Annotated in this window: 37 protein-coding genes; 12 read left to right on the top strand and 25 right to left on the bottom strand. The window is 70.2% G+C overall.

What is annotated here, in order from left to right; all coding sequences use genetic code 11:
* Positions 1 to 470 (top strand): class I SAM-dependent methyltransferase (locus ABT130_RS31715; protein WP_350961577.1); only part of this gene is annotated, 470 nt, incomplete at its 5' end.
* A 104-nt stretch (positions 471 to 574) separates the two neighbouring features.
* Here the strand turns inward: ABT130_RS31715 and ABT130_RS31710 are convergent.
* The 3 genes from ABT130_RS31710 to ABT130_RS31700 all read right to left on the bottom strand — a co-directional run bounded on the left by ABT130_RS31710 (position 575) and on the right by ABT130_RS31700 (position 4,426).
* The gene (locus ABT130_RS31710) at positions 575 to 2,605 is read right to left on the bottom strand and encodes a hypothetical protein (RefSeq protein WP_350961574.1); all 2,031 of its coding nucleotides are present in this window, start codon (positions 2,603 to 2,605) and stop codon (positions 575 to 577) included.
* Positions 2,606 to 2,849: 244 nt separating this feature from the next.
* On the bottom strand, positions 2,850 to 3,158 hold the full coding sequence (locus ABT130_RS31705) for a hypothetical protein (RefSeq protein ID WP_350961571.1): 309 nt from the start codon (positions 3,156 to 3,158) through the stop codon (positions 2,850 to 2,852).
* 251 nt (positions 3,159 to 3,409) lie between these two features.
* Positions 3,410 to 4,426 (bottom strand): hypothetical protein, encoded by a 1,017-nt coding sequence (locus ABT130_RS31700; RefSeq protein ID WP_350961569.1) that lies wholly within the window; start codon positions 4,424 to 4,426, stop codon positions 3,410 to 3,412.
* 552 nt (positions 4,427 to 4,978) lie between these two features.
* Here ABT130_RS31700 and ABT130_RS31695 point away from each other — a divergent pair.
* From ABT130_RS31695 to ABT130_RS31680, 4 genes are read left to right on the top strand one after another with little or no spacing between them, the layout of a single operon-like run.
* Complete coding sequence (locus ABT130_RS31695; RefSeq protein ID WP_350912341.1) at positions 4,979 to 5,512, top strand: hypothetical protein; 534 nt, start codon at positions 4,979 to 4,981, stop codon at positions 5,510 to 5,512.
* Positions 5,513 to 5,552: 40 nt separating this feature from the next.
* Positions 5,553 to 6,569 carry a hypothetical protein gene (locus ABT130_RS31690; protein ID WP_350961566.1) on the top strand — a complete coding sequence of 339 codons (1,017 nt, stop codon included), beginning with the start codon at positions 5,553 to 5,555 and terminating at the stop codon, positions 6,567 to 6,569.
* Between the two features lie 22 nt (positions 6,570 to 6,591).
* Positions 6,592 to 7,926, top strand: coding sequence for a Dyp-type peroxidase (locus ABT130_RS31685; RefSeq protein ID WP_350961564.1), 1,335 nt, complete (start codon positions 6,592 to 6,594; stop codon positions 7,924 to 7,926).
* Between the two features lie 54 nt (positions 7,927 to 7,980).
* Positions 7,981 to 8,850, top strand: a complete 870-nt coding sequence (locus ABT130_RS31680; protein ID WP_350961561.1) for a bile acid:sodium symporter — start codon at positions 7,981 to 7,983, stop codon at positions 8,848 to 8,850.
* Between the two features lie 193 nt (positions 8,851 to 9,043).
* Here the strand turns inward: ABT130_RS31680 and ABT130_RS31675 are convergent, their stop codons facing one another.
* The 4 genes from ABT130_RS31675 to ABT130_RS31660 form a co-directional block, all read right to left on the bottom strand.
* Positions 9,044 to 9,463, bottom strand: a complete 420-nt coding sequence (locus ABT130_RS31675; RefSeq protein WP_350961559.1) for a PPOX class F420-dependent oxidoreductase — start codon at positions 9,461 to 9,463, stop codon at positions 9,044 to 9,046.
* Positions 9,464 to 9,811: 348 nt separating this feature from the next.
* The gene (locus tag ABT130_RS31670; RefSeq protein ID WP_350961556.1) at positions 9,812 to 10,504 is read right to left on the bottom strand and encodes a formylglycine-generating enzyme family protein; all 693 of its coding nucleotides are present in this window, start codon (positions 10,502 to 10,504) and stop codon (positions 9,812 to 9,814) included.
* Positions 10,505 to 10,630: 126 nt separating this feature from the next.
* A complete protein-coding gene (locus ABT130_RS31665; protein ID WP_350961553.1) occupies positions 10,631 to 11,347 on the bottom strand; it encodes an NIPSNAP family protein in 717 nt (238 codons plus the stop codon).
* Between the two features lie 65 nt (positions 11,348 to 11,412).
* On the bottom strand, positions 11,413 to 11,835 hold the full coding sequence (locus tag ABT130_RS31660; RefSeq protein ID WP_350912355.1) for an Rrf2 family transcriptional regulator: 423 nt from the start codon (positions 11,833 to 11,835) through the stop codon (positions 11,413 to 11,415).
* A gap of 220 nt (positions 11,836 to 12,055) precedes the next feature.
* Here ABT130_RS31660 and ABT130_RS31655 point away from each other — a divergent pair, with 220 nt between their 5' ends.
* The gene (locus tag ABT130_RS31655; protein ID WP_350912357.1) at positions 12,056 to 12,931 is read left to right on the top strand and encodes an alpha/beta fold hydrolase; all 876 of its coding nucleotides are present in this window, start codon (positions 12,056 to 12,058) and stop codon (positions 12,929 to 12,931) included.
* A 115-nt stretch (positions 12,932 to 13,046) separates the two neighbouring features.
* On the opposite strand, the gene ABT130_RS31650 is transcribed toward ABT130_RS31655, so the two are convergent.
* From ABT130_RS31650 to ABT130_RS31640, 3 genes are all read right to left on the bottom strand, one after another.
* Positions 13,047 to 13,451 (bottom strand): VOC family protein, encoded by a 405-nt coding sequence (locus tag ABT130_RS31650; protein ID WP_350961551.1) that lies wholly within the window; start codon positions 13,449 to 13,451, stop codon positions 13,047 to 13,049.
* A gap of 209 nt (positions 13,452 to 13,660) precedes the next feature.
* The gene (locus tag ABT130_RS31645; protein WP_350961548.1) at positions 13,661 to 14,806 is read right to left on the bottom strand and encodes a damage-control phosphatase ARMT1 family protein; all 1,146 of its coding nucleotides are present in this window, start codon (positions 14,804 to 14,806) and stop codon (positions 13,661 to 13,663) included.
* A gap of 285 nt (positions 14,807 to 15,091) precedes the next feature.
* Positions 15,092 to 15,835, bottom strand: a complete 744-nt coding sequence (locus tag ABT130_RS31640; protein ID WP_350961546.1) for an MBL fold metallo-hydrolase — start codon at positions 15,833 to 15,835, stop codon at positions 15,092 to 15,094.
* 225 nt (positions 15,836 to 16,060) lie between these two features.
* On the opposite strand from ABT130_RS31640, the gene ABT130_RS31635 reads away from it, so the two are divergent.
* Together ABT130_RS31635 and ABT130_RS31630 are read left to right on the top strand one after the other, a co-directional pair.
* Positions 16,061 to 16,453 carry a hypothetical protein gene (locus ABT130_RS31635; RefSeq protein WP_350961543.1) on the top strand — a complete coding sequence of 131 codons (393 nt, stop codon included), beginning with the start codon at positions 16,061 to 16,063 and terminating at the stop codon, positions 16,451 to 16,453.
* A gap of 3 nt (positions 16,454 to 16,456) precedes the next feature.
* Positions 16,457 to 18,874, top strand: coding sequence for a DUF4132 domain-containing protein (locus ABT130_RS31630; RefSeq protein ID WP_350961541.1), 2,418 nt, complete (start codon positions 16,457 to 16,459; stop codon positions 18,872 to 18,874).
* A gap of 81 nt (positions 18,875 to 18,955) precedes the next feature.
* Here ABT130_RS31630 and ABT130_RS31625 read toward each other — a convergent pair whose 3' ends face one another.
* From ABT130_RS31625 to ABT130_RS31605, 5 genes are read right to left on the bottom strand one after another with little or no spacing between them, the layout of a single operon-like run.
* A complete protein-coding gene (locus tag ABT130_RS31625; protein ID WP_350912369.1) occupies positions 18,956 to 21,835 on the bottom strand; it encodes an NHLP bacteriocin export ABC transporter permease/ATPase subunit in 2,880 nt (959 codons plus the stop codon).
* Positions 21,832 to 24,075 carry an NHLP family bacteriocin export ABC transporter peptidase/permease/ATPase subunit gene (locus tag ABT130_RS31620; RefSeq protein WP_350961538.1) on the bottom strand — a complete coding sequence of 748 codons (2,244 nt, stop codon included), beginning with the start codon at positions 24,073 to 24,075 and terminating at the stop codon, positions 21,832 to 21,834. Before ABT130_RS31620 ends, ABT130_RS31625 begins: the two co-directional genes overlap by 4 nt.
* Positions 24,076 to 24,090: 15 nt before the next feature.
* Positions 24,091 to 24,903, bottom strand: a complete 813-nt coding sequence (locus ABT130_RS31615) for a biotin/lipoyl-containing protein (RefSeq protein ID WP_350912373.1) — start codon at positions 24,901 to 24,903, stop codon at positions 24,091 to 24,093.
* Positions 24,904 to 24,909: 6 nt separating this feature from the next.
* Entirely contained in the window at positions 24,910 to 26,271 is a 1,362-nt protein-coding gene (locus tag ABT130_RS31610; protein ID WP_350961536.1) for a SagB family peptide dehydrogenase, read from the bottom strand.
* Positions 26,272 to 26,286: 15 nt separating this feature from the next.
* Positions 26,287 to 28,536, bottom strand: a complete 2,250-nt coding sequence (locus tag ABT130_RS31605) for a TOMM precursor leader peptide-binding protein (RefSeq protein ID WP_350961533.1) — start codon at positions 28,534 to 28,536, stop codon at positions 26,287 to 26,289.
* A 252-nt stretch (positions 28,537 to 28,788) separates the two neighbouring features.
* Between ABT130_RS31605 and ABT130_RS31600 the strand changes: the two genes are divergently transcribed.
* Positions 28,789 to 31,227 (top strand): ATP-binding protein, encoded by a 2,439-nt coding sequence (locus tag ABT130_RS31600; RefSeq protein ID WP_350961530.1) that lies wholly within the window; start codon positions 28,789 to 28,791, stop codon positions 31,225 to 31,227.
* Positions 31,228 to 31,249: 22 nt separating this feature from the next.
* Here ABT130_RS31600 and ABT130_RS31595 read toward each other — a convergent pair whose 3' ends face one another.
* The 10 genes from ABT130_RS31595 to ABT130_RS31550 all read right to left on the bottom strand — a co-directional run bounded on the left by ABT130_RS31595 (position 31,250) and on the right by ABT130_RS31550 (position 40,677).
* Positions 31,250 to 32,650, bottom strand: a complete 1,401-nt coding sequence (locus ABT130_RS31595) for an NAD(P)/FAD-dependent oxidoreductase (protein WP_350961529.1) — start codon at positions 32,648 to 32,650, stop codon at positions 31,250 to 31,252.
* A gap of 91 nt (positions 32,651 to 32,741) precedes the next feature.
* On the bottom strand, positions 32,742 to 33,431 hold the full coding sequence (locus tag ABT130_RS31590) for a VOC family protein (protein ID WP_350961526.1): 690 nt from the start codon (positions 33,429 to 33,431) through the stop codon (positions 32,742 to 32,744).
* On the bottom strand, positions 33,365 to 34,213 hold the full coding sequence (locus ABT130_RS31585; RefSeq protein WP_350912385.1) for a hypothetical protein: 849 nt from the start codon (positions 34,211 to 34,213) through the stop codon (positions 33,365 to 33,367). The genes ABT130_RS31590 and ABT130_RS31585 overlap by 67 nt, the downstream gene beginning before the upstream one ends.
* A 75-nt stretch (positions 34,214 to 34,288) precedes the next feature.
* Entirely contained in the window at positions 34,289 to 35,083 is a 795-nt protein-coding gene (locus tag ABT130_RS31580) for an alpha/beta fold hydrolase (protein ID WP_350961523.1), read from the bottom strand.
* A complete protein-coding gene (locus ABT130_RS31575) occupies positions 35,080 to 35,985 on the bottom strand; it encodes a Rieske 2Fe-2S domain-containing protein (protein ID WP_350961521.1) in 906 nt (301 codons plus the stop codon). The genes ABT130_RS31580 and ABT130_RS31575 overlap by 4 nt, the downstream gene beginning before the upstream one ends.
* Positions 35,985 to 37,187 carry a flavin monoamine oxidase family protein gene (locus tag ABT130_RS31570; RefSeq protein ID WP_350961518.1) on the bottom strand — a complete coding sequence of 401 codons (1,203 nt, stop codon included), beginning with the start codon at positions 37,185 to 37,187 and terminating at the stop codon, positions 35,985 to 35,987. Before ABT130_RS31570 ends, ABT130_RS31575 begins: the two co-directional genes overlap by 1 nt.
* Positions 37,177 to 38,367, bottom strand: a complete 1,191-nt coding sequence (locus ABT130_RS31565) for a cytochrome P450 (RefSeq protein WP_350961516.1) — start codon at positions 38,365 to 38,367, stop codon at positions 37,177 to 37,179. The genes ABT130_RS31570 and ABT130_RS31565 overlap by 11 nt, the downstream gene beginning before the upstream one ends.
* 31 nt (positions 38,368 to 38,398) lie before the next feature.
* Positions 38,399 to 39,250, bottom strand: a complete 852-nt coding sequence (locus ABT130_RS31560; protein WP_350961514.1) for an ABC transporter permease — start codon at positions 39,248 to 39,250, stop codon at positions 38,399 to 38,401.
* On the bottom strand, positions 39,247 to 40,200 hold the full coding sequence (locus tag ABT130_RS31555; protein WP_350912395.1) for an ABC transporter ATP-binding protein: 954 nt from the start codon (positions 40,198 to 40,200) through the stop codon (positions 39,247 to 39,249). Before ABT130_RS31555 ends, ABT130_RS31560 begins: the two co-directional genes overlap by 4 nt.
* 90 nt (positions 40,201 to 40,290) lie before the next feature.
* A complete protein-coding gene (locus ABT130_RS31550; protein ID WP_350912396.1) occupies positions 40,291 to 40,677 on the bottom strand; it encodes a hypothetical protein in 387 nt (128 codons plus the stop codon).
* Between the two features lie 250 nt (positions 40,678 to 40,927).
* On the opposite strand from ABT130_RS31550, the gene ABT130_RS31545 reads away from it, so the two are divergent.
* From ABT130_RS31545 to ABT130_RS31535, 3 genes are read left to right on the top strand one after another with little or no spacing between them, the layout of a single operon-like run.
* The gene (locus ABT130_RS31545; RefSeq protein ID WP_350961513.1) at positions 40,928 to 42,244 is read left to right on the top strand and encodes a cytochrome P450; all 1,317 of its coding nucleotides are present in this window, start codon (positions 40,928 to 40,930) and stop codon (positions 42,242 to 42,244) included.
* Positions 42,241 to 43,323, top strand: coding sequence for a class I SAM-dependent methyltransferase (locus ABT130_RS31540; protein ID WP_350961511.1), 1,083 nt, complete (start codon positions 42,241 to 42,243; stop codon positions 43,321 to 43,323). The genes ABT130_RS31545 and ABT130_RS31540 overlap by 4 nt, the downstream gene beginning before the upstream one ends.
* Positions 43,320 to 43,505, top strand: a complete 186-nt coding sequence (locus tag ABT130_RS31535) for a hypothetical protein (RefSeq protein ID WP_030913265.1) — start codon at positions 43,320 to 43,322, stop codon at positions 43,503 to 43,505. The genes ABT130_RS31540 and ABT130_RS31535 overlap by 4 nt, the downstream gene beginning before the upstream one ends.
* Positions 43,506 to 43,622 lie beyond the last annotated feature (117 nt).

Below are 43,622 nucleotides of genomic sequence, written 5' to 3'. Positions count from 1 at the left end.
CACTCTCAACACAACACTCTTTCCCACCACGACGCTCTCCCGTTCTGGTGGTGTGGAGCGCCGCCAGGCTCGCGGGGGCCCGGCGCCGGGCCGAGACTCTCGGCCGGGCGGCCGACCTGCGGCAGGGCGACGCGCGCGCACTGACCTTTCCCGACGAGCGCTTCGACACGGTCGTCTGCACGTTCTCACTCTGCGGCATCTCCGACGAGCGGGCGGCGCTGGAGGAGATGGCCCGGGTGCTCAAACCGGGCGGCCTGCTGCTCCTGGCCGACCACGTGGCCTCGTCGTCCTGGCCGTTGCGAATGGGGCAGCGGCTGGTCGACCTCTTCAGCGTGCCGGCGGCCGGCGAGCACTACTGCCGCCGGCCCCTGATCGGGGTGCGCGAGATGGGATTCGCGGTGGAGCGGCACGAGCGTTTCAAACTCGGCACCATCGAGCGGTTCGCGGCCAGGAAACCGGCCGCCGGGTAACGGCCCCCCGCCCGGATGCGGCGGCAGACCGGGCTCAGCCCGCTGGCCTACCGGCGGCGGTTCGGGTCGGACGCCGAGCCGGCCCCGGCGGGCTGAGCTCCCGGTCAGTTGGTACGGGTGTTGGGGAGGTGCTCGCCCAGGTAGCCGATCCAGATCCTGCCGGTGGTGCCGGCGGAGTCGTCGTGGAAGTACATCCGAGGGGCCGGGTACCCGACGGACCGGAGCTTGATGTGCGATTCCATCAGGACCTGCCCGCTCGGATGCACCTCGGGCGGGACGGCGAACCTGCGGGGGGCGCTGAACTTGGCACGGGTGACCACGCTCTTCGACTCGCGCATGGAGAGCATCCCGGTGGGGATGGTGCGGCGGCCGGGAGAGTCACCGGCGCACCAGTCGTAGAAGCCGCCCGCGAACCTCCCGCCGGACCGCGCCCCCGCGAAGTCGTCCAGGGCGCGCAGCGCGTCCCATGCCTTCGCCGCCCAGGTACGGCACTGGATGTGATGCTCCAGGTCCAGCCGGGCGGCGGCGCCGTCGGTGTCGCCGACACCGATGTGATGCAGGCTCTCGCGGGCCTTGGCCAGAACCTCGACCAGGCCGCCGGGTTCGAACACCGGATCGCCCTCGGTCACCCCGTACACCGGCTGGCCCGCCTCGGCGAGCCTGCGCTCCAGCCAGCGGACCCGCTCGGCGAGCTTCCTGGCGCTCGTGACGGCCTCGGCGTACTCCTCGTTGAGCAGCCGGTGCTCGTCACGGAGGTTCTTCTCCGTCTCGGTGGCAGGCCCGTCGCCGCGCCGTTCCGCGACGATGTCACGCAGGCCGGAAAGGTGCGCGCCGAGCACGCGGATCTCGCGGAGCACCTGGCCGGAGTCGCCCGCGATCTGCGACGAGGTGGCGAGTCCCAGCGCCGTCTCCAACTCCCCGCGCAGTTCCTTGACCACCAGGTCCGCGACACTCTGGGCGACCTCCGCCGCGGCGGAGACCGGCCCGGTTTCCACGGTCCCCCCGGCCGCCTTCGTGGCCTCCGCGGTGGTTTCCGCGGTGACCTCGACGGTGGCCTCCGCGGGGGTGACGGTTTCGGCCTTCGGGACGGTAGGACGCCTGGTCATGGCCATCATCCGCCGCCGCATCTCCTCACGGGCGAAATCGACCTTCGAGGGCCGGGGTGCGGCGGCGTCGGCGATCTCGCCCAGTTCGGCCCGTCCGGCGAGTACGCGGTGGACGACATCGAGCGTGCGCCGCACGTCGTCGGGGACCTTGCGATGTGCGGTCTCACCGATCGCCCCGTCGACGATCCGGTCGAGGGCGGCGGCGCCCCGGCCGCGGATCGCGGCGTCGCCCATGGGCGGGTGCCGGCGGGGATAGTGCTCCCCGGCGGGATCGAAGGGGGCGAAGTAGGTGCGGATCGCCCCGCCGAACACGCCCAGCTCCGGGCCCATCGCCTCGTTGAACCGGTCCTGGGCGCGCAGGTCGGCCAGCCGTACGACCAGGCCCGCGCCGGCGACGCCGTCGGCCAGATGATCGGCGCGCTCCCGCGCCATCTCGGGGTCGCGAGGGTCTGCGGAGACGACCAGTATCGGTACCCGGCGTCGGGGCTCGGTCATCACGGAGACGAACCGCTGCACGTCGTCCTCGGTGAGGAGCACCGCGGCGCCCTCCACCTGGACGGCGCCGTCACTGATTCGCGCGGTGTTCAGGTACGCGGGGAGGAAACCCGGCGCCTTCACCATCGCCGGTTCCGGTTGCTGTTCGGCTCCCTGTTTCCCGCGCTGCTTCGCGCTCCGTCTCCCGGTCCGGTCCGGTTCCCGCCTCGCGGCCGGGTCAGGTCCCCCGTGCTGCTCCACGGTGACGACCACCCATCCGGTCATGTTCGGCGTCGATTCGGTGTAGGTCACCCGGGTCCGCAGGCGCCCCTGCCCGTACGGCTCGTCCAGCGTGTAACGGCCGCAGTCGCCGCGCCGCTCCATCACCAGCCGGGCCCCGCCGGCCTCGGCCTCGTCCTTCACCACCGCGGCGCTCGGCGGCGGGAACCCCTTCCGTACGACCCAGTCGGAGAAGCTGCGGCGCAGCCGGATCGAGATCGGAGGGGTGGGGTCGCGCAGCACCGCCTGATATAACCGCGTCACATTCGACGTCATGATCACGACACCTTCATCAACATCGGGGAGTACGGCTCGCGTCCGGTGAATGGACGTCGGGCGTGTACGAGGTTGGATGTCAGCGAGGCCCGAAGGTTCCCGCAGGTGCGCATAGTGCGGCATGAACGCTTATTTGGGAGGGGGTTCCGCAATATCGGTGGTTAATAGGGCGGTATCGGGTGCTTTAGGGGCGTTGTGGCAGACCTCGATCGTGAGGCGATGCGAGCAGCAGGGGAGCCGTCGCTCACCCCCGCCTGAGGGTCCACTGCCGGCCGTCCAGGGCGCGGTCCAGGCAGTTCGCCGTCGTCGTGTGCGTGATGACGAAGCTGTCGCGCTCGGCGCTGCGGGGCACCTTCCACCTGGTGTCACACGCGCCGATCAGCGCTTTGGAGTTGAAGCCGCCCTCACCGCGCAGGCAGTGTCCTTTGGCGTTGACGATCTCGTAGATGCCCGGTTCCACTGGGCCGGCCGGGGATGCCAGGGCATCAGGAGCGGGCAGGGCGGCAGGAACGGCTGTGGCCAAGATGGCGGCGCAGGCGAGGCGGGCGCGCATGGCTGATCCCGCCTCCGGCGGCAACAGTGAGTCATCAATGCTTACACACTGTGTGTGCAGGCGGGGGGAGCCGAAGCCTGGCCGAAAATCGTGTCCCCCTCCCCGAGCGGCAGTGTCTTCGCGGCTCAGGAAAGGCTTCTCTGATAGATGAAACACCTTTTTGTGATGTCTAGTGATTTGTGTCCTCGCTTCCTGATTGCTTCGTCCGGATCTGTCCGGAAAGGAGCGTTCGACGCGCGAGCATGGGGGAGTTACTCATCGACTGGCTGTCGGAGGGGTGGGGAGGGGATGGGTTCCTGCAGGGTTCCCGCCGAAGGCTTCAGCGTCGACGGATTGGATTTGGGGTGGAAGGTGATGGGCACGCTGGTGTGCACGACTGCGTTCCCAGTGATCGTCTGGCCGTCACGCTGTTTCCAGATCTCGAAGTGATAAAACCCTTCGGGGACATCGACCCATTTGTGGTGCTGCCAGGAGTTGCAGGTGAACTGCGCGACGGTGCCGATCGGCCGCAGGGCCATCCAGTACGTGGTGACCCCTGACGGGCAGGTGAGGTTCGACCAGACCTCGATGTCGCCACTGACGGTCTGGGTCCAGTCCCCCGAGAAGATGCGCATAGTCATGCTCTCGATGTTCATCGGGAAACCGCGTCCGGAAGCTATCGGCGCCGGGCTGGCCGCCGGAGACGAGGTGGGAATGACCGGGGAGGAATCGAGCTTCGCGCGGGTCGGCAGGGCTTTTTCCGTCACCCAGACCCCGGCGATCACTACTGCGGCCAGCACGGTGATCCTCGCCACGGCGTGCACCGACTTCTTCCGCCTGGACGGCGCCGCTGCCATGGTGGCCCGAGCCAGCGCCGACCAGCGGTCCACCCAGGGGGCAGGGTCGGCCCCGCACGCCGAGGTGTAGGCCCTGACGAACTCCAGCGACGGCAACGGCCCGGTTGGAACGAGGCGCCGCGCCAGGAAGCTGGAATGACGCCCCATATGTGCGCCGACCTCTTTGAATGAGGAGTTTCCCCGCAGCCGGCGCAGGTCCTCAATGAATCTTCTCGCCTCCGGAATCGCCGGCGCCTCAGGGTTTACTACCACCCCTTTTTTCCGTTGTGTGGCGACCTGATCAAATGTGAGGGCGGCTGCGAGCAACGCGACCACCAGGCCGGCCGAACTGGATATCTGGTCCGCGGCCTCCAGGCCGACGTGCACATAGATGGTGATCGCTACGGAGGTCACACCCGCTACTGCCGCCCAAATGGCAAAACGCGCGTTCATGGCGATATTATGGATCACTCACAGAAGAAAATTAACCTGTTGGCGGACAGGGCCTGGCCGTTCCCTGCCACGGGTCCGGTCGGATCCGGCATCGGGGCCTCCGGACCGCGGCGAGGTCGAAGGTGGCGGCGAGTGTGACCGGAAAATAGGGTGCGTGCCGATTTGATCACCCGTAATGTCATGAACGCACCTCCCGGTGCGCAGGTGACGGTTACTTCCACTTTTACTGATCTTTAATTTGTGGCGTCGAACTCCTGTTGTGATGGCCAGGCCGGTCTCCAGGTCCAAGGGATCTCCCCTCCTGGCCGCCTGACGCAGCCCTGACTGGAAGCTCTCGGCGAGCCCTTGGTTTTGAAGGTCGAGGATTTCTCGGCGATGCCGACCGGCCGGCGCACGGTGTGCGAGACGACGCGGCGACAGTCGCGAGAGCGCAAAAGACGATCACCCCAAATGCGGTCGAATGCAGTGGTGTCCAATGTGGTTACATGACCGTATTTATACCTCTTTGTCGTAGTGTGGGGATTTCTCGCGCCGAACGACGGAGGAACCGGCATGGAAATCAAGCCGCAGGCGGTTGTCATCCCCAAGGAAACCGACCATCTCGAGCAGGGAAAATACGGCCCTGTATTTCCGAGGACCCCGGCGTGCTACGGGTTCACCATCATCGCGAAGGTAAAGCCAGGCCGCGCCGAGGCGATACGCAACTACGGTTACACGCTGGCCAAGGCGCTGGAAGGCGACTCGAACCTCCTCGCGCCGCTCAAGCTGCACTATCTGCGCTGGGTGCTCTTCGACGACGACACGCGTTTCATGTACCAGGGCATATTCGACACCGACTTCGACAAATACACCGAAGACGCCATCATGCTGTTCAGCAGGGCGGGAGTGAGCACGGCCTTCGAGAATCTCGAGGGTTTTCCCGAAGACTGGAGAACCAACCCGGAGGCGTTCATCAGGTTCGTGCGCGAGCACCACTGCCCCAGCTTCATCGAGTACGGGGAATATCCGTACGTCACCGCCGACGAGATCAAAAAGGCTCTGCGAATCAAGGGCGCCCTTTCGGAGATGCTCGACCAGCTGCAGTGATATCGGGCCCCCGCATGTCCCGCTGTAGATCGGAGATGAAATGAACGAATTCAGGACCGCGCGCACCTACAACCAGAACCACGTGCCGCGCGAATACACTCCGGGCCGGCGACGGGTGAGCATCTACGTCGCATGGAGCTATCCAGCCGAGGCCGGCAGGAACCCGGCCGAGCTCGACAACCGGTTCTCCACGATGACCGAGGTCCGGCGCGTGGCCTGGCCCGCCTACGAGGAACCGAAGTGGTCCGACCCGATGCGGTTCCAGCAGGGCATCGCGGGGACGCTGGAGCTGTTCTTCTGGGCCTGGGTGCCGTTCCAGCAGTTCGTCGAGGAGACCACCGGGCACCCCGTGCCGGTCTATCAGCGCGTCGACCAAGCCGGTTTCCAGACTCCGCTCGACGACCGGGTGCTGGCCGACACCGACACCCTGTTCGTGTTCGGGCTGGATCACATGATCACCGGGCAGGACGCCGCGCCCGAGGAGATCGAGGCACTGCGCGAGTTCCTCAGCCGGGAGGGAACCTGCCTGGTCCTGGGGCCGCATCACGACGTCGGCGCCTCGGAGGACCTGGCCGTGCGCGACGTCGAGTACCACCACCACGGCGACCCGCTTGTCCCCCGCCAGCAGCGGTTCGGCAGGTACACCCGATCCTTGATGGAAGGGCTCGAAGTGCCCGTCGAGAACCGCTACGGGCTGCGCCCCGCGGTGCGGGAACCAGGCAAGATCGCCCCGCTGTCCATCACCGGGGATCTGGACACCAAGGGGTGGCTGGACGGGGTGACCACCTTCAACTTCCACATGCACCTGCCGCACTACGCCGTGACGACCGACGACCCGGACGTCATCCATGTGCTGGGCAGGCAACCGGTCGACAGGTCCAGGCCGCACCCGTTCACGGAGGCCGGAAACACCGAGTTCAACATGTTCCTATGGATGCCCCCGCGCGGTGAGCGGGCCGGCGACATTCTCCTGGCGGACTCCACGATCTTCAGCTCGTTGTTCGGCGGCGACGAGAGCCTGCGCAATTTCTGGAGAAACCTCGTCTCGCTCAAGTAGTCCCACGGAAAAGGAGGTATTCGTGACCGGGCAAACGCACGTCACGCTCGAACTCGACGACATCCAGCGCGGGGTTCTCAGCCCTCGCCCGACCCCGTACGCCGCGACGTACATCCTGTTCCGGATCGACGACCGCGCGCACGGGCGGGAGCTGATGCGGCGCGTGAGCGCGGTGGTGACCTCGGCCGCCGACTCGATGAGTCCCCTGGGCGAGGCCTGGGTGAGCGTCGCGGTCACCTATCACGGCCTCAAGGCCCTGGGAGTGCCGCGGGAGTCGTTGGAGACGTTCCCCTGGGAGTTCCGGCAGGGGATGGTCGCACGGGCGAAGGTGCTGGGCGACACCGGAGAGAGCGCCCCCGAGAACTGGGAAGCACCGCTGGGCACGTCCGAGGTCCACGTGGTGCTCACCGCGCTCGCGCCTGACAGCGCGCGACTGGAGGCGGCCATCGACCGCGCCCGGCCGGCGTATCGCGGCCTTCCCGGCGTGGCCGCGATCTGGCGGCAGGACTGCTACGCGCTGCCCGGCGAGACCGAGCCCTTCGGCTACCGCGACGGCATCAGCCATCCGGCTGTCGAGGGCAGCGGCATCGCCGGGTCGAACAAGCTGGAGGCGCCGCTCAAGGCCGGCGAGTTCGTGCTCGGCTACCGCGACGAGATGGGCGGCGTCCAGGCCCTGGGGCCCGAGGTGCTGGGCCGTAACGGCACCTTCGTGGCCTTCCGCAAGCTCCACCAGCGCGTCGCCGTGTTCCGGCGGTACCTGAGGGACAACTCGAGCGGTCCCGAGGACGAGGAACTGCTGGCGGCGAAGATCATGGGACGCTGGCGCAGTGGCGCGCCGCTGGCGCTCAGCCCGCAGCACGACGACCCCGACCTCGGCGCCGACCGAGGCCGCAACAACAGCTTCATCTACGAGCAGGACGATCCGGTGGGGTTCACGACTCCCTGCGGCAGCCACATCCGCCGGGCCAATCCCCGCGACGCCGCGGTGGCGGGAGCGCCGAGGCTGCACCGGATGATCAGACGCGGCACCGCGTACGGTCCGCTGCTACCCGACGGGGTCCTGGAAGACGACGGAGCCGACCGCGGACTGATGTTCACGTTCGTCGGAGCGCACCTCGGGCGGCAGTTCGAGTTCGTCCAGTCGCAATGGATGAACGACGGCGTCTTCTTCGGCGCGGGCGACGCGAGAGATCCCATAGTCGGATCCAACGACGGCCTGGGTGACTTCACGATCCCCCGGCGGCCGGTCCGGCGGCGCCTGCCGTCGCTGCCGCAGTTCGTCGTCGTACGTGGCGGCGAGTACTGCTTCATGCCTGGACTGCGCGCCCTGCGCTGGCTCGGCGATCTCGAAGGCTGAGGTACGGCGACGGGTTCCGCCCGGGGACGGTCGCTATCGGGGCGGGAGGGGCGCATGGAAACGCTGCATCTGGTGACCAACGCGGTCACCGTGATCTTCATCGCGACCACCATGTTCGCGGCCGGTCTCGGAGCCACACTGCCCGCGTTGCGCGCCATCCTGGCCGATCTCCCGCTGCTCCTGCTGGCGCTGTCGGCCAACCTGGTGGTCATCCCGCTGCTGGGCTGGGGGGTCGCCGCGCTGTTCGGCCTGTCCACGGCGCCTTTCATAGCGTTGGTGCTCGTCGCGTCCTCGCCGGGCGGGCCGCTTGGGGCGAAGCTGGGCATGGTGCAGAACGGAGACGTGGTCGCGGGCGCGGCGATGCAGGTGCTGCTCGCCACGGCGGGCAGCATCACCTTCGGCCCGACGGCCAACGCCATCCTCACCGCGGCCGAGGTCGGCGGGGGAGTCTCCCTCGATGTCGCCGCGCTGGTGCGGACCGTGGCCGTCCTGCAGCTTGTGCCGTTCGCCGTTGGACTCGTTCTGCGCCGCTACGCACCGCCCACGGCGCTATCGTGGCATCCCGTCGCCGTCAAGGTGTCGAACGTGACGTTCATGATCGTGCTGGCGGGCATGCTTCTGGGCAGCTGGCATGACGTCGTCGCGCTGCTCGGCTCACGCGCGCTGCTCGCGGGGTTCGTCCTGTCCGTCGCCGCGTTCACCGCCGGCACATTGCTGGCCACGGGATCGCCGGTGCGCCGCACCACCATGGGGGGCGTCGCGGCGGTGCGCAACGCGGGGCCCGCGCTGGCCGCCGTCGGCATCGCCTTCGGCAACCAGCAGGCAGTCCTGGGAGCGCTTGCCGCGGTGCTGCTCAGCGGCCTGGTTGCGGCCGTACCGATCGCCGCGCTGCTCAGCCGCGGGCGCGGCGGCAGCACCACCTGAAATGCGCGGTCCCGCCGCATCATGTCGCTAACGGTTTCTGATGGGGCGGTCGCGGGTTCGAATCCCGTCACCGGCGCGAGCCGGTGTAGCTCAACCGAGAGGCCGGGACCACCGAGGTGAATCGGGTGCCCGGCCTTCGCGTTGTCATCTCAGATCGTTGCCGACTCTCAGCCGTTCGATGGCCGGGTGGACGTCAGCCGGGCTGATCGCTGTCCTTGTGCTTGCCCCAGCCGTGCCAGCGGTCGATCTCGATCCAGGCGCTGACCCGGCCGCGGTCCCGCTGCGGGTACTTCTTCCCGAGGTACTGCTGGGCCAGCCGGTCGATGTCGGTCAGATCCTTGTCGGCGTGTATGTCGGCGACGTGCCCGATGATGCTGACATGTGTGTACCAGTTGCCCTCGTCGAGCACGGTGAGGCTGACCCGGGGGTCGTCGCGTAGGTGGTTCAGCCGCTTGCGGCCCTCGTCCATGTTGACCAGGATCCGGCCGTTGTCCCAGAGATACCAGGTGGCGGTGGACACCGGCCGGCCGTCGGACTGGAGCGTGGTGATGACGGCCGGATTCGGCCTCTTCAGCATGGCGACTGCTTCCTCGGGAAGCGGCGGGTTCGACATGATCTCTCCTCTTCGCGCCGGCGTCTCACGTTCCGGACGGTGACGGTTACCCGACCTTCCGTACGCGGTCCGTTCCGTGCTGGGACGCCGAGGGAACGCCTGTCGAGGCCGGAATCCCCGGCCCCGGACAACCGGCCGCAGGAGTGAGAGTGCCCATCTCAGGTCGAGCCGCAAACCCCCGACCTTGGGACTTTTCCCAGATCAAGGCCGGTGTGGGGCTCATCAAGGGCAAGACCTGCCCGTTGTGACTCCGCTGCCCCCAAGGAGAGCGACTTCTCATCAAGCCGCTGCGGCGTCACGAACGGCAGGCCTTGTCCTCAGGATATGGACGGCGAGCGGGGCGCCCACTCACCGCGATCGGGCGAGCCGGAACCCCAGGTCGTCGATGCGGAAGGTCGGGTGACTCTTGCGGCGGCACGACGCCCGGCATCCTCGGGGGTGGTCGTACACCCCGCCGCCCCGGAACACCCGGTACGGACCGTAGACCTCGGGATCGTAGACATCCCAGCACCACTCCCACACATTACCGATCATGTCGTGCAGGCCCCACGCGTTCGGCGCCCTGGTCGCGACGTCGTGCACCTCGCCGCCGGAGTTCCCGCGGTGCCAGGCGATCTCGTCCAGCTCCCCGTAGCGCACGCCGGAGGTCCCGGCCCGGCACGCGTACTCCCACTCCGCCTCGGACGGGAGGCGGTAGCCGTCGGCCTCCCGGTCGTGGACCACGTCCTGGCCGTCGGGGTCGTCGCCCATCGCGTAGCAGGGTTCGAGCCCCGTCGCCCGCGAGAGCAGGTTGCAGAACCGGACGGCGTCCAGCCAGGAGACCTCGGTCACCGGCGTCCGCGGCCCCGCCGGGCTCGCGGGCGCCTCGCCTCGAACGGCGCGGTACAGCTCGCGGGTCACCGGATACGGCGCCAGGCAGAAGGCCCCGACCTCGACCTTCCAGATCGCCTTCGTGCCCTCGTCCCGCAGGAAGATGCTCCCGGCGGGAATCTCGACCATGTGCTCGGCGATCGCCTGGCGCGGCGTCGACTCGGGGCTCATCGCAGGTCCCGTTCCACTCGATCGGTCCGGGTGGACGACATGCGGACACACCCGTTCGCGAACGCTACCAGGCGCCCCACGTCACACGCGTGTCCTGCTTGAGCCTGACCCGGGGGCAACCGCGTCTCAGCGCAGCAGTGATCGTGCCGTGGGCGCCAGCCGGAGCCGCTGGGGAGTGCCGGTGAGCGTTTCCGACAGTTCCGGGAGCACCCGATCACGCCAGGTGCGCGAGCGGGCCAGCCGGTCCTGGTGATCGGCGAGATCGTCAGGACCGGTGAACCGGGAGAACCACACGAAGACGTTCTCCCCGGTGCGGACCGGCAGGGTGGGGAAGGTGTTCTCGGCGTACTCGGTTCGCAGGCAGGCCAGCGGCCGTGCTCCGGCCTCGGCCAGCACCGGTCGTACGGAGCGGTCGAAGAAGCCCGCGAAGGCGTCGTCGAACGGCCGGTCGCGGTGGTAGATCGTCGCGGTGACGATCGACGGCGGCGCGGCGTCGCCGACCGGAGGCCGCGCCGATGCCGGAAAGTCCTCTCTCGCACGCAACAGCAGCACGTCATCGGAGTCGATCATCGTCGCGTTGGCCCGATCCCGGTTCGCCTTCCAGACCGGACCGCCATAGAAGGAGCGCAGTGCCTCGGCCCGGTGCTCCATGTCGGGGAATCCGCGCAGCCAGACGAACCGGTTCGGAGCGTCGAGGTCGCGGAACTGGCCGATGACGGTCATCCCCGCCGCCTCCTGGGACTCGATGAACTCCCTCTCGAAGAGGTCGATCAGCACATCACGTCCCCCCTCGTGCAGTGTGTACTGCCTGAGCTCGACGATCGGGCATCGGCTGTCCTTCACCGGCGAAGATCCTTCCGTGTTGCTGGAACAAACATTGTTGCTACTGAAGGCGCGCGTCATCGCGCCTACAGGCAGCCCCGCAGCACATCGGCGATCGAGGTGCGACCGAGTTCGCGGCGCAGGCTCTGGTCGGCCTGCTCGTAGACCACGCCCAGCACGGGCCGGATGCCCCTGCCGATCGGGCACTCCAGGTTGGGTTCGGTGTGGTGCATGGCGAAGAGCGGTTCTCGCTCCACGGCGTCGTACACCTGGAGCAGGGTGATGTCCTCGGGTGCGCGGGCCATGCTCCAGCCGGCCCCGGCCCCGTGACGGACCTCCACCAGGCCCGCCCGGCGCAGATCGCCGAGGCTGCGCCGGATGATCACCGCATTGGTGTTGACGCTGGCGGCGACCTGCTCCGAGGTCAGCCACTCCTGCCCGCGCCGCTGGGCGAGCGCGATCCAGGTCAGAGCGTGTACGGCGATCGTCAGCCGGCTGTTCGCAGCCATCGTCCTCCTTGTCTGTAACAATGTATGTTACATCAAGCGGCCGACACCGAACCGATGCCGGGCGAAGGAGCCAGGCGCGGGCAGGCCACTTCTTCCTTTGGCGGTGTCGGCAACCGCGTTCGCGGGGTTCGGGAGGGGTTTACGGTCCGAAGCCGGCGCGGCCCCGCCGGGGACGAAAATCCGGTGCGGATATGGGCTGCCTGCGGCAAATATGGGGCCTATGAGTGTGCGTATCGACGATCCTGTCCGGCTCGGTGAGAGCCGGCTCCCCGATGGGCGGCTGCTCGGCTGGGCCGAGTGGGGCGCACCGGACGGCATTCCGGTGCTGCTCTGTCCCGGGGCGGCCACGAGCCGGTGGCTCGGTTTCGGCACGGATGCCGTCGATGAACTCGGAGTACGTCTTGTCTCCGTGGACCGTCCGGGACTCGGCGCCTCGACACCCGCGCCCGGCCGGACGTTCGCCGACTTCGCCGAGGATGTCCGCCATCTCGCCGGGCTGCGCGGGCTGGGATCCCCGGCGGTGGTCGGCAGCTCGCAGGGTGCGCCGTTCGCGCTCGCGTGCGCTGTCGAGGGGATCGCCGCGACGCTGGCCATCGTGTCCGGCGCGGACGAGATCGCCGCGCCGGAGTTCACCGAGGCGCTGCCCGCGGAGCTGCGCGGGCTCGTCGACAGGGCCGTGCACGATCCGGATGGGGCGGAGAAGTTCTTCGCCGGCTTCGGCGCGGGCGCGATGTGGGACATGGTCATGGCCGGGAGCCCGGCCTCCGACCTGGCGGTATATCGGGATCCCGGCTTCGGGGCCGGTTACCGCCGGGCGCTGGACGAGGGGTTCGCCCAGGGGGCGGCCGGTTATGCCCGTGACACTGTACTGGCCATGGGGAGATGGCCGTTCGACCTTGGGAGGATCACCGTTCCGGTCGACGTCTGGTACGGCGAGCAGGACACCGGCCACTCTCCGGACAGGGGAGCGACACTCGCCGCCCGAATCCCCGGCGCCGTACGGCATCTGGTGCCGGAAATCGGCGGTGCGGTGCTCTGGACCCACGCCGAGCCGATCCTCCGCTCCCTTGTCGGGAACGTGGCGGCCAGTGGGTAGCGGGCCATGGCCGGACCCGCTGTCCACCCCCATGACCGGGATCTGAGGGCTGCCCGGTGCCGGGCCGTCGATGTCCGGGCGGACCCGGCAGGCCCCGGGATTCCGGCAGGATCTCCTAGCCTCGGGCGGATATCTGCTGTACGGCCCAGCTGTTGCCGTCCGGGTCGTTGAAGAAGACGAATCCGACGTTGTCCAGGGGGTCCGGTTCGGGATTCGGGTTCTCGCCGAGGATCTGGATCTCGCTGACCTCCACCCCTCGCTCGACGAGCCGGGCGCGCGCCGCGTGGAGATCCGAGACGACCAGTTGCAGCCCCCGGAGCGAGCCCGGTGCCATGTCCGTGAGCCCCTTTCCCACCACGATCGAGCAGCCAGAGCCCGGAGGGGTCAGCTGGACGATGTGCACGTCGTCGCCGACCTTGGTGTCGTGGTCCACGGCGAAGCCGAGGCGCTCGGCGTAGAAGGCCTTGGCGCGGTCCACGTCGGAGACCGGCACGATCACCACTTCCAGGGTCCAGTTCACGGTGCGTTTCCTCTCGGCGGCGGGACGACTTCCAACGCACGTCTATCAGCCGCCCCCGACAAATCCATGCGGCCGAGACGAGACACCGAAGTGCGAAGGTCACTCGCCGTGGCGGGTAGGGACTTCTCGTGCGCCGTCGATGCCCGCCCGGCGGGCCGGGGTGACGGGGCGCGCTACAACGACACCTGTCGAGGCCATCGGGAACCGCGTCAGGAACCGCTCCCGGGCACCCTTTCCCGGAGGTCGGCCTGGAGGAGCCCGTAGCCGCCGGTGACACGCCAGTCCGGGGTGTCCGCGTCGAGGTTTCTCAGGGTCGCCGGGGGGATGCCGACGACCACGTCGGATTTGAGGGTGCGGAGCGCGGCGACCGGGCCGGGAAAGTACGCGACCGCGTCGGCGAACGGGGTGGTGGCCGGCCAGGCCCGGTCACCCACCAGCCGCCGGTAGTTGAGATCGCCCTTCATGATGGTCAGCGACGCCCGCTCGAACAGAACCGCGAGGTCGGCGGGGAGCCGGCGGAAGGACCAGGGCGCGCAGTAGAAGTCGTGGACGTACGGCGAGAGTCTCCCGTCCACGGTCGCCTGCCGGAGCCGGTGGAAGGGCGCGCCGTCTGTTTCGGCCAGGCGGTCCAGGGTGTCCGCGAGGTCGGCGGTGGTCGCGTCGGACACGTAGTAGGGATGCGGCTTCAGATGAAGAGCGACCGAGGCCGCGTGTCCGTGTTCCAGGAGATGGTCGATGAGGATCAGATCCGCGAGCAGCTCGCGCCCGGCGTTGTCGGCCACCACCACGACCTCGGCCCCGGGAGCGAGCGCGTTCCACATCTTCGCGCTGTCGTCGCAGACCAGCTCGGTACTCGACGATTCGGTGAGGGTGCCCATTGCGAAACTCAGGTCGGCGCGGTTGCCCCAGAGCGCGGCCAGCAGCTTCGCCTGACCGGACGCGCCGGCCGTCGGCCACTCAAGGTCGTCGAGGGATGCCAGCTCGGCCCGCTTGAGAGGGGCGAACGGGTCCACTCCCCGCCACGGTCCCGGCTCGAAGAACCCGACCGCGTCAAGCACCCGCCGGTAGAAGTACGACTCCGACCAGAGGAAAGGGGCGTCCGACCAGGGTTTTCCGAAGTGCTCGGCTCCCCAGCCCGCCCACACCTCCCGATCATGGGCCTGCGCGCCGAGCGGCTCCATCACCCCGGAGAAGATCTCGGTGAGCAACGCGTCCAGCGCATCGTGCTCTTTCGGACCGTACGAATTCGTGTCCTTGATCTTCGCTACCAGCTTCGGAGTGCGATCGTGCCAGACCTGCCAGGCGTAGCCCTTCGGATCGCTGTTCAGCAGCTCGGGCGGTAGCTCGTCATTCACCGGAAGTTCTCTCGCTCCTCGTCGGCGGGCGTCCGTATGACAACCGTACGCGTCGTGCCAAGCGACAGGAGAGTGGGCTCTGCTCCACTCAGGGGGAGATCGAGAGCTTCGGACACATGGTGCCGGTGTACCGGCTGACATGCACAGCGATTCGCCCCTGCAATGTCGATCGAGGTCGATCACCGAAGCGGTCCGGCCGTCATGCGCGCGAGGATCGATGCGATCGTGGACGTGCACCCCATGTCGCATCGGCGTAAACGCGGTCGAAGCCGGAGGAGGCCTTGCTCAGGAAAGATCGACGGTGAGACCGGAAGTGGCGATGCCGATCTCGCCGTCGTATTCGGCCCCGGCGGCGGCTTGCGCGGCTGTGGCGTCTGTGCCTGGCTGCAGGTGGGTCAGTAACAGGTGTCGGGCGCCGGCTTCCTTGGCATGCCGGCCTGCCTGGCGGGCGCTCGACAGGTGGCGCCGTGAATCCTCCGGGACCCGGTCCGCATAGGTGGCCTCGGCCAGAAGCAGATCAGCGCCGCGCGCCAGGTCCACCACATCGGGGCTCGGGCCGGTGTCACCGGTGTACGTGAGCACCCGCTCGCCCGCTGTCAGCCGTATGCCGGCATTGGGCACCGAGTGCGGCAGCAGACGGGTCCGCGCGCGGAACGGGCCGATGCCGAGCGAGTCGCCGGCGGTGAACTCGTGCAGGACATAGACATCGGTCAGCATCCCCGGGCGGTCCAGCGCGAGTACCGCATCCAGGGCGCCGGGCAGCGAGTACACCGGCAACGGCGCCGGCGGGTCATCACGGAATGCCCGCGCCCGCAACAGCGGGTTCAGGTCGGCACAGTGATCGGGATGTCCGTGACTGATGAACACCGCGTCGACCTGATCGGCGGTGATCCGTTCCAGCAGTCGCGGCACCGTCGCATATCCAGGGTCGACGAGTAGCCTGAACCCGTCGTGCTCCACGAGGTAACCACTGCAGGCCTGGCCCGCCCCCGGCCACGCACCGCATCCGCCAAGGATTGTCAGCAGCATCCATGAACTCTAACGGCCGGCTCACCGAGTTCCGCTTTTTCGGTCACCCGTCATCCGCGATGAATTCAGGTCTCCGCCGCTTCGCGTAACGAATGACACGCGCGACATCCACGTGGTGCTCAGGGCCGACCGGGCGGGCCCCCGGTTCGGTGACATCGGTTTCTGTCGGATTGAAATGCTACTGATGGCCATCACAGTGATTCCAATTATTTGTGGAGCTGCCAGATGGCAACGGTCACCTTCAGGGATGAGACCGCGACGGGAAAACCGATAGAGGAGTTCACCCTCCCCGACCTGCCGGAGAGAATCTCGGCGCGGGAACTGGTCCGGCTCAGGGTCCGCGAGGAGGTCGCCCGGTACAACGCGGCCCCCGCCGCCCGGTTCAACGGGCTGGTCCGTCCCGAGGACGCCGAGGTGGAGCTGAACGGCTACCGGATGGGCGCGAAGCGGCGGATCGACTGGGAACGGCAGGCGGACACCGCCGAGCGGGCGTTCGGCCGCAACGGGTTCCTGCTGCTCGTCGGGGAGCGTCAGATCGACGACCTGTCCGAGATGATCGACCTGACCGTCGACCCGGTGGTGTCCTTCATCAAGCTCGTTCCGCTGGTCGGGGGCTGAGGAATGGGCGTCATCGACGACTTCCCTAGATCTCACGGCTATGTCATGCACTACCTGGACGCACCGACCCGTGAGATCTTCGCCCGCTTTGACGCGGCCTTCGAGGCGGGGCGGGAGCTTCCCGACGCGGAGAGCGACCCGAGGCTGTTCGGCCGCTGGGCGCAGCTGCGGCTCGGCAACGGGCACCACGGGGTCCACCACTACGACGAGCGTGTGCTGCGCATGACCCGGCTGGCCGCCGACAGTGACACCCCATGGACGTTCGAGGACGCCCGTTTCCTCTGGATGGCCGCCGACGCGCTGATGACCTGGAGGCACACCGACTATCCGGAGCTGTACCGGCTCCCGCTCGCCGCGATCCGGCGGCTGGACTACCGGGGACGCCGCCAGATCCTGGAGGGGACGCTGGGGTGGTTCCGGAAGTACCACCGGCCGGTCTGGGACGCCCTGCACGATCAGATGGAGGACGTGCTGACCGAACCCGCGGAGAACGGCCCGGCCGGTGTGGTGCGGAACGTCATCTGGGACTGCGACGAGGTCGCCCGCAGGCTGGCCGAGGAGTACGGCGCGCGCCTGGCCGCCCCCGAGGTCCTGCCCCTGTTGCGGCACTGGAACAGCGCCCGATCCGCCAAGCCCAGCGAGAGATGGCTCAGGACCGCGGAAACGCTGCTGACCCCCGAAGCCGCCGGCCTCGTCCGCGAGATCCTCGTCCTGGTGGCGGCTCACCGGGAGAGGCAGGAGGAGAACCTCTACGGGCGGGAGACCGCCTTCCTGCACGAGCGCACCGCCGTGCCGGTACGCGGCATGGTGTGGACGTGCGAGCTGATCGATGAGCCGTGGGTGGCCGCACTCCTCGGTGACGTCGCGCTGACCTGCGGGACCGGGATCGGCGGGTCGGGCGCCAACTGCCGCAGCGAGCTGCTCGCCAACGCCGCGGTGCACACGCTGGCCCGCCGGGGCGGGCTGGAGGTGGTCGCGGCCCTGGCCAGGGTCCAGGTCAAGGTCCGCAAGAAGACCGTGCTGAGCAACGTGGCGCGCACCCTGGACGCGGTGGCCGCCGAGGCGGGGCTGGGCCGCGAGCAGTTGCTGGACCGTACCGTGCCCGCCTTCGGGCTCGGCCGGGACGGGGTGCGGGAGGAGAAGATCGGCGACTGCCTGGTACGGCTCCGCGCCGACGGTCCCGCGCTCCAGTTCGTCAACCCGGCCGGCCGGACGGTCAGGTCGGCACCGCAGGCGATCCGCCAGGCCCCCGAGCTCGCCGTCCTCAAGGCCACCCTGAAGGAGCTCAAACAGGCACTGCCCGCCGAGCGGTTCCGGCTGGAGCGGGCGCTGATCGAGGAACGGCTCTGGCGCTGGGCGGAGGTGACGGAGTTCTTCCTCGACCATCCGCTCACCGGCCTGTACGCCAGGAACCTCATCTGGCAGACCCGCCAGGGCCCGGCCGGGCTCCCCGTCCGGACCGATTCCGGATGGGAACTCACCGACCCGCAGGGCCGCCGCGTCCGGCCGGACCCCGACACCCCGGTCCGGCTCTGGCACCCGATCCACGCGACCGCCGAGGACGTGCGGGCCTGGCGCGACCATCTGCTGGAGCACGGCATCCGCCAGCCGTACAAGCAGGCGTTCCGCGAGGTCTACCTGCTGACCCCGGCCGAGGAACGGACCCGCGTCCACTCCAACCGGTTCACCGGGCACACGCTCCGCTACGGCCAGGCCAAGGCGTTGTTGAACCAGCGCGGCTGGAGCGGGCCGTCCATCGGACACTGGGACTACGAGTGCGGCGGCGACCAGGGCGAGGCCGTCAGGGAGCTGTCCGGCTGGCAGGCCCGGTGGTACATGCACGTGACGGGAGACCCGGATGCCGACGGGTGGGGGACCGCGTCCTTCTGTGTCAGCGAGCGGATTCGCTTCCACCGGGCCGACGACCTCGCCGGTGACGAGGGCGTGCCGCTGACCGAGGTGCCGCCGCTGGTGCTGTCGGAGGTGCTCCGCGACGCCGACCTGGCAGTGGGCGTCACCTCGGTCGGCCTCGACCAGCAGGCCGTCGCCGGGCACGAGGAGTACTGGCACTCCTACGGGTTCGGCGAACTCACCGAGACCGCCGGCACCCGGCGCGACGCGCTCGCCCGGCTGCTGCCCCGGCTGAGGATCGCCGACCGGGCCGAGCTGACCGACCGGTTCCTGCGGGTACGCGGAGACCGGCGGACCTACAAGATCCACCTGGGCTCGGGCAACATCCTGATGGAGCCCAACGACGCCTACCTGTGCATCGTCCCCGGCCACGACCGCGACGCCGCCTCGGTCTTTCTGCCCTTCGAGGAGAACGGCGGCATGCTGTCGATCATCCTGTCCAAGGCGTTCCTGCTCGCCGACGACACGGCCATCACCGACCCGTCGATCACCTGCCAGCTCGGCACCTGAGAGTCGTCCGGGGAAAGAGCCGGCCGCCCATCGGTGAGATCACGGCGCCGCGGCGGCTCGCCGATCCTCGTCGAGCCGCACTCAGGAGAGCTGACGGGTGGCCAGCTGGGCGAACAGGCCGTCCTTCACGGCCAGTAGTTCGTCGTAGGTGCCCTGCTGGACGATCCGTCCCTCGTCCATGACCACGATGCGGTCGGCGGCCACCACCGTGGAGAGCCGGTGGGCGATCACCACCCGGGTGGCGTTGAGCCGGCGGGTGCTCTCGGCGACCCGGCTCTGGGAGGGATTGTCCAGCGCGCTGGTGGCCTCGTCGAAGAAGACGATGCGGGGCCGGGCGACCAGCGCCCGAGCGATCATGAGACGCTGCCGCTGGCCGCCGGAGAGCGTGCTGGTGCCCTCGGAGAGCACGGTGTGCATGCCCATCGGCATGGCCCTGATGTCGTCGGCGAGCCCGGCCATCTCGGCCGCCGCCCAGGCGTCGTCCACCGTGTGGATGCTGCTGCCGACGATGTTGGCCTGGATGCTGCCCGCCTGCAGCGCGCCGTTCTGGAGCACCACCCCGCACTGGCGGCGGACGGCGGAGACGTCGAGTTCGGCGAGGTCCTGGCCGTCGTAGAGCACGGTGCCCGACAGTGGGATCTCGAAGCCGAGCAGCAGCCGCAGCACCGTGGACTTGCCGCTGCCCGAGGGGCCGACCAGGGCCACGAACTCGCCGGGCTCGATCGACAGGGCGACCCCGTCCAGGGTCAGCGGACCGTCCTGGCCGTAGCGGAACGACACCTGGCTGAGTGCGAGCCGTCCGGACAGGTCGCCGGGGTCGGCCTTGGTGCCGTCGGTCTCCGGCCGGGCCTCCAGGATCGGCTTGATGTTCTCCATCATCGGCACGACGCCCATCGCGGTGACGGCGGCGGCGGTGAACTGGAGGCTGGAGGCCAGCAGCAGGCTGAGCGCGGTGAAGAACGGCAGGAAGGTGGCGACCGAGACCTGGCCCGCCATCGGTCCCGCCACCACCGCGAACACGACCCCGGTGCAGACCAGCGGGAATCCGGCGTTGAACGTGGTCACCGCGTTCTGGATGCGACGGGCCGAGGCGGTCAGCGAGCGGCCTCTGGTGACCTCGCGCGTCCACTCGGCGAACGCCCGTTCCTCGGCGGCGGCGGCCCGCAGCTTCGGCATCGCGGTGAGCATCTGGAAGACCCGGGCCGACATGGTCCGCTCGTGCTCGTAGGACTGCCGCTGCCAGCGGAGCTGCATCCGTCCCGCGACGATGGCGAACCCGAGCCCGAACAGCATGAGCCCGGTGGCGACCAGAGCCAGGCGCACGTCGTAGAAGTAGACCAGGACCAGGTTGGCCGATCCGGTGAGCAGCCCCAGCGTGGCCGTGGTCAGCATCCCGGAGAGCATCTCCTGCGCCGAGCTGATGCCCAGCACCGTGGTGCCCAGCTCACCGGTGGAGTAGCGGGCGAAGAACCCGGCGGGCAGGGAGAGCAGCCGGGTCCACAGGCCCGACTGCAGGGCCGAGGTGGTGCGGCTCTCGACCCGCAGCACCGCGATGTTCTGCACCACCGACAGGGCCGCGATCACGAACCCGGAACCGATCACCACCAGGGAGCCCTGCACGATGAGGTCGAGTTCGGCCCGGACCGTGAACACGCCGAGCACCTTGCCCGTCATGATCGGGACGAGCAGTCCGAGCAGCGCGACCAGCACCCCCATGGTGGCGAACCGCAGCAGGTCACGGTAGTTGCCGCTGTCGAGGAGCCCCAGGCGCAGCAGCGCGCCGACGGTCTTGATCGAGGCGGGCAGCGGCCGGTACAGCACGTGCGCCCGGTTCTCCAGGTTGCGGGCGACGGCCGCGGTGACCGGGGTGAGCACGCCGTCGTCCACCATGACGTAGCCGCGTCCCATGGTCAGCAGCGCCACCGGACGGCCCGCGGAGTTGCTGCCCACCATGGGCCCCAGGTCCTGCGTCCACCACGGGCCGTCCAGCCGTACGAGCCGGGTCCTGACGCCGGAGGCCAGCGCTATCGCCTGCAGGTCGCCCACCGGGCGGTCCTGGCTGCCGCGCCGCACCGGCGGCCGGACCTCGAACCCCTGGTGCGCCGCCACCAGCCGGGCCGCGGCCAGCGCGGGCGGATCGTTGGCCACGTCGGCCAGTTTCACCTGGACCTCGGTGTCCCGCAGCACGGCGTCGAAGCTCCGTACGGCCTGCGTCAGCACGGTGCTCTCGCGTTCACGCAGGCCGGTCAGGGCGGCGCGCTCCTCCTCGCGCCGCCGTTCGAGGCGTTCGTCGACGGTGTCGAGCAGCCGGACGGCGTGGGCGGCGAGGAACTCGCAGAGCAGGCCCTCGTCGAAGACCGAGTGCAGCGAGCGGGTCCGCAGCCGGGTCCTGGTGCGGGCGACGAGCCAGTCCCTTTCGGTCAGGCAGATGTCGCTGCCCGCGCCGAGCACCAGATCGTTGCCGCCGACCTCCACGTCACCCGCCTCGACGCGCACGCAGCGCACGCCGTCGACCGATCGCACGGCGCGGCCCGCGTCCAGCTCGGCCGTCCCGTTGCCGGGCAGTGGGACGAACTGGCGGGGCGGCAGGGGAGCGGGCAGCGCCCGGGCCAGCAGTTCGATGCCGCGGCTGAGTCCCTTGACCAGCCAGGTGGCGGCCTCGGCGGGCAGCTCGTGCAGAGCCGCGACCGGGACGTCGGAGAGTACGGCGCCGGGCACCGGGCGGGCCACGATCACGTGGCGTGGCCCCGACCGCACCCCGCAGGCCAGCACCGTGCCCGCCTCGGCCCGGCCCAGGAAGTTCCAGCGGCCGTCCAGCTCGCCGTCGGCGGTCCGGACCGCGAACAGGTCCACCGCGCCGGCCTCGACCAGCAGCATCCGCCCGGGGTTGTCGAGGATCGTGAACCGCTCGGTGCCGAGGTCCAGCGGGATGGCGACTCCGGCGAGAGCAGCGGGGCTCACAGTCCTCCTCCGGTGTTGAACAGCCGCGTGTAGATGCCGTCGGCGGCGAGCAGCTCCTCGTGGATGCCGCGCTCGGCGACCTCGCCGCGATCCAGGACGATGATCTCGTCGGCGTCGCGGATGGTGGACAGCCGGTGGGCCATCAGCAGGCAGGCGCAGCCGCGGCGGCGCAGGTTGTCCATGATGACGTGCTCCGTCTCCGGGTCCAGGGCGCTGGTGGCCTCGTCGAGGATCAGCAGGGTCGGCTCGGCGGCCAGGGCGCGGGCCAGTTCGAGCCGCTGCCGCTGGCCACCGCTGAAGTTGCGGCCGTCCTCGCGGACGAACGAGTTGATCCCGCCGGGACGGGCCAGCACGGCGTCGTAGACGGCGGCGTCGCGGAGCGCGTCGAGCACCACCTCGTCGGGGACCGCCTCGTCCCACAGGGTCAGGTTGTCGCGTACGGTCCCGGCGAACAGCACGATGTCCTGGTCGACGTAGGCCATCGAGCTGGCGAGTACGGTGCGCGGGATCTCGTCCAGCGGATGGCCGTCGAGCAGGATCCGGCCGGCGCGCGGCTCGTACAGGCCGGTCAGCAGGCGGCCCAGGGTGGATTTGCCGCTGCCGGAACCGCCCACGATCGCGACCCGGCTGCCCGGTGTCATGCTCAGCGAGAGGTTCTTGATGACCGGATCGCTCAGCGGGCCGTACCCGAAGGTGACCTCCTGCAACTCCAGGCGGCCCTCCAGGCGGGTGCCGAGTTCCGCCTCGCCGCCGGCACGCTCGAAGCAGCGGGCGATCGGGTGCCGCTCCACGTCGTGGATGCGCTTGGCGTCGGCGCTGAGGTCCTGCAGGCGGCCGCCGAGGTTGGTGAGCTGGGTGACCGGCCTGCTCAGCGCGGCCAGCAGGGTCTGGAAGGAGATCAGGATGCCGATGCTGAGCACGCCTTCCACCACCCGCAGCCCGCCGATCAGCAGCATCAGGCCGGTGTTCACCGTGGCCAGCAGGGGCGGGACGACGACCAGCACCGCGGTGGGCACGCCGAGCCGCTGCTGCGCGGAGACGACCTTGGCCAGGAAACCCGCCCAGCGGGTGAAGGCGTCGGGTTCCGCGCCGGTGGCCTTGACCGTCTCGATCATGCTGAGCGTGGCGAAGGTGGTGCCGGTGAGGTTGCCGCGGTCGGTGCGGAGTGCGGTGACCGCGTCCTTGCGGGCCCGGGCGACCCAGCGCAGCACCAGGATGTTCAGCGCCGCCATGCCGACGCCGATGATGCCGAGCAGCACGTCGTAGCGGACCAGCAGGGCGGCGTAGAACGCCACCAGGACCATGTTGATCACCGTCAGCGCGAGGTCGCGGGAGAGGATCTCGGCCACCGTGTCGTTGGTGGAGATCCGCTTGGCGACCTCGGCCGGTCGGCGTTGCAGGAAGAACTCGATGGGCAGCCGGAGCAGGTGACGGAAGAAGCGGGCGGAGCCGACCAGCCCGACCCTGATCTCCAGCCGCAGAAGGTAGTACTGCTGCACCGAGGTCAGCACGAAGATGGCCGCCGCGGTGAACACCATGACGATCAGCAGCGGCGGCAGGATGTCAGGGGAGTTGCCGCTCAGCACCCGGTCGATGAACACCCGGTAGTAGGCGGGCCCGGCGATGCCGGGCAGCAGCAGCAGCGCGCTGGCCAGCAGCACCAGCGGCAGGGCGCGTCCGGACGGCAGCCGCCACTGGAGCAGCGCCTTGCTGAGCTTGGCTCGTTCGCCACCCGGCTTGAAGTCGGGGCCGGGTTCGAAGGTCAGCATGATCCCGGTGAAGCCGGAGTCGAACTCCGACCACTCCATCAGCCGTGGACCCGAGGACGGGTCGTTGATCGCGACCATGGTTCGGCCGAACCGGGTCACCAGTCCCTCGACCACGATGAAGTGCTGGAACGCCCAGAAAATGATCACCGGCCCGCTCTGGTCGCGGAGCAGCTCGGCCTCGACCTGGAAGCCCTTGGCGATCATTCCGTAGGAGCGGGCCGCCGCGAGCATCGAGGATGCCTTGGACCCGTCCCTGGACACCCCGCACCGGCCCCGCAGCTCCTCAAGCGGCACGTGCTTGCCGTAGTGGCCCAGGACCATCGCCAGCGCGGCCGCACCGCACTCGACCGACTCCATCTGGATCACGGTCGGCACCCGGTGCCGGTTCTTCCTGCGGGGGCGCGGGGGGCGTGGCTGGTTCTTGGGCGCGGGCTTGGCGGGCTCCGCGGGTTTCAATGTCGTGTTCGTCATCGGTGCCTCCTCCGCTCAGCGTCCGAGCACCAGGTCGAACGGTGTCTGCTCGCCCAGGTGGATGGAGGCCGACACGGTCACCTGGGAGTCGAGCTGCACGGGCGGTCCCTGCGCGGTCGACCAGCTGTATCCCGAGTGCGAGCTCTGGTCGGGGATCAGGTCCACGATGATCATCAGGGGGGCCTGGACCGCGGCGTATCTCTTGGCGGCCAGCTCGCCGCCGACCAGCCCGGCCAGCGCCTCACCGGTCAGGGGGTAGCGGCTGACCGAGGTGACCTGGCCGCGCAGCAGTCCGAAGGCCGCGGCGGGCGCGGTGGACACCTCCAGGTCGACCGGGCGGCCGGGGGCGATCCACGCCGCCCGGTCGGCGGGCACGAACACCATGGCGACCAGGCGGTCGTCGGGCAGGTCGGTCCGCTCGACCGTGGCGACCGTGGTGCCGACGGCGACCACCTGGCCGTCGCTGACCGTGGTGCCGACCACCTGGCCGGTGAACGGGCTGGCCACCTCCTGGGTCTTGCCGTCGGCGTCCTGCAGCTCGGCGACGGACTGGCCGACGATCACCCGGTCGCCCGGCCGGACCAGCACGCGGCGGGCCAGCCCCGAGTAGTGACTCTGGATGCGGGCCGTACCGCCCGGGTGGGTGAGGACACCCGGGGCGGCGACCGAGATGCGCAACTCGCCGGCGAACGCCCAGACCAGCCCGCCCGCCATCACGATCATCACGACGAAGACCGCGATCCAGCCCCGGGGGGTGGCCAGCAGGGTGGGGGAGTCCAGCTCGTCGGGCTCGCGCATCCGTTGCAGCGCCTGGTAGCGGAATCTCATCGCGGTCTACTCCTCCGTCCGGGGCCGGGAGCCGAGTACCAGTTCCCCGACCGTGCCCTCAAGGAGCGGGTCGCGTCCCGAGGCGGTGGCGAAGGCCGCGGCGTCCCCGCCGCCCAGGCCGCACACGGCCAGGTCCATCGCGGTGGCCACCAGGTAGAGGGTCTGGTAGAGCACGCCCACGTGTTTGAGGATCAGCGGGTAGGCGACGGTCTCGTACTTCCACATCACCCGGCCGAACCGGGCCGCCACCAGCAGCACCACCTGTGGATCCGCCTCCAGCATGGCGGCGCCCCGAGCCTGGCCGACCAGCGCCTCGGTGGCCTTGCCCGGCTCGGCGACGAGTTCCAGCTCGTGCCGGTCGGTCGCGTAGTGCCACAGGCCGGGCGCCAGTCCCTCGCACGCCGTCACCAGCGGGTAGACCTCCAGCTCGTGTACGGCGCCGCCGCTCGGATACGGCCGGTCGGCCAGTTCCTGGCCGTCGCCGCCGGTCATGGTGCCCCGCCTGCGCAGGCTCCGGTAGAGCAGCTCGCCGAGCTGGGCGAGGGTGATCGGTCTGTCCTGGTCGTGGGCGCGGATCGAGCGGCGCCGTTCGAGCACCTCGGTGAGCGACGGGTCCCCGGCCGCGATCTCGTCCAGGTCGGGCACCGGCAGCGCGACGGTCCGGGCACCGGCGGGCGGCGGGGAGACCGGTTCCGGTGCGAAGCGGTCCTTGATGGGATAGGTCCCGCCGTATCCGCCGACCGAGGCGGGGAAGCGGGTACGGGAGTGGAAGGCCAGGTCGGCGGGGTGCCACTGGGCGTAGGGGCGCTCGGCCACCTCCACGTCCTCATCGGGACCGCCCGGCGCCAGCAGGCCGGCCGTGGCCAGCAGCCGCAGCACCGGGGCGGGCACGGAGGTGCTCCAGGTCGCCAGCTCGCCGAGCAGCCCGGCGGCCTGCGGCATCAGCTCGACGGCCAGGTGCCGGCCGGGGGTCTGCAGGGTCAGCGTGCCGTCCACCACCCGCGCCTCGGCGAAGCGCGACAGCCGTACCGGGCCCGTGGGGGCCGCCGCCGGCAGCGTCGAGCCCCGGCCGACGGAAAAGAGCCTGGCCACCACGGTGCCGTCCACCGCCGCGGCGTGTTCGAGCAGCCCGGAGGTGTTCAGCCCGCGGAACAGCAGGTGCCAGCGGAGCAGTCCCGCCTCGCCGTCCGCCATGGTCACCGCGCCTGCCAGGGCGGCGTCATCGTGGTCGCCCTCGGCCAGCAGCTTCAGGGCCGTGCCCTGTCCCGGTGACAGGTTCCTCAGTTCGAGAGCCGTGGTGGTCAGTTGGATGCGCTCACCGGAGAACGACGCGTCCCGGCGCAGCCGGGAGACGATGATGGGGTTCATGGGGGGACCGTTCACTTAGAAGAACACGTTCCAGGAGTTGATCTCGTCCTGGGGGGTCGGCCGGTCGAGCCAGCCGAGCCGTACCGGTGCGTCGTAGAGGCGGCCGGGTGCCAGGCGGCGCCAGAAGTGCCGCAGGCCGGGCGCCATCACCTTGACGACGTTCAGGTCCAGGTCGGGACGGGTCTGGTCGAGGACGATCACTTCGGATCCGGCCGCCTCGATCGAGTCCACGCACCGGCGCACGCACACGGCCAGGTCGGTGGGGGCGGGCGGGCCGACGGTGACCGGCGCGAGGTCCTCCGCCGGCAGCAGCCAGGGCTCCCCCTCCAGCCTGGCCTCCTTGCACCAGGCCAGCATCTCCGGGTCGTCCACCCGGTAGAGCGTGTTGCCCTGCTCGTCACGCCGTTCCACGGTCGGCAGGAACTGGTTGAGCTCGGTGAGCGCGCGGAACGCCGCGATGCGCGGATCGGGGTGGCAGCCGAAGCCGACCATGATGTCCTCCACCTCGTGGCGGCGCCGGGAGACCGCGGCGTACACCGGGATGCCCACGTCGGTGGTGAGGTCGAGCATCCACAGGTCACGGTCCATGGCCCCGTAGAAGTCCCGCAGCTCGCCCACGTAGGGGTCGTTCAGCGAGTCGAGGTCGAAGGCGGGGCGGCGCAGCCGGTTGTACCACCACAGCGCCACGGAGTCGCGCTCGACCAGCTCGCAGATGCCCTGCAGGATGGCCTCCTCCAGGGTGTTGCCCGCCGCGCTGCCGTTGGAGTCGGCGATGCAGAAGAAGTGGCGGTAGAGGTCGGGGTGGCCGTACCAGGCGTAGGCGGCGGGGACCAGCCGTTCCTCGTCGCGGGTCAGCGACCAGGCCCGCGACCAGTCGAACGGCACGTTCTCCTCGAACGGGTCGGGCACCTGCTGCAGCCGGTGCGCCGGGTCGGCGTTCCACTCCTTGCGCCCGGCCCGCTGCTCGTCGGAGAAGAGCAGCAACCGGTCGGGGTGCACCGCGGTCGCCGGATCCAGGTCGGCGTAGGCGGCCCGGATGACCACCTCGTCCCCCCGCCAGACCCCCGAGTACCGTTCGATCGCCTCGCAGACCGCGCTGACCTTCGCCTGGATCTCCGAGCGCCCCTTGCCGCCGCTCTGCCCGCGCAGGTTGCGGCGGAGCAGGTCCATGCTGTCGTTGACCATGGCGAAGTTGTGGCCGGCGGCGTAGCTGTAGGTCAGGCCGCTGGGGTCGGCACCGATCGAGACCAGCTTGGTGATCGCGCCCAGGTGGGGGCTGATGTGCCGCTCCAGCCGCGCGAACGTCTCCTGCGGCTGGTTGACCCGGTAGCCGCCGTCGGTGACGTGGTTGGCCTGCCGCGGGGCGAGCACGATCTTGGGGTTGCCGTCGGACGGCGTGCCGCACGAGGGACACTGCGGCTGGCGGATCAGTATGTGCCTGCTGGTCTCCATGGTCGCCAGGTCGAGGGCGACCATCTGACCGCAGAGCGCACCCGGCTCGCCGGTCGCCACGATCCTGGCGACCTCGGCCGCCAGCATCCCGGCCAGCGCCAGCGGCCCGGCCGCGATCTGCGCGCGCACCGGGTGGAACGGCGTCCGCTCGCCCCGCTTCCCCGCCAGGTAGCGCTCCAGCTGGCGGTTGCCGCTGAGCCGTTGCGCCAGGCACGACCAGCAGCCCGTGTGGTCGGGATCGAGGAAGGGGCCGAGCCACGGGCTGACACCGCCCGGTTTGGCCAGCAGCCAGGGGAGCCCGGATGCCAGCTGCGACGCGTTGCGGCGCTCCAGGGCCGGGTCGAGGTAGTCGTCCACGAGCACGACCGAGACCCCCTCGGCGGGCACCTCGTCGATCGCGCCGGTGAGCACCTTCAACCCCAGCTCGGTCAGGGCGGCCGTGACCGGTGTGGCGTCCACCCCCTCGGCGGCCGCGACGGTGACCGGCGTGCCCTTCGTGACGGCCGCCGGGTCGATGCCCAGCGCGTCCCAGTAGGCCAGCACCTTCTCCGGCAGGTCCGGCCTGCCCTCCGCGAGGTGCCCCGCCGCCTCGTAGCGGCGCAGCGTGGTCAGCACCGTGGTGAATGGAACGCTCCCGGACAGCTCCTGGACGATCTCACTCACACTCCTGCGGCCGTCGAGGTAGGGGAGCACCGCCACGGCGGCCTTCCCCGGCACCAGGAAGTCCTTCCCCTCGGCGAACAGGAAGACCCGGGATCCGTCCACGACCTCGACATGGAAATGGGCCTTTAGTCGTGGACTCTCCATCAGCATCCGCCTTTTTATAACAAGCTCTCGACAACCCTCTTCAGTGCGGATTTAAACACGGGGGGACCCGGATGGTGAATGCGCAAAAAATCGTACGCATCGCGTGGCCGATACTTAGGGCGCCGACGTATTCGCTTCGGTATCACCGCGCCGGACGCCCGGGATCGGCGCCCGTGGCCCACTCCTGAACCGGTACCGCCGAGAAAGACGGGCACCGAACCCGTTGAGATCCGTATCGGGAGAATGGGACGATGAAGCATGGCACCGCTTCTTCACAGAGACAGAGAACTGGCTGTCTTCCGAGAGGCTCTCGACGAACTACGGGCCGGCCGCCCTACCGTCGCGGCGATCCTGGGCGGAAACGGAATGGGCAAGAGTTCCCTGCTCGGCGCCATGACTGAAATGCTTCCCCCGCGCAGTCTGGTGCTGCGGGCACGCTGTCATCCGAGCGAGAGCCATTTCGCCTACGGTATGGTCCGCCAGCTCTTCGACCCGGTGATGTCCGCCGGCGAGCGGCCCCGCGGGCAGTTCGACCGCGCCGCCGACGATGACGGCGCCGCCACCCAGGACCTGCTGATCAGCCTGTTCCACATGACCCGCGACCTGGTCGCGGAGCAGCCGGTGGTCATCGCGATCGACGACCTGTCCTTCGCCGACACGCCGTCGCTGCGCTGGTTCTCCTATATCGCGCGCCGCCTGGACGACCTGCCGGTGATGATGATCGCCACGCTGCCCGGCAGCCCCCCGGCCGGGCTGGGCACGGATCTGGCCAAGCTGCCGTACGCGCGGTTCGTCCAGCTCAGACCGTTCTGCGCCACCTGCACGGCCGACTTCGTCGCCGAGGCGCTGGGGGCGCCGCCCGATGTGGAGCTGGCCGCGCTCTGTCACACGCTCTCGCAGGGGAACCCGCTGGTGCTGCGCCAGCTGACCAGCCGGATGCGGCAGGCCAGGATCAGTCCGGGCGAGCCCGACCCCGACCAGGTGCTGGAGATCGGCACGGAGGCCCTGTCCGCCACCGTGCTCGAATGGCTGCACGACCACGACCCGGTGGCCTACGAACTGCTCACCCAGCTCGCCGTCATGGGACCGGACACCGACGTCACCGTGGCGGCGATCCTGCTGAGTCAGGGCGAGCCGCAGATCCGGCAGGCCCGCCGGGCCCTCGCCCAGGCGGGTCTGATCACGGCGGGGTCGCCCGTGCGGTTCCACAACCCCCTGATCCGCACGGCCGTACTGTCGCGCATCGACAACCAGACCCGGATCGGCCTGCACGAACGCGGGGCCGCGCTGCTGGCCAGGCTGGGCGCGCCGGCCGCCCAGACCGCCGAGCACCTGATGCTCACCGACTCCGACTGGGGCGTTCCGGTGCTGCGCAGGGCGGCCACCGAGGCGGTCGCGGCCCGCGAGTACGACGACGCGACCCGTTACCTGCGCCGCGCGCTGGCCTGCTCCGACGATCCGGCCACCATTCACGAGCTGACCCTGCAGCTCGGCACGGTCGAGCTCCGCCACGACCTGGACGCCTGCGTCCGGCACGCGGAGACACTGGTCAGCACCGCGCCCGACCCCGTCAGGCGGGCCAGGTCGCTGCTGAACCTGGCCAGCCCCGCGCTGGTCGCCAGCACGGTGGGGGTCCGGCCGTTCGTCACCGTGGCCCACGAGCTGGCGGCCATGGCGGACCCGCCGAGGGAGCCGCTGCTCCGGCTGACCGCGCAGGGGGTGCTGTCCGGGTACCGCGCCGGGTTGCGCAGGTCGGTGCGGATGGCCTCCTCGGGCGCGCCGGACTCGGCCGCGAAGGAGCTCGCCGGCGCGCTGGCCGCGATGGTCGCGGCGAGCGGGCGGTATCCGGGCACCGCCAGGCGGCTGGCGAGGCGGGCCACCCGGGAACGCTCTCGCCGGGATCGGCCCGCGGGAACCGGGCTGGTGGGCGCCGCGCTGGCGTTCGGCTGGACGGGGCAGCCGGAGGAGGCGCTGGCCGTGTGCGGCAGGATCCTGCAGGACGCCCGTACCTGGGACCAGCCGGATCTGCACGCGCTCGGGCTGCTCCTGCGGGCCGATATCGGCCACCGGCGGGGCGACTCGGCCGACAGCCTGCGGGACGCGCTCGACGCGCGGGAGGGGGCCGAGCGGATCGGCGCGCGGGTGCTGACCACGGCGGCGCGCGCCTGTGGCGCGCGGGCCCTGATCCGGATGGGCCGCGCGCAGGACGCCGCGGAGCTGGTACGTGAGATGACGATGCCCGCGGACGCCCATCCGCTGATCAAGAGCCTGATCCTGGAGGTTCAGGGACTGATCGCGGCGGCGGCGGGCGACCACGTCACCGCGCTGAGCCTGTTCCTCGACTGCGGGCACCGGCTCTCCGCCCGGGGCATCACCAACCCCGCCTGCCTGCCCTGGCGCGCGCACGCCGCCAAGGCCTACAACGCGCTGGGCGAGCACACCGCGGCCCGTACGATCGCCGCCGAACCGTCGGCGAGCCCGGAGCACGCGCCGGACGCGCAGCCGCCGCAGGCCCAGATCCTGCTCACCCCCGCCGAGCAGCGGGTCGTCGAGCTGGTACGGCAGGGCATGAGCAGCATGGAGGTCGCCGAGCGGCTCTGCCTGAGCAAGCGCACCATCGACACTCACCTGGGCCGCATCTACCGCAAGCTCGGTATCCGAGGGCGGCACCAGCTGGCCGCCGCCCTCGGACTGTGACCGGCCCCTGATCGGCCGCTGCTCAGTGCGGTGACACCGGCTCGGTGGACCGTCCGATGCCCAGCCTCGGCTCGGTGACCAGGTACAGCCTGTCGGCGGTGCCGTCGGTGTTCTCGCGGTCCTGGCGGTCCTGGCCCGCGGTCAGCTCGCCGGCCAGCACCATCGCGTCCAGCGGGGCCGCACCGCCGACGCGGGTGGCGTCGTCCAGGTCGGTCAGGCCCGCGGTGATCGAGGCGAAGGCGCCGTCGGGGGGTGCCTGGGCGCCGCTGACGCGCTTCCTCATCAGCTCCGGATACTGGCCTCTGGCCAGGCGCTGCGCCAGCCAGAAGTAGCTGTTCCTGCCCCGGTACTGCTCGTAGAAGCCGGCGACCATGGAGAACATCCGGCCGTAGGCGTTGCGGTAGTGGGACTCGTAGAATCCCAGCGCCTCGCGCTCGGTGACCTCCCCCGCGTGTGCGGACAGGATGGTCGCGGCCGCCAGCATGCCGCTGTACATGGCCAGGTGCACGCCGGTGGAGAGCAACGGGTCCAGGAAACAGGCGGAGTCGCCCGCCAGGAAGTAGCCGGGGCCGCAGAAGCTGTCAGCCGAGTAGGAGAAGTCCTGCTCGACGCGGACCTCGCCCTGGAAGTCGCCGCTCGCCACCAGTTCCGCCACCGTCTCCGACTCCGCGACCAGGGTCAGGAACATCTCGTCCGGCGAGGAGAACCCGGACCTGCGGGCCAGGAACTGGTCCTTGTGGGTGACGAAGCCCACGCTGTAGACGTCGCCGCTGAGCGGGATGACCCAGTACCAGCCGTTGGGGGAGGAGATCACGTTGATGCCGCCCCTGGGAGTGCTGGGCAGCAGGGCGCCGCCCCGGTAGTAGCCCCAGATGGCGACGTTGCGGAAGACGTCGTGCGGCCGCCGGTCGCGGAAGTGCTGTGCGGAGAGCACGCCGGCGCGACCGGAGGCGTCCACCACGAAGTCGGCCGCGGTCTCCTGGCGGTGCCCTTCGTGTACCCATTCCACGCCCACGGCGCGGCCGTCGTCGAAGCCGACCTTCCGCACGCGGGCCCCGTGGACCACCTGCACGCCCTGCTCGGCGGCGTGCTTGAGCAGGACGTCGTCGAAGTCGGCGCGGTCCACCTGCCAGGATCGAACCTGGTCGCCGAAGAGGTCCGGCCAGTTGATCGTCCAGTCGCGCTCCGCGCCCCAGCGGAGCAGCAGGCCCTCCTTGACCTGGTAGCCGCGGGCCTCGATCTTCTCCCGGGCGCCGACGAGGTCGATGATGGCCCGGCAGGAGGAGGAGATCGACTCGCCGATGTGGTACCGGGGGAAGAAGTCCCGTTCCAGCAGGCGCACCCGGGCGCCGGCCCGGGCCAGCAGCGCCGAGGAGATCGCTCCCGCCGGGCCCCCTCCTATGACCACCACGTCAGGCGCCATGGAATACCCCTCCCGCAGGAAAACTGCTAACCGTTGAATCCTCGCAAAGTGCAGTGAATATTGTTAATACGTATTTATACGCATTTATGGATTAATTCAGGTTGGTGAGGCCGAAGACCGCGCCCAGCGGGTCGGCGAGCAGGCCGCTTTCCAGCGGGCGGGCCCCGGCCGCCAGGGCCGCCGCGACGGCGGCGTCACTGTCATCGGTACTGTCACCGGCACCGGCGTCGGCACCGGCACCGGCGCCGAAGAACGGCACCCAGCCGGTCCTGGCGGAGGGGCGGATCACCAGGGGCGCGTCGCCGTACAGGCTCCGGTAGAACTCCGTCGCCGCCTCCTGGCGGGAGGTGTGCAGCTCGCAGGCGCACAGGGCGCCGGGCTCGTCCACCAGGACCACGCCCTCGTCCCTGCCGCCCTCCCAGAAGCCGACCGCCGCACCTGAGGGGTCGACCGCCAGGCAGAGGCGGCCGTTCTCGCCCGCGGGCACCGGGCCCATCACGATCCGGCCGCCCAGGCGCCCGACCTCCGCCCGGGTGTGGCCGAGGTCCTTGGCGGCCAGGTAGACGTTCCAGGACGAGCCGAAGGCCGGGCCCATCGGGCTGGGGCCGAGGCCACCGATGATCTCTCCGCGCAACGTGATCAGGTGGTAGCCGCGACTGTTCTCCCTGGTGAACTCCCAGCCGAAGAGGTCGCCGTAGAACTGTTTCGCGCCGGTCAGATCGACGGTGATGTGATCAACCCAGCACGGTGTTCCCGGGCCGTACGCGGTCCGCCGGGGCATGGGGGCTCCTTCTGGATCCTGTCGTCGATGAGTGCCGCGGCCTCCTCCGCGCCGCCGAACTCCGGCATGAGCAGCCGGTAGCGGGGCGCGTCGGCCAGTTCCGTGGCGGCCGGCGGCCAGATGTGCGGCTGGAACGACCAGGGCTCAAGCCTGCAGCGGTCGTCGTCTCCCTGGCAGAGCCTGACCAGCGTGGGCGGGGCGAGCCTGGCGGTGATCGGGACGGGCGGGCCCAGCCGCTCGGGGCGGACCAGAACGGACTCCCCGGCCAGTGCGGGATGAGCCTGCCGCCAGGTCGCCGGGTCCGGTTCCTGGCCGATCAGCCCGCCGCTCCTCGCCGACTCCAGGGCGCTGCCGCGCAGGTCCAGCGGGATGTGGAAGGGGAGCGTGTGCCCGGTGGTCCGGTCGACCACGAGGAGTTGTCCCGACACCGGCCGCCAGGACCGGCCGGCCAGTGCGGCCGCCACGCCGGCGCCGGGCGAGCAGGCACTGCCGATCAGCGCGACCGTCACGTCGTCCTTGGTCATGACGACGGCACGCATCACCAGGTAGAGATGGTCGAGTACGGCGAACGGAGGAAGCGGTGGTGGCATGGTGCTCCATCCCCGGAACACGCGACGCTGCAGCAACATCCCGTCGGGACGCTGGACCAGCAGTTCTCCCTCTGCGGCCTTACTGGTGAGAAGCTTCACGACCAGTTGTGGTTCGCCGGCCTCCACCAGATGGGGGCCGAACAGGAACGCCAGGTCGGTGGGGTCGAGTTTGGTCAGCACCATGATGGTCATACCGAAGAAACTCAATAACAGGGGCAACTATCCCCCCCTTACGGGTGTCCTAATCTAGGCATTCTTACAATCAGGTCAAGCAGTGTCTACTCTCTCAGATAACGCCAGTCCCGCAAATACCGCTTTTGCCGACATTTCCGGACACTCAAGCAGGGGGAGGTGTCCGGAGTTATGAATCGTACGAATATCGCATTGCGCCACTGTCTTTCCCAGCATCCTGGCATTGTCTACGAAGACCGGCATGTCCGAATCTCCGATGATCACCGTGGTTCTGGCCCTGATCCGGATCAGATCCTCGGCCGAGTGCCGATGCATGGTGAGCCCCGCCATCGCCCCGCTGTCCAGCTCGGCCCAGGAGTGTCTGCCGATCACCTCCCGTAGCCGGGCACGCAGTTCTGGATGAGCCTCGGTGCCGCGGAAGATGTCCGGCGGGGAGCTCATCCACAGCTCGGCCATCTGCTCCCGCGCGCCGCCCGCCCTGCGCAACATCATGAGCTCCAGGTAACGCCGCCTGGCCGCGGGGTCGGGCGGCGCACCGCCGAGCGTCGGCGCCGCGAGCACCAGGTGCCGCACCACCTCGGGCGCCTCCAGGGCCATCTGCAGCGCGACGCAGGAGCCGAAGGAGAGCCCCACGACCCGGTCCGCCCGCTCGGCCGAGGCGATCTCGGCCAGCCGTACCGCCAGGGCGGGCAGCGTCACACCGGGCCGCAGCGGCTCGGAGCCGCCGTGACCGGGGAGATCCACGCCGATGTGCCGCCAGCCGGGCAGCAGCCTCCACAGCGGCTCCCACAGGGTGAGGTCCATGGTGTAGCCGTGCACCCACAGCACCGCCGGACCCGCCCCCGACTCGACCACGCGCAGCCCGCTCACGCCGGCTCCCGAAAGCCCGCGCAGAACCTCCGGTAGGCCACCACGGCCGCGTCCCCGCCGTCGAAGCGGGGCACCACCTGCGGATTCAACCGCTCCCAGACCACCGCGTCCTCGGCCAGCGCCCGCTCGCTGCCGCTGATGAGCAGCGGCAGCTCGCCCTGCTGCTCGGGGCGGACGCCGATCGCCACCCGCGCCACGCACCCGCCGCTCTCCCGGGGCACGGCGGCGGTGACGATGACCTGCTCCCACCCCGGCGGCCCGAACCGGGTGACGACCACGCCGGGACTGTAGGCGCATGCCAGGAAGCGCGCCCGGGTGACCGAAGGACCGGAGGTGCTCCCCGGCTTGGCCCCCATGACGAACTCGCCCTCGATGACCAGCTCGCCCTCGTCCCCGTCCCGATGCGCCATCCCGCGGAGCCGCGGCACCTTGTGCACCTCGGTGAAGTGGTCGATGTCGAAGGCGTTCTCCACGATCATCACCGGATCGACGTCCACCGGCCTGACCACGGCCGCGGTGAGCGGGTGGGTCCCGCCCAGCTCCTTGATCGCCCGGGTGAGTCCCCGGTCGTCGTCAGGGGTGTCCGCGAGCCGTACGAACACGGCCTCGCCGGAGACGATCACGTGGTGCTCGCGTACCGACCACCGCCTGGTGGTGTCGCCCAGCGCGATCCGGCGGCCGTGGAACGGGCAGACCAGGCAGTCACCCGAGAGCCGTCCCCCGTAGCCGAGATGCGCGCCCCGATGCGGGCAGTCGGCGTCGAAGACCCGGATCCCCGTCTCGTCCCGTACGGCCACCAGCCGCCGGGTCCCGATCTCCAGGGGAGTCACCTCGGCTGTCAGCTCGGAGGTGAAGGCCGGTAGATACCAGCCGGAATGCGGTGTCCCCAACTGCGCTGTCATCAGCCCATCGCCTCCAGGAGCCGGTCGGCGGCGAGCACCCCGCTGGCGATCGCCCCCTGAACCCACGGCAGCCGCGTTCCCGAGACCGTGGCCTCGCCCGCGAAGAAGAGTGTGTCGGCGACCGGCTCGGCCCAGCGCGCCGGAGCCCGCTCGGCGCCGAGCAGCGGCGCGGTGAACGCGCCCCGGCTCCACGGGTCGGCCCCCCAGTCGGCGATCCGCCGCTCCAGCACCCGGGCCCCCGCCGCCCAGGGCAGCGCCACCGTGAGCATGGCCGACAGGTCGGGGCCGGTGGCGGCCCGCACGCAGGCGGCCGCCGCGTCCTTGGCCACGATCAACGCCTCGGGGCGCCCCTCGCGGCAGCTCACGAAGCCGCTGACGCCGTCCGCGTCGAACACCGACGCGGTCTCCGGCGCGGGCACCGACAGGGTCGCGACCACGCAGCAGCCGTCACCCGCCGCCAGCTCCCGGGCGGCCTCGATCTTGTGCTCGGGCAGATCCTTGATGGTGAGCGTGCCGTGGGTCACCACGGCGGGCGGCACGGTCACCACCACCCGCTCCGCCTCCACGGTCCCGGCCTGCGTCAGTGCGGCGACCCGTCCCGGCGACCAGCCGAGCACCTGGACCGGGCGTCCGGTGTGCACCTCCAGCCCCGCCGCCAGCCGTCGCGGCAGCAGGTCGAACCCGCCGGACACGACGTACTCTCCCCGCCCGGCGTCGTCCCCCCGCTGGGCCGCGGCCACACCGGCGGCGCTGAGCCGCTCCGGGTCCGCGGCCCAGATCTGCCGGAACCACTCGCTCGCCACCGGGTAAGGCCCGCCGACGTCGCCGAGCCAGCCGTTCACCGACCCGCCGGCCTCGGCGCCCTCCGCGTTCAGCCTGGCCTCCAGCAGCCAGGGCGGATGCGGTGTGCGGGCCAGCGCTCCCATGGGACGGCCCACCCGCCCGCTGATCACCCGGGCCGCGGTCGGCCGCGGCGCCGTCCCGGTCTCCACCAGCCCGTGGACGGGGTTGCGGTCACCGTGGACGACCTGCGCGCCCAGCTCCAGCGGGGGCCCGCCGTCCGCGGGACGGAAGGTCAGTATCCGCCCGCCGATCCGTGACCTGGCCTCAAGGACCACGGTGCGCACCCCGGCCCTGGCCAGGCGGTCGGCACAGGTCAGCCCGCTGACGCCGGCGCCGATCACGAGGACCTCAGCACGCATCCCCGCCTCCCAGCCGCACCGGGAGGGCGCGCAGCCGCCGGGGGATCAGCGTGGCGGCCCAGACCGGCTCCGGATCGGCCAGCGACGCGGCGGGGAACCGCTCGGCCAGCCGGGCCAGCAGCACCGCCCCGGTCTGCCGGACGAGCTGCGCCGCCAGGCAGAAGTGCGGCCCTCCGCCAAAGGCCAGATGCGGGTTGGGCGTCCGGTCGAGCACCAGCTCCCCGGCCCTTTCGAAAACGGCCGGATCCCGGTTGGCGGCGGCCACGATCGCCAGCACCCTGGCCCCCTGGGGCACCTGCCCCCCGGGCAGTGCCACGTTCCGGACCGCGACCCTGGCCGTGAACGGAATGGGCGCTTCCAGCCGCAGCAACTCGTCCATCGCGGTACGCGCCGGCTCCCGGCCGCCCTCGCGCAGTACGGTCAGTGCCTCGGGCCGGGGCAGCAGCCAGTACAGCGCGTTGCCGATCGCCTCGGCCAGCGGCTGCCACCCGCCCACCACGGCCAGCCCGAGCACCCCCAGCATCTCCCGCCTGCTCAGCCGGTCGTCGGCGGCCAGCCGGGCCAGCGGGCTGGGCGGCGCGGACGCGCAGTGCGCGTCCAGGAACCGGGTCAGCTCTCCCATGGCCGACCTGCCCAGCGCCGCCACCTGCGGCCCGGCCAGCGGATCCAGATTGATCGAGGCCGCCTGGGCGAGCTGCGCGAAGACCTTCCGGTCGCTCTCCGCCAGCCCGAACAGCCGCAGGAAGACCGAGGTGGCCAGCGGGCTCCCGATCTCCGCGACCGCGTCGACCACGGTCCGCTCCGCCAGCCGGTCGAGAAGCCCGTCCACGTCGGCGGCGATCGCCTCGGCCACCGACGCGATCGCCGCGGGTCCGAGCAGCAGCAGCCCCGGCGCGCGCAACCGGGTGTGATCGGGCGGGTCCGTGGTGAGCATCGACGGCGGCAACTCCTCGTCGCGCGCCCGCCCCTGCTGCCCGGCACTCGCCGAGAAACCCTGGTCACGCAGTACGGCGGCGCAGTCGGCGTGCCCGGTCACCAGCCAGAGCCGCGACGCCGCGTCGTAGTGGACCGGAGCGCGGGCGCGCAGCCAGTCGTAGGCCGGATAGGGATCGGCCCGTCCCGCGGGGGAGAAGGGGTGAGCCAGGTGGGCAGGGAACCGGATCTGGGTGCCTACCGTCACGCGTCAGTCTCCCTTGCGATCGCTTACCTGATCAGCGCACACGCGCGTTGCGCCAGCCGAACGTCAGCGCGGTCAGCAGCAGGCCGCCGACCGCCCACAGTCCGAGGACCAGCGCGATGCGGCCGAGCTCCCACCCGCCCGCCGGTTCCACGACGGTGAAGCCGTCCGGCAGGAACACCGAACGGAACCCCTGCGCCATCCACTTCACCGGGAAGAGCGCGGCCGTGTTCTGCATCCACTCAGGAAGCTGGTGAAAGGGGTAGAAGACCCCGGAGATGAACTGCAGCACCATGAACACCGGCGTCACGATCGCCGCGGCGGACCGGCTGTTCGGGATGGCCGCGCTGTAGGCGATCCCGGCCAGCGCGCAGGTGACGGTACCCAGCGTCAGCACCCAGGCGAGGGTGAACCAGCGGTGCGCGGTGCTCGGCCAGGGCAACCCGAACGCGGTCACCGCGATGCCGAGCAGCAGCACCGTCTCCACCACGGTGGTCACCACGACCTTGACCAGCTTGCCGATGAAGTAGGCGGGCTTGGGCATCGGCGTCATGGCCAGCCTGCTGATGAGGCCGGTGTCCCGCTCGATGGCGATGTTGATGGCCAGCCCGGAGAAGGCGGTGCTCATCACACCGGCGGCCACGATGCCCGCCATGAAGACCTGCCGGAAATCGGTCTGGGTGCCCTCCACCTTGCCGGTGAAGATCGCGCCGAACACCACAAGCAGGATCACCGGAAAGAAGAGGGTGAAGACCAGGGACTGCCTGTTGCGGAAGAACGACTTCAGCTCGACCGACGACCGGGCGACACTGGCCCGCCACAGCCCGGGCAGCAACCCCTCCCCGAGTTCCCGGCCGGGCGCGCGAACGGAATCGGTGACGCTCACTTGTTCTCCTCCGGCTGTTGTCGATGCCGGTCGATGAGGTTGAGGTAGATCTCTTCCAGGGTGGGACGGTGCACGATCAGCTCGGGCAGCTCGGCCTCGGCCCAGGACGCCAGCAGGCTCACCAGCCGGGTCGGCTCCGAGGTCAGCACGGTGACCAGGTCACCCGCGCCCGTCGGTCCCGGTTCGAGCACCGCTCCACGGGGCAGCTCGGGGAGTTCCCGGCCGGCCAGCGACTCGGAGCGCCGGAACGACACGGCGGCCGAGGTCGTCGCACGCCCACCCAGCTCGCTCGGCGGTCCGCAGGCCACCAGCCGGCCGCCCGCGATCACACCGACCCGCGCGGCCAGCGTCTCGGCCTCGTCCAGGTAGTGGGTGGTGAGCACCGTGGTGCAGCCGCGCGCGGCGAAGAACCGCACCAGGTCCCACGCCTCGCGGCGGGCGACCGGGTCGAGCCCGGTGGTGGGCTCGTCCAGAAAGATCAACTCGGGGTCGCCGATCACACCGACGGCCACGTCCAGCCGGCGCTGCTGGCCGCCGGAGAGCTCCGTGGTCCTCTTCTTCTCGTACGTTCCCAGGCCGACCATGTCGAGCACCTGCGCGGGCGGCAGCGGCCTGGGGTACATGGCGGCGAACTGCCTGACCACCTCACCCACGGTGAGATCGGGGTAGGCGCCGGTGGATTGGCCGACCACCCCGATACGCGCCCGCCATTCCCGTGGGTCCCTGGCCGGATCCTGGCCGAGGACCTCCACGTCTCCACCGCTCCGCCGCCGTACTCCCGTCAGTATTTCGACGGTCGTGGTCTTTCCCGCGCCGTTCGGCCCGAGCAAGGCGAACACCTCGCCGCGGTGTACCCGCAGGCTCAGATCGGTGAGCACCAGGTGCTCTCCATAACGCTTGTTCAGGCCGGTGACGGCGACCGGGTCGTTTTCCGCGGCGGCGGAAACCATCGACTTAATCCTCCGATGGAGACGGGAACGGGAACGGCATGGCGATTTTGGAAATCCAGTGAATTCAGTGAGTGCTGGAGCTGCGGTGAATCAGGTGCAGCAGCAGCACGGGCAGCAGCAGTAGTAGCAGGCGGCCGCGTCGGCGGCGCCGGCCGCGATGTCGGACAGGTCGCCCTCGCTGAGCTCGGCCGCGTCGACCACCGGGGTCTCGGGGATGTGGAGCTCGTACTGGCCGGTCGCCAGACCGACCTCCCAGAGGCCGACCTGGACGTCCAGGTTGCCCTCCTCGTGCCCCTCGGGGATGTGGCGCACGATGACGATCTCGGCGTCCTCCGGGATGGTCAGACCGGACTCGGCCAGCGCGGCGCGCGGGTCCGCGTTCAGCCGGGCCGCGTACTCCTCGTCCGACCAGGCGGTGATGAGGGTGCGGGTGTAGGCGTTGATGAATTCCGCCCGCTCCTGCGGTTCGAGAGCCATGTCATTCTCCCTCTGTTTGTTTACCGCTGCTTTCTGCGTCGGCAACTGAAAGGACTGTCGCATGGCGCGCGGCACATACCAAGACTTAAGTTATTCGCCATTGATGTAAGTATTGATACGTTCATCAACGCAGTGTTACATTGGCAGCATGCCACAGTACGGATGTGCTCATCAATGACATTCAATACGTATATCCGGTACTTGTGAATACGTATCAGAGATACTTAAGCACCGTTAAGCGGAGGCGTCGGTGACGACTACCAGCACGCAGCTGCCCCCGGGACCGCCCGGCCCGGTGGACATGGAACGCATGCGTAGCGACCCACTGGGGTTCGTGACCGGCCTGGCCCGTCGCTACGGGGACGTCACCGGCCACCACGCGAACGGCGAGACCGTGTTCATGGCGCATCGCCCGGATCTCGCCCGGCACATCCTCAAGGACAACGTCGGTAACTACACGAAGGAGAACACGCCCGACGACCACATGCTCCGCCCGCTCCTCGGAAACGGCCTGCTCACCAGCGACGGCGCGGAATGGGTGCGGCAGCGCCGGCTCTGTGCCCCGGCCTTCCGCCGCAGCGCGGTCGCCTCCTTCGACCAGATCATCACCGACGAGACCTCGGCGCTGCTGGCCCGCTGGCGTGCCGCCGCGGAGACCGGCGCACCCCAGCCGATCGACCACCACCTCACCTCGCTGACCCTGTCGATCCTGACCCGTGCGGTGCTCGACGTGGACCTCGGCGCGGCGGGCGACGGGTTCGGCCGCGCGGTGGACGCCGTCAATCGCTTCATCGGCCACTACGTACCCGACCCCGACCCCGACCCGGCGGACACGAGCCGTCGCCGGCGGGAGTACGCACGCGCCCGCGCCCTGCTCGACATGATGACGCGCACCGTCATCGCCTCCCGCCGGGCCGCTCCCACCGCCACCGGCACCCTGCTCGACACCATGCTCGGCGCCCTGTCCGACACCGACCTCCGCGACCAGGTGCTGACCTTGATCATGGCCGGTCACGAGACCACCGCCAAGGCCCTGACCTGGACCTTCTATCTACTGGACCGCCATCAGGAAGAGGCGGAACGGGTCCGGGCCGAGGTCGACCGGGTGCTGGGCGGACGCCCGCCCACGGCCGCGGACCTGCCCGACCTGCCGCTCTGCCGACGGGCCGTACAGGAGGCGATGCGCCTGTACCCCCCGGTCTGGCTGATCTCCCGCCGCGCGACCGGCCCCGACGAGCTCGACGGCCATCCGGTACGGCCGGGCACGCTCGTCTGCGTCAGCCAGTGGGTCCTGCACCGCGACCCCCGCTACTGGGACCGCCCGGATGCGTACGTACCCGACCGCTTCGACGGCGTCGACCTCCCGAGTCATCTGTACCTGCCGTTCGGCGGCGGCGAGCGCGTCTGCATCGGCCGGCACCTGGCGCTGATCGAGGCGACGCTGGTCCTGGCGATGCTGTCTCAGACGGTACGGCTGACGCTGGAACCAGGCTTCCCGGTGGAACCGGAGGCGCTGGTGACGCTACGGCCGAAGCACGGCATGCACATGATCGTGAGCCCCCGATGACCACTCTCCCCACACCCCCGTACCCCCCGGCCACCGTCACCGACCGTGGCGCCGCTCTCGACGCCCCGGCCCCGGCCACCGTCACCGACCGTGGCGCCGCTCTCGACGCCCCGGCCCCGGCCACCGTCACCGACCGTGGCGCCGCTCTCGACACCCCGGCCCCGGACTCCGGTACTCCGACGCCGCACGCGGGTTCGCCCGGCCCCGCCGACCGGTCGGATCCCAACACCCCGACCCCGAACGCCGGTTCGTACAACCCCGCCACCACCACCGCGGGCGGGCTGGCGGGAGAGCTGGCGCGGCTGGAGGCACAGGCGGAGCTCTCGTTCGACGAGGAGCTGAGCCTGCTGCGCGAACTGGGCCTGACCGCGTCGGGCGGCCCGCTGGTCGAGATCGGCGCGGGGTCCGGTGCGATCACCAGGCGGCTGCGGCGGGCGCTGCCCGAGTTGTCACTGGTCGCCGTGGACATCGACCCGGACCTGCTCGCCCATGCCGAGGGCACCGGCGCCGAACTGATCGTCGCCGATGCCGCCGACCTGCCCCTGGAGACGGCGAGCGCGCAGTACGTACTCCTCAGGTACGTCCTTCAGCACCTTCCCGATCCCGGACCGGCCCTCGCCGAGGCGCGTAGGATCCTCCGCCCCGGTGGCCGCATCCTGGTCACCGAGGTGGACGCCTCCTGCTGGGGGCTGGCCGACCCGGTCTACCCGGAACTGGTGGGAGTGCACGCCAAGATGGCGGCGACCCAGCAGGCCGCCGGCGGTGATCGCACGATCGGCCGCCGTCTCACCCGCCTGCTCCGTGACGCCGGCTTCACGGAGGTCGCCCTTCGCCCGTTCGCCACCACCAACGACACCCGACCCACGGATGACTTCGCCCCCCACCTCGGCCCAGGGCGGCTGCAGCCGCTCGTGACCGCCGGAGTGTTGTCGCTCCGCGAGTTCGCCCTCGCCGCCGACCGCTGGAACCGGTTCCGCGCAGATCCCAACGCCTGGGTGATGCTCCTCGGGTTCACCGCAGCCGGTACCGCCCCCGACGCCTCTCAAAACGGCCGTCACCCCACCGAAGGAATCCAGTGAACACCAACGTCAAGATCTTCATCACGATCTTCTGCTACATCAGCGCGGTGATGGGCCTCGTCACCGCCGTCATCCAGGCCAGCACCACCCCCGCCAACACCCCCGGAGCCATCGGTTCCGGAGTCGTCGGCGGCATCTTCCTGGTAGCCGGCGTGGCCCTGAGCCGCAAACCCCGCTACTAGGCCCTGTCCTGCGGATCTTTTGCCTACCGCGGTCGGTCAGGCGGCGCCTCGCCGCGTTGTCGTCGGTCACCGCAGCACGCTGCGGCTCCCTCCTCCGCCTTGCGAGACACCACCTGA

It is taken from the genome of Streptosporangium sp. NPDC001681 (assembly GCF_040298085.1).
In the GTDB taxonomy this organism is placed as follows: Bacteria; Actinomycetota; Actinomycetes; order Streptosporangiales; family Streptosporangiaceae; genus Streptosporangium.
Note: the sequence above shows the minus strand (reverse complement) of the source record. Positions and strands in the feature narration are given on the sequence as shown.

Bases quoted from the DNA above. Each gene is read 5' to 3' on its own strand.
- ABT130_RS31710 (WP_350961574.1), bottom strand. From the start codon at position 2,605: ATGACGTCGAATGTGACGCGGTTATATCAGGCGGTGCTGCGCGACCCC.
- ABT130_RS31705 (WP_350961571.1), bottom strand. From the start codon at position 3,158: ATGCGCGCCCGCCTCGCCTGCGCCGCCATCTTGGCCACAGCCGTTCCT.
- ABT130_RS31700 (WP_350961569.1), bottom strand. From the start codon at position 4,426: ATGAACGCGCGTTTTGCCATTTGGGCGGCAGTAGCGGGTGTGACCTCC.
- ABT130_RS31695 (WP_350912341.1), top strand. From the start codon at position 4,979: ATGGAAATCAAGCCGCAGGCGGTTGTCATCCCCAAGGAAACCGACCAT.
- ABT130_RS31690 (WP_350961566.1), top strand. From the start codon at position 5,553: ATGAACGAATTCAGGACCGCGCGCACCTACAACCAGAACCACGTGCCG.
- ABT130_RS31680 (WP_350961561.1), top strand. From the start codon at position 7,981: ATGGAAACGCTGCATCTGGTGACCAACGCGGTCACCGTGATCTTCATC.
- ABT130_RS31675 (WP_350961559.1), bottom strand. From the start codon at position 9,463: ATGTCGAACCCGCCGCTTCCCGAGGAAGCAGTCGCCATGCTGAAGAGG.
- ABT130_RS31670 (WP_350961556.1), bottom strand. From the start codon at position 10,504: ATGAGCCCCGAGTCGACGCCGCGCCAGGCGATCGCCGAGCACATGGTC.
- ABT130_RS31660 (WP_350912355.1), bottom strand. From the start codon at position 11,835: ATGGCTGCGAACAGCCGGCTGACGATCGCCGTACACGCTCTGACCTGG.
- ABT130_RS31655 (WP_350912357.1), top strand. From the start codon at position 12,056: ATGAGTGTGCGTATCGACGATCCTGTCCGGCTCGGTGAGAGCCGGCTC.
- ABT130_RS31640 (WP_350961546.1), bottom strand. From the start codon at position 15,835: ATGCTGCTGACAATCCTTGGCGGATGCGGTGCGTGGCCGGGGGCGGGC.
- ABT130_RS31635 (WP_350961543.1), top strand. From the start codon at position 16,061: ATGGCAACGGTCACCTTCAGGGATGAGACCGCGACGGGAAAACCGATA.
- ABT130_RS31630 (WP_350961541.1), top strand. From the start codon at position 16,457: ATGGGCGTCATCGACGACTTCCCTAGATCTCACGGCTATGTCATGCAC.
- ABT130_RS31620 (WP_350961538.1), bottom strand. From the start codon at position 24,075: ATGACGAACACGACATTGAAACCCGCGGAGCCCGCCAAGCCCGCGCCC.
- ABT130_RS31615 (WP_350912373.1), bottom strand. From the start codon at position 24,903: ATGAGATTCCGCTACCAGGCGCTGCAACGGATGCGCGAGCCCGACGAG.
- ABT130_RS31610 (WP_350961536.1), bottom strand. From the start codon at position 26,271: ATGAACCCCATCATCGTCTCCCGGCTGCGCCGGGACGCGTCGTTCTCC.
- ABT130_RS31605 (WP_350961533.1), bottom strand. From the start codon at position 28,536: ATGCTGATGGAGAGTCCACGACTAAAGGCCCATTTCCATGTCGAGGTC.
- ABT130_RS31600 (WP_350961530.1), top strand. From the start codon at position 28,789: ATGGCACCGCTTCTTCACAGAGACAGAGAACTGGCTGTCTTCCGAGAG.
- ABT130_RS31595 (WP_350961529.1), bottom strand. From the start codon at position 32,650: ATGGCGCCTGACGTGGTGGTCATAGGAGGGGGCCCGGCGGGAGCGATC.
- ABT130_RS31590 (WP_350961526.1), bottom strand. From the start codon at position 33,431: ATGCCCCGGCGGACCGCGTACGGCCCGGGAACACCGTGCTGGGTTGAT.
- ABT130_RS31585 (WP_350912385.1), bottom strand. From the start codon at position 34,213: ATGACCATCATGGTGCTGACCAAACTCGACCCCACCGACCTGGCGTTC.
- ABT130_RS31575 (WP_350961521.1), bottom strand. From the start codon at position 35,985: ATGACAGCGCAGTTGGGGACACCGCATTCCGGCTGGTATCTACCGGCC.
- ABT130_RS31570 (WP_350961518.1), bottom strand. From the start codon at position 37,187: ATGCGTGCTGAGGTCCTCGTGATCGGCGCCGGCGTCAGCGGGCTGACC.
- ABT130_RS31555 (WP_350912395.1), bottom strand. From the start codon at position 40,200: ATGGTTTCCGCCGCCGCGGAAAACGACCCGGTCGCCGTCACCGGCCTG.
- ABT130_RS31550 (WP_350912396.1), bottom strand. From the start codon at position 40,677: ATGGCTCTCGAACCGCAGGAGCGGGCGGAATTCATCAACGCCTACACC.
- ABT130_RS31540 (WP_350961511.1), top strand. From the start codon at position 42,241: ATGACCACTCTCCCCACACCCCCGTACCCCCCGGCCACCGTCACCGAC.